This window comes from Streptomyces ovatisporus (assembly GCF_042653885.1).
Lineage (GTDB): Bacteria > Actinomycetota > Actinomycetes > Streptomycetales > Streptomycetaceae > Streptomyces > Streptomyces ovatisporus.
The window spans coordinates 1-57,671 of record NZ_JBHSFH010000007.1; the positions used below are offsets into that span (position 1 = coordinate 1).

A 57,671-nucleotide genomic window follows, 5' to 3' on the forward strand; every position below is an offset into this window, starting at 1 on the left:
TAACCCCCGGCGACTCAAAATCGAGCCGCCCCGAAACTCACCGAACCGATTCCGCAACCCATACAGGCACAACAAAACCAGCCCCGCGAAACCGGGGAAACAACAAACCCAGAGACTGCCGACGAACGGCAAGAGCGTCACCACAAACACAACGGCTTCGCGGCAACTGTTCGAGCTTACACCACGCCTTGAGCGACCCCAAAACGGAGTCCGGGGCCGCAGCCGGGCGGCTCTCAGCCCTTCCCGGACGCCAGTTCCCGGCTCCGGTCCCGTGCGGCTTCCAGGGCGTCCAGGACGGCGGCCCTCACGCGGTGGTTCTCCAATTCGCGGATGGCGTTGATGGTCGTGCCCGCGGGAGAGGTGACGTTCTCGCGCAGTGTGACGGGGTGGTCGCCGCTGTCGCGCAGCATCGTGGCGGCTCCGACCGCCGCCTGGACGATCAGGTCGTGCGCCTTGTCCCGCGGCAGCCCCAGCAGGATGCCGGCGTCCGTCATCGCCTCGACCAGGAAGTAGAAGTACGCGGGCCCGGAACCGGAGAGCGCGGTGGCGGCGTCCTGCTGGCTCTCGGGTACGCGGAGGGTCTTGCCGACACCGTTGAAGATCTCCTCGGCGAGGGCCAGATGGGCCTCCGTGGCATGCGTGCCGGCGGAGACGACCGACATGGCCTCGTCCACCAGGGCGGGGGTGTTCGTCATGACGCGGACGACGGGCGTACCGGGCTGGAAACGCTCCTCGAAGAGGGAGGTGGGGATGCCGGCCGCGCCACTGATGATCAGACGCTCGGCAGGGGTGTGCGGAGCCAGCTCGTCGAGCAGGGGGCGCATGTCCTGCGGCTTGACCGTCAGGATGAGGGTGTCCGCGCTCTTGGCGGCCTCGGTGTTGCTGACGGCCTCCACGCCGTAGCGGTCGCGCAGTTCCTGTGCGCGTTCGGGACGGCGGGCGGTGACCAGGAGGCGGGACGGTGACCAGCCGCCCCGGAGCATGCCGGAGAGCAGTGCCTCACCGATCTTTCCGGTGCCGAGGACGGCGACTTTCTGGGTCATGGAGCGGTTCACCTCGTCCAGTACGTACGCGTGCTCCTGGTCATCCTCGCACCGGAGCGGGGGCCGCTCATCCACCAGCCGGGGCGGCCGGCTGGTGGATGAGCGGCCCCCGCCGCGTCACGGGTCACGCGGTGCGACGCCGCAGAGTGGCAGCTCCGACGCAGAGGACGAGGAGGGCGGATCCCGCGACGACGACGGCGTCCCGTACGAAGTCCCCGGTGGGATCCGTGTGCTGGAGGACCTCGTTCATGCCTTCTACGGCGTAGGACATGGGCAGGACGTCGGACACGTACTCCAGGACGGGCTGCATGGTCTCCCGGGGTGCGAAGAGGCCGCACAGCAGGATCTGCGGGAAGATCACCGCCGGCATGAACTGGACCACCTGGAACTCCGACGCCGCGAAAGCGCTCACGAAGAGCCCGAGCGCGGTGCCGAGGATGGCGTCGAGCAGGGCGATGAGGAGCAGCAGCCAGGGCGAGCCCGCGAAGTTGAGGTCCAGCAGCCAGACGGCGACCCCGGTGGCGATCGAGGCCTGGACGACGGCGAGGACGCCGAAGGCGAGCGCGTAGCCGGCGATCAGGTCGCCCTTGCCGAGCGGCATGGACAGCAGGCGCTCCAGCGTGCCGGACGTGCGTTCGCGGAGGGTCGCGATGGAGGTGACCAGGAACATCGTCACCAGCGGGAAGATGCCGAGGAGGGAGGCGCCGATGCCGTCGAACGCGCGGCGGTCGGCGTCGAAGACGAAGTAGAGGAGTACGAGGAGCAGTACGGGGACCAGGAGCAGCAGCGCGACCGTGCGGGGGTCGTGGCTGAGCTGGCGGAGTACGCGGCGGGCTGTGGCGAGGGTGCGGGAGAGCTTCATGGCTGTGCTCCGGGCGGAGAGGGAGTGAGGGAAGGCGAGTCGTCGTCGCCCGTCGGTGAGGGCTGCCGGTCAGGGAGTGGCGCGTTCGGCCTCGCGGGCCGCGTCCACGAGGTGCAGGAAGGCGTCCTCGATGGAACCGGTGTGCGTACGGGCGCGGAGGGCGTCGGGGGAATCGGCGGCCAGGAGGCGTCCTGCGCGCATGAGCAGGAGGTTCTGGCAGCGGTCGGCCTCGTCCATGACGTGGGACGAGATCAGGAGGGTGGTGCCTCGCTCCGCGGCGAGGCGGTGGAAGAGGTTCCACAGGTCGCGGCGGAGGACGGGGTCGAGGCCGACGGTGGGTTCGTCGAGGACGAGCAGCTCGGGTGATCCGAGAAGCGCGACCGCGAGCGAGACGCGGGAGTGCTGGCCGCCGGAGAGGTTCCCCGTGAGGGACTCGGCGTGCGAGAGGAGGTCGACGTCGCCCAGTGCGCGGGTGACCTGGCCGGCGCGCTCTCGGCGGGGGATGCCGAGTACGGCCGCGTAGTAGTCGAGGTTCTGCCGGGCGGTCAGATCGCCGTACACCGAGGGGTTCTGGGTGACGTAGCCGACTCGGGCGCGCAGGGACTTGGAGCCCGCGGGGCGGCCGAGCACCTCGAGGGTGCCGTCGACCTTGGCCTGGGTGCCGACGATCGCGCGCATGAGCGTCGACTTGCCGCAGCCGGAGGGGCCGAGCAGGCCGGTGACGGTCGCCGGGGCGACGTCGAAGGAGAGGTCGTCGATGACTGTGCGGCTGCCGCGTACGACGCTCAGCCCCGCGGCCCGGACTGCGGGGGCCTGCGCTGCGGGGGGCGGGGAGGAGCCGGTTGCCGTGGTGCGCCCGGCCGGAGAGTTATTCATCATGCGATGAATTGTGGGACCGCGGATCGAGAACCGTCAAGCGAAAGACGGGTCGACTGCGCGCAGCGAGGCGAGCAGGCCGCGACCACGCATGGCTTGATTACGGCCCCGATGCAGCACTTTTCACTCAGGGTGCATGTGCCGACTTGCAAATCCATGCATCGGACTGGACACAATGAAGCCTCCTGTACAACGAGCTCGCCGAAGGAGCTTCGATGCGGCCGAGCAGGCACGCCGGACGGACACTCTTCGCCGCCGTCGCCCTGCTGTTCGCCACGCTCCTCACCGTCGAGAGCGCATATGCCCAGGTCGCACGGGAAGTCCCTCGAACCGTCACAGCAGTCGCACAGCCGTCGCAGTCCGCGTCACCGCACTCCGGCACCGGGGAGGACGACTGCCGGCCCCGGCACACAGCGCGTCACACGGGGCACGTTCCGGCCTCGCCCGTACCGCCGGGACAAATGTGCGGTTGCGATTTTCGTACGGAGCAGGCGCACGCGGCGATGGACTCGGTCACTATGCGTGAGACGACACGGGTAGCGAGATCCGCGGCCCTGCCACTCCTGCATCAGACGTTGCGCTGCTGATCTGCCCGCCGCGCCGACAGGCGTGAGCCCACAGGCAGAACCCCCACACATGCAGGGCGCCGGGGAGCGCCCTGCACCCTCATGCAGCGAAACGAACCCGCCCCGCACGGATGACGCGCGACGAGGCGGGCTGGAGGCGTACATGCATTCGGAACTCAGAACCCGCGACAGTCTGCGGGCCGACATCACCGCGTCCCTCGTGGTCTTCCTCGTCGCACTGCCGCTCTGCGTGGGCGTCGCCGTCGCGTCGGGGGTACCGGCGGAACTGGGCCTGATCACCGGGATCGTCGGCGGTCTCGTCACCGGCTTCCTGCCCGGCAGCAGCCTGCAGGTCAGCGGGCCTGCGGCAGGGCTGACCGTACTCGTCTACGAGGCGGTGCAGGCGTACGGCCTCGGCGTGCTCGGCGTGCTGGTGCTGCTCGCCGGGGTGCTTCAGCTGGCCATGGGTGCCCTGCGGCTCGGCCGGTGGTTCCGGGCGATCTCCGTCGCAGTGGTGCAGGGCATGCTGGCGGGGATCGGACTGGTTCTCATCGCCGGCCAGGTCTACACGCTTGCCGGCGCGGAAGCGCCGGGCTCGGGCCTCGGGAAGCTGGCGGGGCTGCCGGGTCTCGTCGGTCACGCACTCGGCTCCGGTACGGCTGTGACGGCGGCGGCCGTAGGTGTCGGGACGATCGCGGTGCTGGTGCTCTGGCCCAAGTGGAAGACGGTCGCGAAGGTGCTGCCCGCACCGCTGACCGCCGTCGCACTGGCCACTACGGTGACCGCGCTGTTCGACCTGCCCATCGCGCGTGTACGGGTGCAGGGCCTGCTGGACGCCGTACAGCCGCCGCAGGCACAGGACTTCGCCGCGCTCGCGTCTTTCGGCGTGCCCGCGACGGTGGTGGCCTTCGCACTCGTGGCTTCTGCGGAGTCGCTGTTCAGCGCCGCCGCTGTGGACAGGCTGCACGGCGGCCCGCGTACGCAGTACGACAAGGAACTCATGGCACAGGGCGCGGGCAACGCCGTCTGCGGTGCTCTGGGGGCACTGCCCATGACGGCGGTCATCGTTCGCAGTTCGGCCAATGTCGCGGCAGGAGCGCGCACCAAGCTCTCCCGTGTACTGCACGGGGTGTGGCTGCTGCTGTTCGTGGCGGCACTGCCGGCGGCGCTCGGCGTGATTCCGGTCGCGGCACTGGCCGGGGTGCTGATGCACGCGGGCTGGAAGCTGATGCCGCTGCGCGACCTCGGGCCTCTGTGGCGGAAGCACCGGGCCGAGGCTGTGGTGCTGGGGGTCACGGCGACTGCGATCTTCACGGTGAACATGTTCGAGGGAGTGCTGATCGGACTGCTGCTCGCGGTGGTGAAGTCCGCTTGGGAGATCTCCCACGTCCAGATCGAGACGGAGGACGCGGGTCAGGGGCGGCCGCTGCGCGTCCGGGTGCTGGGCAACGCCACCTTCCTGCGGCTGCCCAGGTTGCTGGACCAGTTGGAGGCGCTGCCCGCGGACCGTCGCGTCGAGCTGAGCCTGGCGGGGCTCCGGCACGTCGACCATGCCTGCGGGATGGCACTGTCCGCGTGGGAGGAGGAGCACAACTCGCGTGCTGCCGCGGCGTCTTCGTCACCGGCGGAGCGACCGCCCGAGCGGTCAGCGGGCGCAGGGCGCGCGCCGGGGTGACGGTCCGGTTGCGGGCGCGCAGCGGGACACCCCGCCCCGCGCCCGCAGAGGACGCCCGTCGCGCGGTTCACCATTCGCGGCCGGGGGACAGTGCTGCGACCGGGAAGGTTCACCGGCTCGCCACGCCCGGCAGCTTCCCGGCAAACTTCCCGGCCACAGCAGGCCACAGCGCTAGTCGGCTTCGTGCAGCGCCTTCTGATCCGTCGCGCCCTGCTGTTCGATCGCGCTGATGGCGCGCCGGGCCGCCGCAAGCTCATCGATGTTCCGGCGGTGCAACTCGACGTTGTCCTCGAGCAGTTGTGCGTACTTCTGCGTCAGTTGCTTGTACTGCTCCTCGCGCGCGGCGAGCATCCGGGCGCGCCAGGTGGCCGCGATCTGCCAGACCAGCACGATCAGCAGAACGAAGACCCCGCCGGTCCCGATGGCCGCCGCCCACACACCGGCGGGATCGGCGGCGAGGACGATCAGTTGCTGGCTCACTGCGCTGCCCTCTCTCCGGTCTCCCGCGTCCGCACCCGGGAGGTTCGCACCGATGATGCGCAGCCGGCGAGGCGGCGGGAAAGGCGGAGCAGCGGAACTGCGGGCTTGTTCAGGGTTCTCCCCGAGGACGTGCCGCCGGCGGTTCGGGGTAGCCCTCAGGGGTCGGCCGACTCAGGGGCGTCGGGCCCCGTGCCGGTCCCGGTCGCGTCTGCTCCCGGCGGGCGCATGCGGCCCTACTGCTGACCGCCCAGCTGGCTCAGGTCCCGTACGGCGCCCTTGTCCGCGCTGGTGGCCATGGCCGCGTACGCCCGGAGCGCCGTGGAGACCTTGCGCTCGCGGCCGCGCGGAGCGTATTCGCCGTTCAGCGCGGCCCGGCGTGCGGCCAGCACCTCGTCGTCGACCTTCAGCTCGATGGTGCGGCCGGGGATGTCGATGACGATCTCGTCGCCGGTCTCCACGAGCGCGATCGTGCCGCCGCCCGCCGCCTCCGGGGAGACGTGGCCGATGGAGAGACCCGAGGTGCCACCCGAGAAGCGCCCGTCGGTGATCAGCGCACACGCCTTGCCGAGGCCGCGGCCCTTGAGGAAGGACGTCGGATAGAGCATCTCCTGCATGCCGGGGCCGCCCTTGGGGCCCTCGTAGCGGATGACGACGACGTCGCCCTCCTTGACCTGCTTCTTGAGGATGGCGTCGACGGCCTGCTCCTGCGACTCGACGACCACCGCCGGGCCGGAGAAGGTCAGGATGGACTCGTCGACGCCTGCCGTCTTCACGACGCAGCCGTTCTCGGCGAGGTTGCCGTGGAGGACGGCCAGGCCGCCCTCCGTGGAGTAGGCGTGCTCGATGTCGCGGATGCAGCCGCCCGCGGCATCGGTGTCGAGGGAGTCCCAGCGTTCCGACTGCGAGAAGGCCGATGCCGACCGGACGCACCCGGGCGCCGCGTGGAACAGCTCCGTCGCCGTCGCGGAGGGCGAGCCGCCGCGGATGTCCCAGCTCTTCAGCCAGTCCGCCAGGGACGGGGAGTGGACGCTGTGCACGTCCTCGTTGAGCAGTCCCGCTCGGTAGAGCTCACCCAGGATGGCCGGGATGCCGCCCGCACGGTGCACGTCCTCCATGTAGTACGTGCCGTTGGGCGCGACCTTGGTCAGGCAGGGCAGCGAGCGGGAGAGCGCGTCGATGTCCGCCATGGTGAAGTCCAGCTCCGCCTCCTGGGCGGCTGCCAGCAGGTGAAGGATGGTGTTGGTCGAGCCGCCCATGGCGATGTCGAGCGCCATGGCGTTCTCGAAGGCGGCACGTCCGCCGATGTTGCGCGGCAGGACGGTGTCGTCGTCCTGGTCGTAGTAGCGCGTGGCCAGTTCGACGACCGTACGGCCGGCGTCCTCGTACAGCGCCTTGCGGGCAGTGTGCGTCGCCAGCACCGAGCCGTTGCCCGGCAGTGCGAGACCCATGGCTTCGGTGAGGCAGTTCATGGAGTTCGCGGTGAACATGCCGGAGCAGGACCCGCATGTGGGGCAGGCGCTGTCCTCGATGCGGCGCATGTCCTCGTCCGAGACGCTGTCGTTGGCGGACTCGGCGATGGCGCTGATCAGGTCGAGCTTGCGGACGGTGCCGTTGACGAGCGTCGCCGTGCCCGACTCCATGGGGCCGCCGGAGACGAAGACGGTGGGGATGTCGAGCCGCATTGCGGCCATCAGCATTCCCGGCGTGATCTTGTCGCAGTTGGAGATGCAGATCAGGGCGTCCGCGCAGTGCGCCTCCGTCATGTACTCGACGGAGTCGGCGATCAGGTCGCGGGACGGCAGGGAGTAGAGCATGCCGCCGTGGCCCATGGCGATGCCGTCGTCGACCGCGATGGTGTTGAACTCACGCGGGATACCGCCCGCCGCCTTGACGGCATCGCTGACGATCCGCCCCACGGGCTGCAGGTGCGTGTGGCCGGGCACGAACTCGGTGAAGCTGTTGGCCACCGCGATGACCGGCTTGCCGAAGTCCTCACGCGCTACGCCCGATGCCTGCATGAGGGCACGGGCGCCCGCCATGTTGCGGCCGTGGGTGACGGTGCGGGACCTCAGCTCGGGCATGGTGGCACTCCACTTGTACGGTGCGTGCGCCTCTTGCGGCGACACACGGGTGTCCGTCCGGTGCTCGCTGCCGGGCTCGGTCGCACAGCGGACGCTTCGTCGTACACAGTGGCGCGCGCCGTGGTGTGGAGCGGCGGGGGCAGCTCACAGATTCAGCAGGTTCCCGAGAGTACGCCCCGGCGACCGGGATCTGGACCTTCGGACCACATCTTGAGACCGGACGACCGGTCCGTGGGCACGGTGGGGAGGTGGGCTCTCGTGGCTCTCCAGCTCGTGCGCACGGCGTCCGGAGCCTCCGGGTCGCGGGCCGTCCGTGCCTCCGGGGACGAGTCAGCCGGTCAGATGCCGCTGCACCACCGGGGCCAGTCGTACCACCAGCTCTTCGGCCGGCACTGACGCGACGGGCTCCACCTTGATGACGTAGCGCAGCAGCGCCGTCCCCACGAGCTGCGCCACTGCCAGCTCCACGCGCAGCTCCGCGTCCGGCATGCCCAGACCTCCGGCCACGCGGCGCAGCAGGTTACGCCCGATGAGACCGCGGAAGATCGCTGCCGCCGTCTCGTTGTTGACGGCTGAACGCATGATCGCCAGCAGCGGGTCCCGGGTGACCGTGTTCTCCCAGATGCCCAGGACGTAGCCCACGAGCTGCTCGCCCCACTGCTCACGGCCGCCGGACAGCAGCAGATCGGGGATGCCCATGGCCGGGGCGAAGGCGCCCTCGACCGCAGCGACGAAGACCTGCTCCTTGGTGCCGAAGTAGTGGTGGACGAGGGCCGGGTCCACCCCGGCGCCCCGCGCGATGGCCCGGACCGACGCCTTGTCGTAACCGCTCTCCGCGAACTCGGCGCGCGCGGAGCTGAGAATCCGGTCGCGGGTGTCCGGTTCGCCCGCGACCTTCTCGGCCGAAGCCGGGCGGCCGCGTCTGCGGCCCGGCCCGGCGGCGCTCACCGGTGCCTCTGCGGAGGCGTGCCGGTGCCGCCCACGGCAGCCGCGGCGAGATGGAGGCGGGTGTAAGCCAGCGCCTCGGCGAGGTCGGTCTCGCGTTCGGCCGCCGACATGGCACGGCGGGTGTTGACCTCGACGACGACGTGACCGTCGAAGCCGTTCGCCCCCAGTCGCTCCAGGAGCTCGGCGCACGGCTGCGTGCCACGGCCGGGGACGAGGTGCTCGTCCTTGTTGGAGCCGTTGCCGTCCGCGATGTGCACGTGCCCGAGCCGGTCGCCCATACGGTCCACCATGGCGAGCGTGTCGGTGCGCGAGGTCGCCGTGTGCGAGAGGTCGATCGTGAAGTGGCGGTAGTCGTCCTGGGTGGGGTCCCAGTCGGGGGCGTACGCCAGCATCTCGCGGTCGCGGTACCGCCACGGGAACATGTTCTCGACGGCGAAGCGGACGTCCGTCTCACCGGCCATGCGCCAGACGCCCTCGACGAACTCCCGCGCGTAGTTGCGCTGCCAGCGGAAGGGCGGGTGGACGACGACCGTCGACGCCCCGAGCCTCTCCGCCGCGTGCCGCGCTCGCTGGAGCTTCGTCCAGGGGTCCGTCGACCAGACCCGCTGCGTGATCAGCAGACAGGGCGCGTGCACCGCGAGCACGGGCACCTCGTGGAAGTCCGAGAGCCGTCGCAGGGCTTCGATGTCCTGGCTGACCGGATCGGTCCACACCATGACCTCGACGCCGTCGTAGCCGAGGCGCGCAGCGATCTCGAAGGCCGTCGCCGTGGACTCCGGATAGACGGAGGCCGTGGACAGGGCGACCTTCGCATCGGGTACGCGCACCGCAGGTTGAGCCACAGCAGACAGCCTAAGGCTCCCGCCGAGTGATCAGCCGGGCGTTCGGCGGGCACACCTCCACGGCCCACACCCTGGTCACGCTGCTGGTCACGTGCCTGCCGGAGCCGCCTTCCGGGGTCCGGGGGCGTCCCGCGGCGCGCCCGCGCCAGTGAGCGATCTCACGCGCGCCGCAGGTGGTCGAGCCGACGGAGGATCACACCCTCGCGCAGTGCCCACGGGCAGATGTCCACCTCCTGCACGCGGAAGAGGTCCAGGGCGCCCTCCGCGACGAGGGCGCCGGCGAGGAGTTGACGGGCCCGGCCCTCGGAGACGCCGGGCAGCTCCGCACGCTCCGCGGCGGGCATCGCGGCCAGCCGCGGCACCCACTCCTCCAGCGAGCTGCGGCTCAACTGCCGCTTCACGTACGGGCCTTCGGTGGAGCGCGCCGCACCGCCGATGCGGGCCAGCTGCTTGAACGTCTTCGACGTCGCCACCACGTGGTCCGGGGGGTTGAACCGGTTGAACTCACCGGCGACGCGGGCGATTTCGGCCCGTACGTGGCGTCGCAGCGCCCGCACGTCCTCCGCGTCGGGCGGATCACCGGGAAGCCATGCGTTGGTCAGACGGCCCGCGCCCAGCGGGAGGGAGACGGCCGCGTCGGGCTCCTCGTCCTGCCCGTACGCCATCTCCAGCGAACCGCCGCCGATGTCGAGGAGCAGCAACTGGCCCATGGACCAGCCGAACCAGCGGCGGGCGGCGAGGAAGGTCAGCCGTGCCTCGTCCTCGCCGGAGAGGACGTCGAGCTTGACGCCGGTCTCCTCCGCGACGCGTGTGAGCACGTGTTCGGCGTTGGCCGCCTCACGGACCGCGGACGTGACGAACGGCAGCAGGTCCTCCACTCCTTGGTCCTCGGAGACCTGGAGGGCCTCGGAGACGGTGGCGGCGAGGCGGTCGACACCGTCGGGGCTGATCGCGCCGTCCGCGTCGAGGAGTTCGGCCAGCCGGAGCTCTGCCTTGTGCGAATAGGCGGGCAGCGGACGCGCGCCGGAGTGCGCGTCGACGACGAGGAGGTGGACCGTGTTCGAGCCCACGTCGAGGACACCGAGTCTCATGGAGTGCACGCTAGCCGTATCCGGCGAAGGCGCGGTTACGCTGGGGCACGTGGGAAAGACGAAAGCGGCGAAGCGCCAGAAGCAGGACGAGGCGGCACAGCTGGGACGTGGGGCACAGACTCCGCCACCGGCATCACCAGCCGCACAGGCAGCGGCATACTCCACCCCGGAGGTGACCCCGGCGCCGGGCGCGGGCCCCGACCCCGCCCACCCCCGCACGGAGGAGACCGCTCTCGACTTCCCGCGTGCCTGGGTCGAGTTCCCCGACCCCGCCGACGCCGACCAGGTCTTCCGCTGCGACCTGACCTGGCTCACCTCGCGCTGGAACTGCGTCTTCGGGCAGGGCTGTCAGGGCATCCGGCCCGGCCGGGCGACGGACGGCTGCTGCACGCTCGGCGCCCACTTCTCCGACGAGGACGACGAGAGGCGCGTCGCTTCGCACGTGGCCCGGCTCACCCCGGAGACCTGGCAGTACCACGACGTGGGCATGGCCACGGGGTGGGTGCAGGAGGCGGCGGACGCCGAGGACGACGAAGAGGACGACGCGGAAGGCGAAGTCACCGAGTACGAGGGGGAGCTGGAGGACGAGGACGACTACGGCAATGGCGACGGCGACGGCGACGCGGACGACGGTCCCGAGCGGCAGACGCGCCGTATCGACGGTGCCTGCATCTTCCACAACCGTCCCGGATTCGCCGGCGGTCAGGGCTGCGCCCTGCACATGCTCGCCCTGCGCGAAGGCAAGGAGCCGCTGGAGACCAAGCCCGACGTGTGCTGGCAGCTGCCCATCCGCCGCACGTTCGAGTGGGTGGAAAGGCCGGACGGTGAGCAGGTACTGGTCGTCTCCATCGGCGAGTACGACAGGCGGGGCTGGGGCTCCGGCGGTCACGACCTGCACTGGTGGTGCACCTCCGCCCCCTCGGCTCACGGAGCGGGCAAGCCGGTGTACGAGTCGTACAGGCCCGAGTTGACCGAGTTGATGGGCGAGTCCGGTTACGAGCGGCTCGCCGAGCTGTGCGCGCAGCGGCTCGCCACGGCTGCCGCGGCCGCCACCCCTTCGGGTTTCCCTGCTCTGCCCCTGCTCGCCCCGCATCCCGCCGATCCCGCTCCCCCGAACTGACCGGCCGGGGCCGCCGGTTCACCCCGGCTGCGTACTCGGCTCCGAGGGCGGTGGTTCCGAGGGGGGCGGCGTCGTCGGCTCCTCCGAAGGCGGCGGCTCGGAAGGCGGCGGAGTCGTCGGCTCCTGCGAAGGCGGGTCGCTCGGCGGCGCCGAGCCCGAGCCGCGGCCCTGGATCGTGACGACCGCACCCGACGGCGCCACCCGGATGTGCGCTGCCCAGGCCCCGGAGGGTTCACGGCTGCGTACGACCGAGACCCGTACTGTCGCGGACTCCCCGGGACGCAGCACCCCGCTCGTACTGCTGAACGCGAGCCAGGCGGCACCACCGGACATCGACCAGCGCACCGGTGAACTGCCGCTCGCCGTCAGCCTGATGAGCGTCGCTCCGCCCACGGACCGGGCGTCGACGTGGAGCCTGCCCGCTCTCTCGCCGCCCGCGCCGTCCTTGCCGCTCCTGTCCTTCTTGTCGCCCGAACGCCCCTTGTCCTTCCGGGAGTCGGCATCGGAGCCGTGGCTGCGTCTGTGTCCGTCGTGAGCGGAGCGGTCCTGAGCGGCGTTCTCATAGGGCTGGGCCCTGAGCGAGGAGTCCTCGTCGCTCTCGGAGGCGGAGATGCCCGACCCGTCCGACTCGCCGGTCAGGGGCGCACCGCGGTAGGCCGCCCACAGGGCGAGCACGGGTGCGGCGACGACAGTGGCGACGACGGTGGTCGTCACGGCCCGGCTGCGCAGCCGGTCACGGCGCGCGCCACGGTCCTTGACCTCCACGGGGAAGCCGGTCTTGTCGAAGCGAGGCGTGTGACGGGCGCGCGCCCGGCGTACCGCGAGCACGGCCGCCTCGACGGCCGGCCTCGGCGCTTCGAGCACCGCGAGCACCGCCGTGCCCGCGGGCGCCGTGCCGGGCCACGGCACACCGGCCATCGCGCGCTCGGCGGCCCGGCGGCAGTGCGTGCATTCGTCGACGTGCCGGACGAGTTCGCGCCGGAAGGCCGGGCCGAGCAGCAGCTGGTCCTCTCCGGCGAGACCCGCGACGGCGGCGCAGCCGCCCGACTTCACGACGGCCAGGGCCGCGCGCGTGCGCTCCACCTCGCAGGCCGCTTGCGAGAGCAGCGCACTCGTGGCCTCCGTCGTCTGGGAGAGCACGGCCGCGACCTCCGGAGCGGGGAGCCCGTGCCGTACGGCGAGTTCCAGCGCCTCACGCTGCTCGGGCGTCGTCCCGGCGGCCTCCGGCCATGCGAGCGCGGCCAGTTCACGACGGCGCTGGGTACGGGCGGCCTCGGAGAGGTGGGGCGCGGTGGCGGGGACGCCCGGGCCACGACCGCTCCGGCCGCCGCCGGACTCGCTGCCGCTCTGCTCCGCGAGCCGGCGGAGGCAGACCCAGCGCGCCAGTGCGTACAGCCACGGGCGGTGCAGGGCGGGCCGGGAGGGGCCGCGGTCCTTCTCGTGCTGGCGCTCGGCGAGGACGAGCGCCTCACCGAGGGCGCTCGTCGCGGCGTCGTGTTCGCACATGACCGACAGGCAGTACGTGAACAGGCCGTCCAGGTACGGCTCGTAGCGCGCCATGCCGCGCTCCTCGACCGCGGTCGCCGGGCCGGGTGCGCCGGTTGCGGCAGTCGCCGCCGGGCCGGGTGTGCCGGTTGCCGCGCCGGGGTCGCCGGTCGGGGGTGTGCCCGCCCCTGTGCGTCCGCGGGGGAACGCCGCACCGGCGCCCGCCGCGGCGCCGACTGCCGCGGCGGGCACGGGTGTCGGGACGGGGCCGCCCGGCCCGGATGTCGAACCTGCCGCCGACGGCGTGCCGTTCGCGGGGTTGACGCCTTCGGTGCCCGTCGTCGCGGCCTTCGCCGAGGCTCCGGTTCTGCTGAAGACCCTTGGCTGGCCGGAGCTCTGGTGCTGCTTCGGCCGCCGCCTCCAGTGCGCACGGTGGGCACCGGTGGCGTGCGTGGAGTGGTCGCGCCTGCTGCTCATCCGGTGACGGTAGGCGGGCGACGTGCCCCGTGAGGACCCAGTCGCCCACGTTTAATCCTTACGGGTGACTATCTCCCTCGAAAGGGGACGCGGCGCACGTCAAGTCCCGCCTATGGCACCACTCCTGGGTGTTCTCGCCGCCGGCTCCGCGCTGTCGGAGGTGCCGACTACGGTGGCGTGCATGGCTGCCCGCAAATCCTCCGGCAAGGACCGACCCGCGTACCGCTGTGCCGAGTGCGGCTGGCAGACAGCCAAGTGGCTCGGCCGCTGCCCCGAGTGTCATGCGTGGGGGACGGTCGAGGAGGTCGGCGGCGCCCCTGCCGTACGGACGACCGCGCCCGGCCGCGTGTCGGCTCCCGCGCTCCCCATCGGTCAGGTCGACGGCACGCAGGCCACTGCGCGCAGCACGGGCGTCGACGAGCTGGACCGCGTGCTCGGCGGCGGCCTCGTGCCCGGCGCGGTGGTCCTCGTCGCGGGTGAGCCCGGTGTGGGCAAGTCGACGCTGCTGCTGGACGTGGCGGCGAAGGCGTCCGACGCGGAACACCGCACCCTGTACGTCACCGGGGAGGAGTCCGCCGGGCAGGTGCGGCTGCGGGCGGACCGCATCGGCGCCATCGGCGAGCACCTCTTCCTCGCCGCGGAGACGGACCTGTCCGCCGTCCTCGGACATCTGGACGAGGTGAAGCCCAGCCTGCTGATCATGGACTCCGTCCAGACCGTCGCCTCGCCCGAACTGGACGGCGCGCCGGGCGGCGTCTCGCAGGTGCGGGAGGTGGCCGGTGCCCTCATCCGCGCCTCGAAGGAGCGGGGCATGTCCACGCTCCTCGTCGGACACGTCACCAAGGACGGTTCCATCGCCGGGCCCCGGCTGCTGGAGCACCTCGTCGACGTGGTCCTGCACTTCGAGGGGGACCGGCACGCGCGTCTGCGACTCGTACGCGGCGTGAAGAACCGGTACGGCGCGACGGACGAGGTCGGCTGCTTCGAACTGCACGACGAGGGCATCACCGGGCTCGCCGACCCCTCCGGCCTCTTCCTCACCCGCCGTGCGGAACCCGTCCCGGGCACCTGCCTCACGGTGACGCTGGAGGGCCGCCGGCCGCTGGTGGCGGAGGTGCAGGCGCTGACCGTCGACAGCCAGATCCCCTCCCCGCGGCGCACCACGTCCGGTCTGGAGACCTCCCGGGTCTCGATGATGCTGGCCGTTCTGGAGCAGCGCGGACGTATCAGCGCCCTGGGCAAGCGGGACATCTACAGCGCGACGGTGGGCGGTGTGAAGCTGTCCGAGCCGGCTGCCGACCTGGCTGTCGCCCTGGCGCTGGCCAGCGCCGCCAGCGACACCCCGCTCCCGAAGAACCTGGTGGCCGTCGGCGAGGTGGGTCTCGCCGGTGAGGTGCGCCGGGTCACCGGGGTGCAGCGCAGACTCGCCGAGGCGGCCCGCCTCGGTTTCACGCATGCCCTCGTGCCGGCCGATCCCGGGAGGATTCCGCCGGGAATGCGCGTCCGGGAGGTCGCCGACATAGGGGAGGCCCTGGCCGTACTGCCGGCCCGCCCCGCGAGACCTGGCAAGATCGAGTCCGGCGCCGCCGAACCGGCGCAGTAGGGCGCCGCGCGCGCCGCCGGTAGACTTTGCCCCGGTCTCGCCCGTACGTACGCACGACCGAAGGAGTGCCGTGGCAGCCAACGACCGGGCAGCAGCTCCCGGCAAAACCGGTGGGGGATCCGGTGCCGAGGGCCTGATGCGCGCCACACTGAGCGCGGTCGCGCCTGGTACTGCCCTGCGTGACGGCCTTGAGCGGGTCCTGCGGGGCAACACCGGCGGACTGATCCTCCTCGGCATGGACAAGAACGTCGAGCCGCTGTGCACCGGCGGATTCGTCCTCGACGTCGACTTCACGGCCACGCGCCTGCGCGAGCTGTGCAAACTGGACGGCGCGCTGATCATCGACCGCGACGTCACCAAGATCGTGCGCGCCGGCGTGCAGTTGGTGCCCGACGCCTCGATTCCCACCGAGGAGACGGGCACCAGGCACCGCACCGCGCAGCGGGTGTCGATCCAGACCGGATATCCCGTGGTCTCCGTCAGCCAGTCGATGCGGCTGATCGCGCTCTACGTCGACGGTCAGCGGCGTGTTCTGGAGGACTCGGCAGCGATCCTCTCCCGCGCGAACCAGGCTCTCGCCACGCTGGAGCGGTACAAGCTACGGCTCGACGAGGTCGCGGGCACGCTCTCCGCCCTGGAGATCGAGGACCTGGTCACGGTGCGCGACGTCTCCGCAGTCGCGCAGCGGCTGGAGATGGTGCGCCGCATCGCCACGGAGATCGCCGAGTACGTCGTGGAGCTGGGCACGGACGGACGCCTCCTCTCGCTCCAGCTCGACGAGTTGATCGCCGGCGTCGAACCGGAGCGTGATCTCGTCGCGAGGGACTACGTGCCGGAGCCGAGCGGACGCCGCTCCCGTACGGTCGGCGAAGCGCTCAACGAGCTGGACAGGCTCAGCCACAGCGAACTCCTCGAACTGCCCACCGTGGCCCGTGCGTTGGGTTACAGCGGCGCCCCCGAGACGCTGGACTCCGCGGTCTCGCCGCGCGGCTACCGGCTGCTGGCGAAGGTGCCGAGGCTGCCGGGCACGGTCATCGAGCGGCTGGTCGAGCACTTCGGCGGCCTGCAGAAGCTTCTCGCCGCCAGCGTCGACGATCTTCAGACTGTCGACGGTGTGGGCGAGGCACGTGCCCGGTCCGTGCGCGAGGGGCTCTCCCGGCTGGCGGAGTCCAGCATCCTGGAGCGGTACGTCTGACGAGCTGAGGGGGCGTCGCGCACGGTCGTGTGGTCGTGCGCACTGCGGGCGGGGCGACTTCGTCCGAGGGCCGGAACCTCGGAGCCCGGTCCGGCCGGACTGAGCCCGGGCCTCAGGCGGCCTCCCCGGCCTCCCCGGTCTCGCGGGTCTCCCGGGTTCTTCAGACTCCCGTTCGCCGGCCCGTCAGTCTTTCAGTTCGAAGGATGCGTCGACCTTCTCGACGCCCGCGAGGTCGACCTCGATCTCGTACTCCCCCGGCTTCGCCGAACCCTCGGGCGGCGTACCGCAGTCGGCCGAGCCGGCCTTGCGGTACCAGGTGAAGGTGTGGGTCGCGCTGCCGCTGCCGGGCAGCTGGAAGAGCGCCGGCTTCGCTTCCCGTGCGCAGTCGTCCGACGCCCAGATCTTCTTGTCGTCGGAGTTCTTGATCGTCACCACCGTGGCCGTGCGGCCCAGGTCGAGCTTGCAGGCCGTACCGCGCTTGTTCTTGACGGTCAGTTCGAAGCGGGGCTTCTCCCCCTCGGCGTAGTCCTTGTGCACGCTTCGCAGGGACACCGTGACGTCGGAGCCCTTGCAGCCGGGCAGTTCGGATCCCGCGGGCACCGCCGCGCCGCCGCCCGAGCCGGTGGAACCACCGCCCGCGCTGTCGCCGCCGTCCGTACCGCCGGCGCCGCTGCGGCCGGGCTCCCAGCCGGAGCCGCCGTCTCCCCCACCGCCGGAGGCGCCGTCCCCGCCGTTCTCCCCGCCGTCGTCGCCTGATCCGCCGTCGGAGGTGCCGCCCTCGTCCGACTCGTCGCGCCCGCCGGGGCGTTCGCCGACTGTGGGGCCCGGATCGGTCGGGCCCGGCGTGATGCTGCTGGCCGGTACCTTGCCGCCGTCGCCCTTGCCTTCGTCGTGGGAGCCACGGCCGCCGAGTCCCAGTGCCCAGACGACCAGTAGGACCAGCAGCGCAAGGATGGCAAGAGCAACTGCCCTTCGCCGCCAGTAGATGGAGGAAGGGAGCGGTCCGATCGGATTACGCAGAGATCCCACGCGCAAACCTTACGAGACAACCCGGGCCGTACAGACCTTGCCCAGTGCACGATGAGGCAACTTTTATGATGAACGCCCGCACGGACACAGAGCTGCTGCCGAAATCCCCGCGCACATGGGGTCGATGACCGATCCGACAGCCGGTACGACAGGCCCTGCCGCGAACTCCGGGAGTCTCCGCCGCTCGCGTCCGCCCCGCCCCGACACGTCCGGCCGAAGGCACGCTCCCACGGGGCGCTCGCCGCGCGCCCCGCACCGGATCTGCGATCTCGCCCCTGGAACGCCCGACTTGACGCCCGCGGGCCTCAACAGGCGCGTGCCGGAAGCGCACACGGAGCGAAGAGTCTCAACCGACCCGTTCCCGCCTGTGCGTCGCGTTTCTCGGGCGCGTGCCCACGTGTCAGGATCGGTTCTGCCATGACTGCGACCACCGAGACTGCACGCACCCCCGAGCCTGAGCGCGGGTCGGCCATCGCCGACGAATCCGTCGCACAGACCGCTCGCGCCCTCCACTCCCCCGTCGTCGACTGGTTCACCGCACACGCCCGCGACCTTCCCTGGCGCCGCCCCGAAGCGGGCGCATGGGGAGTGATGGTCAGCGAGTTCATGCTCCAGCAGACACCCGTGAACCGGGTCCTGCCCGTGTACGAACAGTGGCTGCGCCGCTGGCCGCGCCCCGCCGATCTCGCCGCCGAACCGCCCGGTGAGGCGGTACGCGCCTGGGGCCGGCTCGGCTATCCCCGCCGGGCCCTTCGCCTGCACGGCGCGGCAGCCGCCATAGCGGAACGGCACGGCGGCGACGTACCCCGGGAACACCCACAGCTGCTCGCGCTGCCCGGCGTCGGCGAGTACACGGCCGCCGCCGTCGCCTCGTTCGCCTACGGACAGCGGCACGCCGTGCTCGACACCAACGTGCGCCGGGTCTTCGCACGCGCGGTGAACGGGAAGCAGTACCCGCCGAACGCCACCACCGCGGCCGAGCGCAAGATGGCCCGCGCCCTGCTTCCCGAGGACGAGTCGACGGCTGCACGCTGGGCCGCGGCGACGATGGAGCTGGGTGCCCTGGTGTGCACGGCGCGCACCCCGGCATGCGGGCAGTGCCCGATCGTCCAGCAGTGTGCCTGGCAGCTCGCGGGCGCACCGGAACATGTGGGGCCCTCGCGCCGCACGCAGACCTACGCGGGCACGGACCGGCAGGTCCGCGGAAAGCTGCTGGCCGTGCTCCGCGAGGCGGTCGGTCCGGTGCCGCAGGCAGCCCTCGACCGGGTGTGGGGCGATTCCGTTCAGCGTGCCCGGGCACTGGACGGGCTCGTCGCGGACGGACTGGTCGAGCCGCTGCCCGGCGGGGTCTACCGGCTGCCGCTCAGCTGACCCCGCCGGACCCTTCGGTGCCGCCGGGCGCGGCGGCACCGTCCTCCTCGTCGTCGACGCAGCCGCTCCAGGGCTTGCTCATGTCGAGCCCTTCCACGTCCCACTGCTGGGTGAGCGAGTACCAGTTCCCGGAAGGGTCGCGGAAGAGGGCTTCGATGCCGTACGGGCGCTCCTGCGGTTCCTGGACGAATTCGACGCCCTTCGCCTTGAGCTCGGCGTACGTGCCCCGGCAGTCGTCGGTGGCGAACACGCCTGCGCCGAGCGCGCCCTTGTTGACCAGGGCCAGAACGGCCTCCCGCGACTCCGGGTCGAGGCCCGGACCGTCGGGGCGCATCAGGGTGAGCTGGACGTCGGGCTGGCCGGGAGGGCTGACGGTGACCCACCGCATGTCGCCCATGTTCATGTCCATGCACTCGGTGAAGCCGAGCGTTTCGACGAAGAACTTCTTGTCCCGCTCCTGGTCGGTGGACCAGACGGTGGCGATTGCCAGGCTCTTGATCACTGCGGACTCCGGATCTGTGGTGGTCGAGGAGGGGACGAACGGCGCGAACGCCGCACCCCCACTTGTGAATCACCATGTCAGAGCCGTTCTCGGCCCGCTTCTCCGTTGTTGCGCTCTTCTTCGCGCTCTTCCGCCCGTCCTGTCCCGCCCGGCGCCGCACCCGTCTTGAATCCGCCCGTGAAGAGCATCGCGTAGCACCCGGGGATCATCGCGGCCGCCCGGTGTCCGTGCCGCTGCCTGTACTCGCTGGGGCTCGTGCCCGTCTGCTTCTTGAAGCGCGCCGAGAACGTGCCGAGGCTGGTGAAGCCCACCGCCATGCAGATCTCGGTGACCGTGAGGTTCGCGCAGCGCAGCAGCTCCTCCGCCCGCTCGATGCGGCGGCGGCTGAGGTACTGGCCCGGCGACTCCCCGTACGTGGCCTTGAAGGCACGCACGAAGTGGTAGCGCGAGTAGCCCGCGCGGGCGGCGACCGCGTCCAGATCGAGGCCGGGATCCGCCCACTCACGGTCCATGGCGTCCTTGGCGAGGCGCATCGCGCGCAGCCGGGCCATGCCGGGGGTGTTCATGCGCGTAAGGCTGTCACACGGGTGTGACGCTCCCCGAGGGCTCGGCGGACGGCTCGCTCGCCTGCTCCGGCTCCTGGTCGCCGCCCTTGAGCGGCACCTCCTTGATCCACCAGGAGGCGGCGAAGCAGATCACGGCGGTGGCGGCGGCGATCAGGAAGACGGTGTGCGTACCGTCGGCGACGGCGTGTTCGTAGAGCTCCCTCACGGGGGCGGGCAGCCGCTCCAGCGATGCGGCGTCCAGCTGTGCGGGCACCTCGCTCCCCGCGCCGGCGGGCGACCCGGAGGCGGCCGCCTTCTCCGTCATCGTCTCGCGCACCCGGTCCGCGAAGAGGGTGCCCATCAGGGCGACGCCGAAGGAGCCGCCGATCGTACGGAACAGCGTGGTCGTGGACGAGGCGACGCCCATGTCCTTCAGGTCGACGCTGTTCTGTGCGATGAGCATGGTCAGCTGCATCAGGAAGCCCATGCCGGCGCCGAGCACCACCATGTAGAGCGCGGAGGTGGTGCGGCTGGTGCCGACGTCCATCTGGGCCAGCAGGAAGAGGCCGACGGGGATGAGCGCGGAGCCGATGATCGGGTACGCGCGGTACCTGCCCGTACGTGTGGTGGCACGGCCGGTGACGACCGAGACGACCATCATCGGCAGCAGCACGGGCAGGAGCAGCAGCCCGGAATTGGTGGCGGAGGCTCCCTGGACGCTCTGCTGGTAGAGGGGCAGGAAGGTCATGGCGCCGAACATGACGAAGCCCAGCAGGAAGCCGATGAGGGTGACGAGCGAGAAGTTGCGGCTGCGGAAGACGCCCAGCGGCAGCACGGGTTCGGACGCGCGTCGCTCCACGAGGAGGAAGCCGGCGACGGCGGCGGCGGCCAGCACGCAGAGGCCGACGATCGGGCCCGAGGACCAGTCGTACTCCGTGCCTCCCCAGCTGGTGACGAGGACGGCCGCGGTGATCCCGACGGTCAGCAGCGCCGCCCCCGCGTAGTCGATCCTCCCCTGGGAGCGGTGCCCGGGCAGGTGCAGCAGCGTGGTGACCATGGCCAGGGCCACGGCTCCGAGGGGGATGTTGATGTAGAAGGCCCAGCGCCAGCCGAGGTGGTCGGTGAGGGTCCCGCCGACGAGTGGTCCGCCGATCATGGCGAACGACATCACGCCGGCCATCATGCCCATGTACTTGCCGCGCTCGCGGGGCGGTACGAGCTCACCCATGATCGCCATCGCGCCGACCATGAGGCCGCCCGCGCCGAGCCCCTGCAGGGCGCGGAAGCCGATGAGCTGGGACATGCTCTGCGCGGCGCCGGAGGTGACGGAACCGGCGAGGAAGACCAGGATCGAGATCAGGAAGACGCCCTTGCGGCCGTACATGTCGCCGATCTTTCCCCAGAGCGGGGTGGAGGCGGCCGTGGTGAGGGTGTAGGCCGTCACGACCCAGGACAGGTGCTCCAGCCCGCCCAGCTCTCCGACGATGGTCGGCATCGCGGTGCCGACGATCATGTTGTCGAGCATGGCCAGCATGACCGCGATCATCAGCGCGAAGACGGCCGTCCCGACGCTGCGCGGACCGTCGTGCCCGTTGCCTCCGCCTTTGCTCTCCGGCTCGACGGCCCCGCCGCCGTGCGTGCCGTCGCCTCCGGCGTGCGGTTCTTCGCTCGCAGCCATGGGATCCCCCGCCTCACTTACTTGCCGTCCGGCTAGTTCAGTACCATGGGCAAGGTAGGACGGCCACTAGCCGGGCGTCAAGTAAGTTTTTCGGGACGAGGAGCCGAGGCTCATGAGCAGGGGCAACACGCGGCAGCGCATCCAGGACGTCGCCCTGGAACTCTTCGCGCAACGCGGCTACGAGAAGACCTCGCTCCGTGAGATCGCCGAGCATCTCGACGTGACGAAGGCGGCCCTCTACTACCACTTCAAGAGCAAGGAGGACATCGTCGTCGGCCTCTTCCAGGACCTCGCAGAGCCCTGTGACGAGGTCGTGGCCTGGGCGGAACAGCAGTGCCCGGTCAGCCTGGACGTGAAGCTGGAGGTGCTGCGGCGCTACAGCGAGGCCCTCTTCGCGGCGGCCCCGCTCTTCCGTTTCATGCAGGAGAACCAGGCGACGATGCGTGAGCTCAGCATCGGCGAGACCTTCAAGAACCGGGTCCGGACCCTGGTCGGCATCCTGCAGATCCCGGACGCGGCGCTGACCGATCAAGTGCGCTGCTCCGCCGCCGTGTTCACCATTCACACGGGGATGTTCAGCCTGCACGAAACCGAAGGCGACCCCGAGGACAAGCGGAAGGCAGTCCTCGAGGTCGCCCAGGAACTGGTGACCACGGCGCACCGGAATCACGGCTGAGGGCCCGCCGCCCTGCGGCGCAGGGGCACGCCGAAGGGGTCAGACCTTGACGCCGTGTGCGCGCATCGCGTCGACCGGGTCCTTGCCGGAGCCGTAGTCGGCACTGTTGCGGATCTCGAAGTGCAGGTGCGGGCCGGAGGAATTGCCCGTGGAACCCGAAAGGCCGATCTTCTGGCCGGTCTGCACCTTCTGACCAGGCTTGACGCTCACCTTCGAGAGGTGGGCGTACTGCGAGTACGTGTTGTCGTCGTGCTTGATGACGACGGCGTTGCCGTACGAGGAGCCGTCGCCCGCGCCGTTGGGGCCGGCCTTCACGACGGTGCCGCTGTTCACGGCCTTGACGGGCGTGCCGTTCGGAACGGCGAAGTCCTGGCCCGAGTGCTTCTGGGCCCAACGGCCGCCGCTGTTGCCGTAACCGGCGCTCAGTTCGTACTTGCCGGCGACCGGCTTGGTCCAGGCGTTGGCCTTCTTCGCGGCCTTCTGGCGCTCGGCGCTCCTGGACGCCTTGCCGTCCTCCGCGCGCTCCGCCGCCTTCTCCTCGGCCTGTGCGGCCTTGCTCTGCTGATCGGCCTGGGCCCGCGCGGAGTCCGCGAGCAGGGACGCGGTCTGTGACGCGAAGACGTCGCCCTGCCCGGAAGCGTGGGCGGCAACCGCCGAGCCCGCACCCAGGACCATCGACGCGCCGAGACCGGCCGCTATCACCGCGGACCGGGTACGGGCACGGCCGAAGGGCTTGCGCGCGTCCTTGGGGGTCTTCGACATACGGGTACTACCTCCGAATGGCTTGGGGGGACCCCGAGCCGTGGGACCTCGGGGGGACAAAACATTGGTAACCCGTCCCATCCGGCATACCAAAGAGGGTTATTACTAATGTGGCCGGTAAGGACAGAGCAGACAGGAAGCACCCTTAAGGATTATTCGGACAGCATCCAAGCGGCCGTCGCGCTGCGCTCGACGCTCCGTGCCGGGGCTGTCCGGGGTCCGAACCACCGCCGCGTCCGGCGGTTCCGCCCCTCCTAAGCCCGCTCGTAGGCGGCGGGCGGGCTGTGCGTCACCTCACCCGGGGAGGCCCCGTGAGGCCGCTGGACTCGGCTCGGACCCGGCCGCTGTGTGGTCCACGTCGCATCACCGTGCGCGTACCGGCGTGCAGGGAGCGTGCATGCGCCGCCCGTGCCTCCGGCGGGTCTTCAACTCTTCAACTCCCGCGCCTGCGCCCGCGGCGTCACTTACGATCCGCCCATGGAGCCCGCCACCCTGGCCACGCGTCTCGCCTCCAGCGCGGTCGTGCCGATCGTCAAGAAGCTCTTCGTGCACGAGGGCGCGGGCGCGGGTCTTGTCGACAGGCCGGTCAGAATCTCCGGCCTCGTCTCTTTCAGGGGCGAGCAGCGCACCCTCACGGAGAGGGATCTGCGCAGGCTGGCCGGGGAGTTGACCGACAGGGCCGTCAAGGCGTCCGGGCCGCACGAGGCGCCCGACCCGCCGACGCGGCGTGAGCTGGCCGACGCACTCGCCACCGCGCTGCACAGCATCGGCGACCTCGACATGGACGACGTACAGGCCGTGCGCCTCGGACCCGAAGGACTCGCGCGCCAACTCGCGGCCCCCGCCTCGCTGTCGGAAGCCGCCGAGGCGCACTTCAGGCCGCTCCTGCACACGGCCTGCCTGCACATCCTGAACTTCTTCAGCCGGCGCTCGACGTTCATCCCCCGCACGCTCACGGAGCAGACCCAGCAGCTCGACCGGCTCGTCAGCATCACCGACCTGCTCCTGGAGCGCATCCCGGCCCGGTCGGCCGAGGACGCGCGCTTCGAGCAGCGGTACGCCGAACACATCGCCCGCAAGCACGGTGAACTGACCATCTACGGACTGGACACCGACCGCACCCGCGAGTGGCGTCTCGACTCCGCCTACATATCCCTCGAAGCCACCCGGGACGCCGGCGACTCCCTGCGCACGGCGACCCCCCTCGCCGCCGACCGCGTGCTGGCCGTCAGCGACCGCGTCCTGCTGCGGGGCGCCGCGGGATGCGGCAAGACCACGCTCCTGCAGTGGCTGGCGGTGACCGCCGCACGGCAGACGTACGACGAGCACCTCGCGCATCTCCTGGGCCGCGTCCCCTTCGTGCTTCCCCTCCGCCGCGTCGTACGGGACGGCCTGCCGCCCACGCCGGACCGTTTTCTGCACGCCGTACGCAGCAGCCTCGCGGGGGCGCAGCCGGCGGGGTGGGCCGAGCGGGTGCTGAGTGCCGGCCGCGGGCTGCTTCTCGTGGACGGGATCGACGAGGTACCCCAGGCGCACCGGGAGGAGACCCGCCGCTGGCTGCGGGAGTTGATGGGCGACTTCCCGGGGAATCTCTGGCTCGTCACCTCCCGGCCTTCGGCCGTACGGGAGGAATGGCTCGCGCAGGAGGGGTTCGCGGAGCTGTCCCTCGCGCCCATGTCGCGGCACGACGTGTCGGCCTTCATCAAGCGCTGGCACAGTGCCGCCGATGCGGAACCCGGCCTGGCGGACGCCCTGGTCGCGGCAGTACGCACCAACCCCGACCTCGGCAGACTGGCCGTCAACCCGCTGATGTGCGGCCTGTTGTGCACGCTGCACCGGGACCGGCGCGGGAGCCTGCCGCACGGTCGCCGGGACCTCTTCGACGCCGCCCTCACGATGCTGCTGGAGAGGCGCGACCGGGAGCGCTCCGTGCCCGTCGCGGACGGACTCCGGCTGTCGAAGGACGTACAGATCCAGCTGCTGCAGCGGCTGGCGTACTGGATGATCCGCAACGACCGGGCGGAGATGGAGGAGCGGGACGTCGTGGCCCAACTCGACCGCTGCGTCTCGCGGATGGCGTACGTCGAGGCCACGCCCTACGAACTCTTCCGGCACCTGCTCGACCGCTCGGGGCTCCTGCGCGAACCGGCCGAGGGCCGGGTGGACTTCATCCACCGCACCTTCCAGGACGCTCTGGGCGCCAAGGCAGCAGTGGAGGAAGGGGACTTCCCGCTGCTGCTCGACAACGCGCACAAGGACCAGTGGCAGGACGTCATCCGCATGGCGGTCGCGCACGCGCGGCCCGCGGACCGCGCACGCCTGCTGCGCGGCCTGGTCGCCCGGGTACCGGCGGGCGACGGCCGTGACGGTGGCGACGGGAGCGACTCCCCGAAGCGTCAACGCTGGTCCGGGCAAGGCCAGTTGAGCGGGGGCGGCGTGCGCAGCCTGCTGCTGGCGGCGGCCTGCCTCGAACAGGCCACCGACGTGCCTCCGCAGGTGCACGCCGAAATCACGGAGAGGACGGCACAGCTCCTCCCACCCAGGTCGACGTCGGCGGCACGTCATGTGGCCGACATCGGCGGTCCGGTGCTGCTGAGCCTGCTGCCGGGGCCCGAAGGGCTGACGGACGAGGAAGCCGTCTGCACCGTCGTGGCCGCGTCGAGGACGGGGACGGACGCCGCGCTGCCGGTGCTGGCCCGCTTCCGGAACGGTTCGTCGCTCGATCTCAGACGCCAGCTCGTCTGGGCCTGGCACCGGTTCGACACCGACGAGTACGCGCGGGAAGTCATCGCCCACCTGGACGAGTCGGAGCTGTACTTCTCCGCGCACGATGTGAGCCACCTCCGGGCGCTCGCCGGCATGGGCGGACGGGCACGCGTCCAGATCGTCGGGACGTACCATCCGCGGCAGCTCGTCGAACACGTCGACTCCGAACGGCTGACGCATCTCTGGCTGCGGGACGGCTACGCGCGTCACGACGGCGAGGACTGGCTCGCCGCCTTCCCCAACCTGCACACGCTCGTACTGCCCGGGACGACGCCCCGATACGTGCGGCAGACCCTTCCCTCCCACCTCTCCGTCGTCATGGAGAGCGAACTGAGCTGAGGCGGCTGAACGTTCGGGGGCCCACGGCGACAACTGCGGCCAGTGGTACACCATTTGCCGCGGGCCGGGCGGCGTGAAGAGTCGTGGCCCCCGGCCCCGGCGCCCGCATAGGCTGGGAGGGTCCACGGGACTGACAGGCAGTCAGTGCCGAGGACCAAGACGCGGGCAGGTTCGACCTCCCCGTCCGCACGACACCCGACCTGCGCCCCGGACACCGGGCGCCGAGACCGAGCAGCCGACACCAGCCGAGAGCCAGCAGCCCTGCCGGGAGCCCCGCAGCCCATGGAACCCGTTGTACGACTTGCGTCGTCCGCCGTCGACCCGCTGATCAGCCGGCTCCTGGCGCCCGCACCACAGGGTCCCCCGACCTCGGCACCCAGGACTGCGGCAGCGGCCCGGCCCGCGTCCGTGCCCGAGGGGCCGGCGCAGCTCATGGCCCGCCTCGTGTCCTTCCGCGGTGAGGACCCCGCGATCGGCTGGCAGGAACTCTTCGACGTGGCACGCGAGTTGGTGCGGCTCGGCCTGGAGGCCACCGAACAGCGGCTGCCCGACGGGGAGGAGGAGGGTGTCGCGGCGGTGCTCGCCCGCACCCTGTGGGTCATCGGAGAGCTGGACACCACCGACGCCCAGGCCGTGCGGCTCGGCCCGCAGGACTACGCGCGCCGGCTGCGTTCCGCGGTACCGGGCGCCGACCGTGAACTGTCCTCCGCCGCCGCCTGGTTCCACGACAGCCTGCTCGTCACGGTCTGTCTGCACTTCCTGCACCTGCTGATCCTGCGCTTCCCCGGCCTCGCCGAGGGACAGCCGGAACGGAGCCACAGAATCGGCCAGCTCGTGGACCTCAACGACGTGGAAGCGCTCCGCGGCAGGCCCCGGCCCGCCGCGCAGGACGCAGAGTTCGAGGCGCGGTACCTGCGGCACGTCGCGGAGCAGCACAACCGCCTCACCATCTACGGCATCGACCTGCCCAATCCCAACGCCCCGGACAACTGGTCGCTCGACGCCACCTATCTGAGCCTGGCGGCGGAGTTCAGCCCCGGCATCGGCCAGGACGGAGCCGCGGAGGCGTCCCTCCCCGGAGACGCGACGACGCCGCACGACGCCGGTCCGGCAGCTCCCGGTGAACCCGTCATGACGGCCGACCGGGCCCTGGCCGGTCACGAACGCGTACTGCTGCGCGGCGTCGCCGGTTCCGGCAAGACCACCCTCATCCAGTGGCTCGCCGTGGCCACCGCACGCTCCGCGCTGCCCGAGGAGCTGCGGAACCTGCACGGCCGCATCCCGTTCGTACTGCCCGTACGCCGCTTCGCCCGCGAAGGCCTCCCCGCGCCGGACGACTTCCTCTCGGCCGTACGCCATCCGCTCGCCGGCGAGGCCCCGGAAGGCTGGGTCGTCCGCGTACTGGCGGCGGAACGCGCCGTCCTGCTCGTCGACGGCATCGACGAGGCGCCCGAGGCCCAACGGGACGCCGTCCGCGACCAGTTGCGCAGGCTGCTGCGGATCTACTCCGGCACCCTCTGCCTCGTCACGTCGCGCCCACCCGCCGTGGACGCCGACTGGCTCGCCGAAGAGGGCTTCACGGAACTCAACCTCGCCCCCATGAACCGCGACCAGGTCGCGGCCTTCGTCACCGCCTGGCACCACGCCGCACGCACGGACGAGGGCAAGGACCACTCGCGGCTGGACGAGTACAAGGAGATCCTGCTGCGGTCCATCCCGCTCTTCCGTGAACTGCGGGTGCTGGCCACCAATCCGCTGATGTGCGGGCTGATCTGCGCCCTCAACCGGGACCGGTCGGGAATGCTTCCGCAGGGCAGACGGGAGCTCTACGAGGCGGCGATGGAGATGCTTCTTCAGCGGCGCGACCCGGAACGCCGGGTCCTCTACGCGGACACCGTCGACCTGCAGCGCGCACCCCGCGAAAGGCTGCTGCGCAAGCTCGCCTACCGGATGCTCGTCGAGGAGAGGGCCGTGCTCGACCACGACAGCGCCCTCGGTGAGATCACCAGGAGCGTCGCCGCGATCCCCGCCGTGGCGAGCCAGGGCGATCCGCAGAAGATCTTCGACCATCTCCTCCTCCGTACCGGGCTGCTGCGTGAACAGGCCGACGGCTCCGTCGAGTTCGTGCACCGCACGGTGCAGGACTACCTCGCGGCCAAGGAAGCCGTCGAACAGGGCGACTTCGACCTGCTGCTGGAACACGCACACGAAGCGGACTGGGAAGAGGTCATCCGCATGGCCGTGGCCCACGCCCGTCCCGGCGAGTGCGCGATCCTGTTCAACGGCCTGCTGGCGCCCGGCAGGACGGGGATGAAGCGCAACCGCAGGCGACTGCTGGCTGCTGCGTGCCTGGAGCACGTCACCGAGCTCGATCCGGAGACCCACGAACGGGTACGCCGCGAGACGCGGCACATGGTGCGTCCCGGCACTGTCGCCGCAGCGCGCGGACTGGGCTGGGTCGGCCCCATCGTGCTGGAGATGCTCCCCGACCCGACCACCGTCTCGGACGACGAAGCGCACCGGCTGGCCGTCACCGTCACCCGGATCAACGACGACGCCGCCGTGGACTACCTCGCCCGGCTCCGCCACCGCAGGTCGCTGACGCTGCGCGCGGAACTCGCACGCGGCTGGCGCAACTTCGAGACGGAGCGGTACGCCACGGAGATCATCCAGCACCTCGATCCGGAGGGGCTCTACTTCCCCGTGTCGGACCGTGTGGAGCTTGCGGCACTGCGGCAACTGGGCGGCCGGGACCGGGTGCAGATCGTCGGCCACTTCACGCCGGGAGAGCTCGTGGACGGGCTGGCAGTCGAACGGCTGACGCATCTGTGGCTGGCCTACGACCTCGGTGCGGGCATGCGGATGGAGTGGCTGAGCGCGTTCCCCGCGCTGACCACCCTGCGCGTCAACCCGCGCCTGCCGCGGGTCAGCGGCGTACCGGAGGGTGTGCGCATCATCGCCTGAGCCTCGGGCGGCGACCGGGGCGGACCGCCCGCGCGGGCACCGGACCGAGCGCCGGACGGAGCGCCGGACAGCAGCGGCCTGTGCAGACGGAGAAGTCCCCCGCCACGCTGTGACGGGGGACTTCTCCGTACTGCTCTGTACTGCCTTCAGCCTTCGGCCGACGGCCTTACGCCTCCTTGGAGAGGTTCGGCCCGCCGCCTGCCGCGGACTCCACCGGAGGTGCGTCCGGCAGAGCGGACTTCTCCTCGCCGCGGAAGGTGAACTTCTTGTCCTCGTCGTTCTCGCCCTCGGTGTCCACGACCACGATGTGGCCTGGACGCAGATCACCGAAGAGGATCTTCTCGGAGAGCAGGTCCTCGATCTCCCGCTGGATCGTCCGGCGCAGCGGCCGGGCACCCATCACGGGGTCGTAACCCCGCTTCGCGAGCAGCTCCTTGGCGTCGGTGCTGAGCTCCAGGCCCATGTCCCGGTCCTTCAGCCGCTCGTCCACCTGCGCGAGCATCAGGTCGACGATGCGGATGATGTCGTCGCGGGTGAGCTGGTGGAAGACCACCGTGTCGTCGACACGGTTGAGGAACTCCGGGCGGAAGTGCTGCTTCAGCTCGTCGTTGACCTTGGCCTTCATCCGGTCGTACCCGGCGCTGACGTCACCCTGGCCTGCGAAGCCCAGGTTGAAGCCCTTGGAGATGTCCCGGGTGCCGAGGTTGGTCGTCATGATGATGACCGTGTTCTTGAAGTCCACGACCCGGCCCTGGGAGTCGGTCAGACGACCGTCCTCCAGGATCTGCAGCAGCGAGTTGAAGATGTCCGGGTGTGCCTTCTCGACCTCGTCGAAGAGGACCACCGAGAACGGCTTGCGGCGGACCTTCTCGGTCAGCTGGCCGCCCTCTTCGTAGCCCACGTAACCGGGAGGCGAACCGAACAGCCGCGAGACGGTGTGCTTCTCGCTGAACTCCGACATGTCGAGGGAGATCAGCGCCTCCTCGTCGCCGAAGAGGAACTCGGCGAGCGTCTTGGAAAGCTCCGTCTTACCGACGCCGGACGGGCCGGCGAAGATGAACGAACCACCGGGACGCTTGGGGTCCTTCAGCCCGGCGCGCGTACGCCGGATCGCCTGGGACAGCGCCTTGATGGCGTCCTCCTGCCCGATGACGCGCTTGTGCAGCTCGTCCTCCATGCGGAGCAGGCGCGAGGACTCCTCCTCGGTGAGCTTGAAGACCGGGATGCCCGTGGCCGTGGCCAGGACCTCCGCGATCAGCTCCTCGTCCACCTCGGCGACGACGTCCATGTCGCCGGCCTTCCACTCCTTCTCCCGCTTGGCCTTCTGGGCCAGCAGCTGCTTCTCCGTGTCACGGAGGGAGGCGGCCTTCTCGAAGTCCTGCGAGTCGATCGCGGACTCCTTGTCCCTGCGGACGTTCGCGATCTTCTCGTCGAACTCGCGCAGGTCCGGCGGTGCGGTCATCCGGCGGATGCGCATGCGGGAACCGGCCTCGTCGATCAGGTCGATCGCCTTGTCCGGCAGGAAGCGGTCCGAGATGTACCGGTCGGCCAGGGTGGCCGCACCGACCAGGGCGGCGTCCGTGATGGAGACGCGGTGGTGCGCCTCGTACCGGTCGCGCAGGCCCTTGAGGATCTCGATGGTGTGCGGCAGCGACGGCTCCGCGACCTGGATGGGCTGGAAGCGGCGCTCCAGCGCTGCGTCCTTCTCCAGGTGCTTGCGGTACTCGTCGAGCGTCGTGGCACCGATGGTCTGGAGCTCGCCGCGGGCCAGCATCGGCTTGAGGATGCTGGCGGCGTCGATCGCGCCCTCGGCGGCACCCGCACCGACCAGCGTGTGCAGCTCGTCGATGAACAGGATGATGTCGCCGCGGGTGCGGATCTCCTTGAGTACCTTCTTCAGGCGCTCCTCGAAGTCACCGCGGTAGCGCGAGCCCGCGACCAGGGCGCCGAGGTCCAGGGTGTAGAGGTGCTTGTCCTTGAGGGTCTCGGGCACCTCGCCCTTCACGATCGCCTGGGCAAGGCCCTCGACGACCGCGGTCTTGCCGACGCCGGGCTCGCCGATGAGCACCGGGTTGTTCTTCGTACGGCGGGAGAGCACCTGCATGACCCGCTCGATCTCCTTCTCGCGCCCGATGACCGGGTCGAGCTTGGATTCGCGGGCGGCCTGCGTCAGGTTCCGGCCGAACTGGTCCAGCACGAGGGAGGTGGAGGGCGTGCCCTCGGCGGGGCCGCCTGCGGTGGCGGCCTCCTTGCCGCCGGAGTAACCGGAGAGCAGCTGGATGACCTGCTGCCGCACCCGGTTCAGATCGGCGCCCAGCTTCACCAGGACCTGGGCGGCGACGCCCTCGCCCTCGCGGATCAGGCCGAGCAGGATGTGCTCCGTGCCGATGTAGTTGTGGCCGAGCTGAAGGGCCTCACGGAGCGACAGCTCCAGGACCTTCTTCGCACGGGGAGTGAAGGGGATGTGGCCGGACGGGGCCTGCTGCCCCTGGCCGATGATCTCCTCCACCTGCTGACGGACCGCCTCGAGCGAAATCCCGAGGCTCTCCAGTGCCTTAGCGGCGACACCCTCACCCTCGTGGATCAGGCCCAGGAGAATGTGTTCGGTGCCGATGTAGTTGTGGTTGAGCATCCGGGCTTCTTCCTGAGCCAGGACGACAACCCGCCGCGCGCGGTCGGTGAACCTCTCGAACATCGTTAATCGCTCCTCAGAGCGGTCAGGCAGTAAGGGGACGCTCCCCTCTCTGTCCTTCCGCAGCTTAGTCCCGCGAGCGGGGACCGCTCATTCCAACTGCCGACACCGGTCCGGCTGAACCTTCGGCCGACCCTGCTTCCGTGGATAGCACAGCAGGGCCTCCTTCCCCGAACAGTCGACAACAGTTCCAACCCGATGGTGCGAGACGATGTTCCCGCAGGCCAGGCGTATCCACCCTGATTCACTACGCCCATGGCGAACGGCCCTTGATCGAAGCGGCCGCCGCTGTCCCTCGACACCCTTCACACCCCCGTGCCACCAGGCATTGTCCCGTCTCCACGCTCGGGCCGGCCCCCTCGCCGGGAAGAGGCGGAACCGACCCTAGAGCCTTCCTACCCGCTCGTACTGACAGTCCATGCCGGGGTGGGAGGGGCCAGCTGATCGCATCCGCTCAGGGCGAACAGCCTTGCGGAGGGCGGTGGGCGCGGATTTCACGTCGAGTGCATGCACGGGCACGCACAGGCAGTGCGCGGTGGAACAGGGCGTCAACTCGGCCGGGAACTCGAGGGATTCGCCGGGCGGCGCGGCTGCCGGCGCCGTACGGGGTGGAATCGGCCGGCGGGGCAGAGAGCGCCAAGTCTGGTGCCGCAGCGGCGACGGCGGGAGGTGATCACCGGCCCCGTCGCGTCATACGGCTCTGTGAGCGGCTCCGGCTGCTCGTCCCGGCAGGCAGCGCGTACGGCTCGCCGGGACCGGCGGAGCGGCTGGAGCGGGGCGGCCACCGGGAAGCGGCCTGTGCGGCCGTTCCCCACCACCCTTCAGCCCCTGTGACCTTCTCGGCCCTCGGGAGGCCGCCGCGTGGCTGCGGCCCCCCGAGCCGGGGCGTGAAAGCGGATCGCATCCATCTCGTGCGGCCCGCCGGTGCTCGGGGAACGGAATGCCACCACGCACCTGTGCGACGTGCCGCACGCGACTTCCGGGCTCAGCCGTTGGCCTTCTCGTAGGCCTCACGGATATTGGCGGGAACACGGCCACGGTCGTTGACGTCGTAACCCTGGTCCTTGGCCCAGGCACGGATCTTCGCGGTGTCCTGGCTGCTGCCGCCACCCGAACCGGAAGCGCGGCCCTTTCCACGCGCAGAACGGCCACCGGTTCGACGGCCGCCCTTCACATAGGGCTCCAGGACGGAACGGAGCTTGTCCGCATTCGAGGTGGTGAGGTCGATCTCGTAGCTCTTACCGTCCAGTGCGAACGTGACTGTCTCGTCGGCCTCGCCGCCGTCGAGGTCGTCGACCAGAAGAACCTGAACCTTCTGCGCCACCGCTTACTCCCATTCGTCATCGATAACTTCGATTACTGATACTGACGACGAAAGCAAACCGCTTTTCGGGGAGAAACACAAACCCTCTGTTGAGTTTGTCCGCCTCATCTGCGGGATTGGTGGGATCTTTCGGACAAAGCGCCGCGGGCAAGCACCGCCCGAGAGGCGTCACCGAGCCGTCACTCAGAGATGCAGAAGCATGCGGCTGTTGCCCAAGGTGTTCGGCTTCACCCGTTCGAGACCCAGGAACTCGGCCACACCTTCGTCAAAGGAGCGCAGGAGTTCGCTGTAGACGTCACCGTCGACCGGTGTCTCACCGATCTCCGTGAAGCCGTGCTTGACGAAGAAGTCGACTTCGAAGGTGAGACAGAAAATTCGCCGCACACCCAGCCACCGGGCGGTGTTCAAGAGCTTCTCCAGGAGGAGATGCCCGACTCCGCTCCCCTTCAGCGCCGGGTCCACGGCCAGCGTCCTGACCTCGGCCAGGTCCTCCCACATCACGTGCAGCGCACCGCAGGCGACGACCTCGGCGTCGTGGTCCCGTTCGGCGACCCAGAACTCCTGAATGTCCTCGTAAAGGGTGACCGTTGCTTTGTCGAGCAGGATGCTGTCGCGCGAGTAGATGTCGATGAGGCGGCGCACGGCGCGGACATCCGAGGTCCGGGCCCGGCGAACGGTTACTTCTGATACGGAAGAGGGTGCTGACGCCATGAACGGACGCTATCGCCCGTACCGAACGCGAACGCCTTCGGGGGCGTGACGGCTTCCCCGGGGCTTCTGCGAGAGGTTCCGCCGCGCCTTCCCCGGCGTTCCCCTCCGTTCCCGCGACGCCCTTCCGGTGGCCCTTCGAGTGACTCTTCGAGAGGTTCTGCGAGAGGTTGTACGAGAGGTTGTACGAGACGTTCTGCGAGAGGTTCTGCGAGTTGCCTTCGCAGAAGAGACTTCCGGCGGGTGCGCGGAGCCGTCTTCAGTGTCCGTCTCCGGATGTGCTCCCGGGTGCTCTCTCCGGAGCCTCGACGCGCACCTCGTTCAGTTGTACGACGCGCAACGCGTCGCGCAGCGCATCAAGCTGTTCCGGGGTCATACGCGAGAAGAACTCGACGAGAGCGGCGGCGGCGTTGTCACTGGAAGCCCAGGCTTCGTTCATCAACGCGGCCGAGTACGCAGCCCGCGTCGAGACGGCCTCATAGCGATAAGCGCGCCCTTCCTGGCGCCGCCGGAGCCAGCCCTTCTGATGGAGGTTGTCCATTACGGTCATCACCGTGGTGTAGGCGATGGCGCGATCGCCCCGCAGATCCTCCAGGACTTCCCGCACGGTGACCGGACGGTTCCACCGCCATACGCGCGTCATGACGGTGTCTTCCAACTCTCCCAATGGCCGAGGCACGCGGTGAATAATAGTCGGAGTTGTCCCGAATACCGCGGGCCCGGCTGCCGGTCAGCCGTCTTTCTTCTGCCGAGCGCTCTCCGCGCGTGCGAAGGCGGCATCCACAGCCGCGTCTTCCTTGGCCTTGTTGGCGCCGCCCTGGCTCTTCACGATCGTCACGATGAGGGCGGTGAACGCCACCGCCATCACGAAGGGCGGGGTCAGTGCCGCGACGTACTCCATGGCTGTCGGCCTCCTCGGTGAACCGGACGTCCAGCCTACGGCAGGGGTACGGCGCCGCTGCGGGCCGCTCCCGTGCTGCGCGCGGCCCGTCCGCCGCCCTGGGCCGGGCCGGGCGGCTCGGCGGGGGCGGGCGGCTCCGCGGCGGCGGACGGGGCGACGGACGGACCGGCGGACGGACCGGCGGACGGGCGGGGCGGACTACGAGGAGCGGCTGACGTTGCGCTCGTAGACGAGCCGGAGGCCGATGAGCGTGAGCCACGGCTCGTGCTCGTCGATGGCCGCCGCCTCGCCCAGCACCATCGGGGCCAGGCCGCCGGTGGCGATGACGGTCACGTCGTCGGGGTCGTCGGTGAGCTCCCGTGCGATGCGGTCGACGACCCCGTCTACCTGGCCGGCGAAGCCGTAGAGGATGCCGGACTGCATGGCCTCGACGGTGTTCTTGCCGATGACGCTCCGCGGGCGGGCCAGTTCGATCTTGCGGAGCTGGGCGCCCTTCACGCCGAGGGCGTCGACGGAGATCTCGATACCGGGGGCGATGACGCCGCCGACGTACTCGCCGCGCGCCGAGACCGCGTCGAAGGTCGTGGCCGTACCGAAGTCGACGACGACGCACGGTCCGCCGTACAGCTCGACCGCCGCCAGGGCGTTGATGATGCGGTCGGCGCCGACCTCCTTGGGGTTGTCCATGAGGATCGGCACGCCCGTCTTCACGCCCGGCTCGACGAGCACCGCGGGGATGTCGCCGTAGTAGCGGCGCGTCACCTCGCGCAGCTCGTGCAGGACGGAGGGGACGGTGGAACAGATGGCGATGCCCTCGACGTTGTCGCCGAGCTCCTCGCCGAGCAGAGGGTGCATGCCCATCAGGCCCTGGAGGAGCACGGCCAGCTCGTCGGCCGTGCGGCGTGCGTCGGTGGAGATGCGCCAGTGCTCGACGATGTCGTCACCGTCGAAGAGGCCCAGCACTGTGTGGGTGTTTCCGACGTCGATGGTCAGCAGCATCAGACATCCACCTCTTCGCGGTCGTCGTCTGTGTCCGGGGCGTGCCCGCCCTCGCGGAGGTCGAGCCCGATGTCGAGGATCGGGGAGGAGTGGGTGAGCGATCCGACGGCGAGGAAGTCGACGCCTGTGGCGGCGTACTCCGCGGCGTTCTCCAGGGAGAGGCGTCCCGAGGACTCCAGCTGGGCTCGCCCCGCGACGAGCGTCACGGCGGCGGCCGTCTCGTCGGGGGTGAAGTTGTCGAGCAGGATGAGGTCGGCGCCCTCGGCGAGGACCGGCTCGATCTGGTCGAGACGGTCGACCTCCACCTCGATGGGTACGTCCGGGAACTCCCGGCGTACGAGTCTGAACGCCTCGGCGACCCCGCCCGCCGCGACGACGTGGTTGTCCTTGATCAGCGCGGCGTCGGAGAGGGAGAAGCGGTGGTTGGTGCCGCCGCCGCAGCGGACCGCGTACTTCTCCAGGGCACGCAGGCCCGGCGTCGTCTTGCGGGTGTCGCGGACGCGGGTCTCCGCGCGGGTCGCGTCGGCGGCCGCCGCTGTGGCGGCGCGGCTGAGCACGTCGGTCCAGCGGCGCGTGACGGTGGCGATGCCCGACAGGCGGCAGAGCAGGTTCAGCGCGCTGCGCTCCGCCGTGAGCAGGTCCCGGGTGCGGGTGCGGACGGTCAGCAGCCGCTGCCCGGCCACGACGCGATCGCCGTCCTCGACGTGGCGCTCCACCTCGAACTCGTCGGTGCAGACCACGGACAGGACGGCTTCCGCGACGTGCAGCCCGGCGACCGTGCCGTCCTCCCGGGCGGTGAAGTCCCCCGTGGAGACGGCGTCTTCGGGAATGGTGGCCACTGTCGTGACGTCCACGCCGTGATCGAGGTCCTCCTCGATGGCGAGGTGCGCGATGTCCTCGACCTGTACGGGGTCGAGGCCGGCGCCGGCGAGGAGCGCGGCCAGGTCGGGGTCGAGTCCGCAGTCGAGAGGGTCGAGGCCGTACGGGCTGTCCGCCGCGGCTGCGTCCGAGCAGCCGCAGGCGTCCCCGCAGCCGCCGCCGGAGCCCGGCGCCATGGCCGGGGCGCCCGGGCCGCCGATCTGGAGCAGGGGCACGTCGACGGGCTGGGGGCGTCGCTCCTCCGGTGAGTCCGGGAAGGGGCTGGTCACGGCTTCTCCATCAAGGGTGTGAGGGTGGCCTGGCCGTGTGGCGGCCGTGGGGCTGTGCGGGCTGGGTCGGCTGTGCGGGGTGAGGTGCGGGTCGTACGGGCTGGGCGTCCGGCGGCTGGTCCGTGGACCGTTCCCGCGGCGGGCGGCGCCGCGGAACGGTCGGGGGAAAGGCCGTCGTCCGGGTCGTCCGGACGTCGAGACTACGGCCCCCCTCCCGCAGCTCCACGACGAGGTGGCGGCCCCAGGCCGCATCGTCGCGCCCGGGGTGGTCCTCGCGCCAGTGGCAGCCGCGGGTCTCGTGCCGCCGCAGTGCCGCGGCGACGAGCACGCGTGCGACGAGAAGGAGGTTCGCCGTCTCCCAGCTCTCCACACCGGGGTCGGCGGGCTTGTCCGCGGCGCCGGCGACGACCGCCTCGAGGCTGGCCGCGGCCTCGGTCAGGCTCGCCTCGGAGCGGAGCACTCCCGCGCCGCCCGTCATGACGCGCTGGATGACGGGCCGGGCCTCGGGCGGAAGCAGGGGGGCGACGGGCAGCCCGCCGGGAACGCCGGAGTGCTCGGCGGCTCCCGCGCGGGCGGCGGGGTCCCCGGCCCCGGTCCCGGCCCCGGAGAACGGCGTGCGGGACGTGAGGTCCCCGGCGAGGTCTCCGGCGATGTGCTCGGCGATCCGCTCCGCGAAGACGAGCCCCTCCAGGAGGCTGTTGGAGGCGAGGCGGTTCGCGCCGTGCACGCCGGTGCAGGCGACCTCGCCGCAGGCGTAGAGCCCCGGCACAGTCGTACGTCCGTACAGGTCCGTACGGACACCGCCGCTGGCGTAGTGGGCCGCGGGCGCCACGGGAACGAGCTCCGTCACCGGGTCGATGCCGTGGCTGCGGCAGGCGTCGAGGATGGTGGGGAAGCGGCTCTCCCACATCCGGGCGCCGAAGTGACGGGCGTCGAGGAACATGTGCTCCGTGCCCGGCTCGGCGCCCTGCTCGGCCGCCCGGCGCATGATCGCCTTCGCCACGATGTCCCGCGGCGCCAGTTCGGCGAGTTCGTGCTGCCCCGTCATGAAGCGCACGCCGCCTGCGTCCACGAGGTGGGCGCCCTCTCCCCGTACGGCCTCGGAGATCAGGGGCTGCTGGCCCTCCGCGTCCGCCCCGAGATAGAGCACCGTCGGATGGAACTGGACGAACTCCAGGTCGCTCACCTCCGCGCCCGCGCGCAGCGCGAGTGCGACACCGTCACCGGTGGAGACCGACGGGTTGGTGGTCGCCGAGAACACCTGGCCCATGCCGCCGGTCGCGAGCACCACTGCCGGGGCGTGCACCGCTCCGACGCCGTCGTGCTGGCCCTCGCCCATGACATGGAGGGTGACGCCGGCCGTGGCACCGTCCGGGGTCCGGAGCAGATCCAGCACGAGTGCGTTCTCGACCGTGCGGACACTCGTACGGCCGTCCCGCACCGCGTCGACCAGTGCGCGCGAGATCTCGGCACCCGTCGCGTCGCCGCCCGCGTGGGCGATGCGGCGCCGGTGGTGGCCGCCCTCGCGGGTCAGTTCGATCCGGCCGGTGCTCGCGTCGGTGTCGAACTGCGCCCCGGTCGTGATGAGGCGGCGTACGGCGGCGGGGCCTTCCGTCACGAGGAGGCGGACGGCCTCCTCGTCGCACAGGCCGGCGCCCGCCACGAGGGTGTCGTCGAGATGCTGGGCCGGGCTGTCGCCCTCGCCGAGAGCCGCGGCGATGCCGCCCTGCGCCCAGCGGGTCGACCCGTCATCGAGTCGGGCCTTCGTGACGACGACCGTGTCCATGCCTGCGGCGGCGCACCGGAGGGCGGCGGTCAGTCCGGCGACGCCGGAGCCGACGACCACGACGTCCGCGTCGATGCGCCAGCCGGGCGCGGGGGCGCGGAGGGCGGCGCGCGCGGCGGGTATGCCCTGCTGCGCCTGTCCGGAGCCCTGCTCGGGCGGCTGGTCCGGCTGGTCCATGGGCTGGTCCGGCTGGTCCGTGGGCTGGTCCGTGCGGCCGGTCACCGGCGTACCCCCAGAAGGTCCATGGGAAGGGTGACGTTGTCGATGAGCCGGGTGCTTCCCACCCGCGCGGCGACGGCCAGCACGGCCTCGGGTCCGTCGGGTGCCTCGGGCCCGTCAGACCCGTCAGGCACGTCGGAGGAGCCTCGGACGCGCGCCGTGTCCGGCCCACGTGCCGTGAGCTCTGTGAAGTCGGCGGGGTCGATGAGCGCCAAGTAGTCGACGCCGAGGGGTGGTTCGGCATGGGCCGCCGCTTCGAGGACGGCGCGCGCGGCTGCCAGCGCGGCGTCGGCGCCGCCGCCGTCCCGGAGCGTGTCACGGGCGGCGAAGAGGCCACGGGAGAGGGCGAGGGCGCTCTCCCGCTCGGCGGGTGAGAGATAACGGTTGCGGCTGGAGAGCGCCAGACCGTCCGGCTCACGGACCGTCGGAACGCCGACGATCCGCACGGGGAAGTTGAGATCCCGCACCATCCGCCGGATCAGGGCGAGTTGCTGTGCGTCCTTCTGCCCGTACAGCGAGATGTCCGGGGCCGTCAGGTGGAGAAGCTTGGCGACGACGGTCAGCATTCCGTCGAAGTGGCCCGGCCTGTACGCCCCTTCGAAACGGTCGCCCATCGGTCCCGCGGCGATGCGGACCTGCGGCCCCGCCCCCGACGGATCCGCCGCCGATCCGGGGTAGACCTCCTCGACCGAGGGTGCGAAGACCACGTCCGCGCCCGCCTCTTCGGCGAGGCGAAGATCGGCGTCGAGGGTGCGGGGGTAGCGGTCGAGATCCTCGGACGGCCCGAACTGAAGGGGGTTCACGAAGACGGTGACGACCACCAGCCCCTGCGCGCCGACACGTTCGCGAGCCGTACGGATGAGGGAGGCGTGACCGGCGTGCAGAGCCCCCATCGTCATGACGGCGGCCCTGAGGCATGGCTCGGCACTGCTCAACTGTGCGGCCGTCTCGCGCAGTTCGACCGCGGTACGCACAAGCCGTATGCCGCCAGGGGCAGTCGGGGACGGCTCCGGCGTGCCACCGGCCGACTGGCCCGGTGCGCTCCCCACGGTAGTGCTCGCGTGTCCTGAGGTGCGGTTCACTGGCCTCGGCCTCCTTCGGACAGTACGTCGAGCAGGTCCTCGGCGCGTTCGGGTTCGAGGAGGCCGTGGGCGAGGGCGCGGTCCGCCGTCGCGCGCGCCATGGCCAGGTAGCCGGCGACCATGCGGGGTGCGTGGGCGCCCAGTTCGGAGATGTGCGCCGAGACCGTACCGGCGTCGCCGCGGGCGACGGGGCCGGTGAGCGCGGCGTCGCCGGAGCGCAGGGCGTTGTCGAGCGCGGCGCCGAGCAGCGGCCCGAGCATGCGGTCCGGAGCCTCGACGCCGGAGGCGCGCAGCAGCTCCATGGCCTGGTTGACGAGCGTGACGAGATGGTTGGCGCCGATGGCGAGTGCCGCGTGGTAGAGGGGGCGGGCCTCTTCGGCGATCCACTCGGGTTCGCCGCCCATCTCGATGACGAGGGCCTGCGCGGCGAGCCGCAGCTCTTCGGGCGCCGTGACGCCGAAGGAGCAGCCGGCGAGGCGCTGCACGTCGACGGGTGTGCCGGTGAAGGTCATCACGGGGTGCAGTGCGAGCGGCAACGCCCCTGCGCGCAGGGCGGGTTGCAGAACGCGGGCGCCGTACCGTCCCGAGGTGTGCGCGATGAGCTGGCCCTGACGTACGGCGCCCGTCTCCGCGAGGCCCGTGACCAGCCCCGGCAGCGCGTCGTCGGGCACGGTGAGCAGGACGAGATCGGCGCGGGCCAGCACCTCGGCCGGGTCGACGAGCGGCACCCCGGGCAGCAGCTCCGCGGCGCGGCGCCGCGAGCGCTCGGAGACGCCCGACGCTGCGACGGGGCGGTGCCCGGCGAGCCGCAGTGCGGCCGCCAGCGCCGGGCCGACGCGGCCGGTGCCGACGACGCCGACGTCGAGGCGCGCGGGACGGTCCTCTGCCCTGGTCCCCCGGGCTGCATCCGGGGGCGGGTCTGGGTGCTGTGGGTTCACGGGCGGGGAGCCTTCCGTCTGCCGTTCCGGTCCTCGCGGGTACCGGACGTCTCCCCGCCATGCTATGCCTTCGGCGGAGCGCGGGGACGCGGGCGGTTCGCCGCCGCGTAACCCCCCGTCGCAGGGGCGGCGGTTCCACGGCCGTGCGCGGCCGGGGTACGCGTTTTTCCGGCGGACCCACGTCGGCGCCTGCCGGGCCCGCGGCGCGGTACGCCCGGCACCGTACGGAAATCGCTGGTGCCCCTTCGTCCGCGGGCGCGAGGATGCCGCCATGACCGACTCGGAGCGGGACAGACGCAGACGGCAGCTCGACGCGTGGGGCGGCGCCACGCGCACCCTCGCTCCGGTCCCCGGGCGGGAGCGCATCGGTGAGCGGCTGGCGCGGCTGTCCGAGCAGGGCGCCCAGGTGTACGACTTCGGCGACTGGACCGATCAGTACGGCAGCGAGGACGGCGTCGTCGGCGAGCTGGAGCGGCGTACGGCCGCCGCGCTGGGCATGGAGGCCGCGGCCTTCTTCCCCACGGGGACCATGGCTCAGCAGGTGGCGCTGCGCTGCTGGGCGGGCCGTACGGGGAACGACACCGTGGCGCTGCATCCCCTGGCGCATCCGCTGGTCTGTGAGCGGGACGCTCTCCAGCTGCTGGCCGGACTCCGCGTCGTCCGTCCGACGGCAGAGCCGCGCATGCCCACCGCTGCCGAAGTACGGGACACTGACGAGCCGTTCGGCACCCTGATGCTCGAACTGCCGCTGCGCGAGGCCGGGTTCGTGCTGCCCACCTGGGACGAGCTGACGGCGACCGTCGAGGCGGCCCGTGAACGGGAGGCCGTCGTGCACTTCGACGGGGCCCGGCTGTGGGAGACAGTCACGCACTTCGGTCAGCCGCTGCCGGCTGTCGCCTCACTCGCGGACACCGTCTACGTCAGCTTCTACAAGTCTCTGGGCGGCCTGTCCGGGGCGGCTCTCGCCGGCCCGTCGACCCTGATCGAAGAGGCCGTCGCATGGCGGCACAGGTACGGCGGTCAGCTCTTCCAGCAGTGGCCGGCCGCGCTCGCCGCCCTGGCCGGGCTGGACCTCGAACTGCCACGGCTGCCCGAGTACGTGCGGCACGCGGCGACAGTGGCCGGGGCCCTGCACGAGGCGCTGGCCGGGTCCGGCCTGCCGTGGTGGCGGGTGTGGCCGCGGGTGCCGCACACGCACCAGTTCCAGGTCTGGCTGCCGTACGAGGCCGAGGAGTTGACCGAGGCGGGTGTGCGCCAGGCGGAGGAGACGGGAACGGTGCTTTTCAGGCGGTGGTCACGGCCGCCGGGCGCACCGCCCGGGACCGCGTCGGCCGAGGTGACGGTGGCCGGGCCCGGACTGTCGTGGAGTGCGGAGGACGTACGCGCGGCGGTCGCCGAGTTCCTGGAGATACACGCGTCCGCGGCGCCTTCCGGGTCCTGAAGCCACGGCCGCCGCGGCCTTGCCGGACGGCACGGTCGTCACGCGGCGCCGCCTCCCGCCTGGACCAGCCGCGTCTCGTACGCGAGAACCACGGCCTGCACGCGGTCGCGCAGTCCGAGCTTCGCCAGGATGCGGCCGACGTGGGTCTTCACCGTCGCCTCCGACAGCACGAGCTGGGCGGCGATCTCTCCGTTGGAGAGGCCCTGCGCGACGAGGGTGAGGACCTCCGTCTCCCGGTCGGTCAGCCGCTCCAGGCCCCGGGCGAGGGGCTCGGACGTCGCGGAGGGCAGCACGGTCGAGAACCGGTCGATGAGGCGGCGGGTGGTGCTCGGCGCGACCACGGCGTCGCCGCTGTGCACGGCGCGTATGGCGGCGAGGAGGTCGCCCGGCGGCACGTCCTTGAGCATGAAGCCGCTGGCGCCCGCCTTGAGCGCGGAGAAGGCGTACTCGTCGAGGTCGAAGGTGGTGAGGATCAGCACCTTCGGTGCGCTCGGGCCGCCCTCGCCTCCCGCACAGATACGGCGGGTCGCCTCGACGCCGTCGACGTTCGGCATCCGCACGTCCATCAGCACGACGTCGACGGCTGTGGAACGCAGTTGCGCCAGGGCCTCTGCGCCGTCACCCGCCTCGGCGACGACCTCCATGTCCTCCTGCGCGGTCAGCACCATGCGGAAACCGGTGCGCAGCAGCGCCTGATCGTCGACGAGCATCACGCGGATGGTCATGGGTTGTCCCTTCGAGGGGTGGGCGAGGGTGGTCGGAGTGGGGTCCCGGGGGCGGCCGGGTCCGGCGACCGGTGCGGGGTCAGTGCGCGGCCTTCAACGGCAGGACCGCGCATATCCGGAAACCGCCGCCCGGACGCGGGCCGGTCTCCAGGCTGCCGCCGACCATGCCGACGCGTTCGCGCATGCCGATGAGGCCGTGGCCGAGTCCGTCGGTGCCGCCCTCCTCGTACATGTCGCGGTCCGCGCCCCGTCCGTCGTCCTCGGCGAGCAGGGCCAGTTCGTCGGGACCGTAGTGGAGGCGGACGGTGGCGCCGACATCCGGTCCGCCGTGCTTGCGGGAGTTGGTCAGCGCCTCCTGCACGACGCGGTAGGCGGTGAGTTCGATGCTGCTGGGCAGCGGGCGCGGTGTCCCCTCGATGGCGAAGTTCACGGTGAGGCCGGCGCCGCGTACCTGCTCGATCAGTTCCGAGAGCTGGTCGACGCCGGGCTGCGGGACGTACTCGCCGGCGCCGTCGCGTCCGGAGGCGCCGTCCGCACCGCTTTCGCCGGTGCGCAGCACGCCCAGCAGGCGGCGCATCTCCGCAAGTGCCTGACGGCCCGTGCCCGAGATCGTGGAGAGCGCCTGCTTCGCCTGGTCGGGGGCGGAGTCGAGGACATACGCGGCACCGTCGGCCTGCACCACCATCACCGAGACGTTGTGGGCGACGACGTCGTGCAGCTCCCGCGCGATGCGGGCACGTTCGGCCGCGGCCGCGATCTTGGTCTGTGCCTCCCGCTCCTTCTCGAGCCGGGTGGCGCGCTCCTCCAGCTGCGCGTAGTAGGCCCGCCGGGTACGCAGCGAGTCCCCCAGCACCCAGGCGAGCACGAACGTGACCGTGAGGAAGATGTCACCGAGGATCGTGCCGGCGAGGGTCTGGTTGTCGTCGGGCCAGCGGAGCGTCGCAATGGTGGGCGCCGCGACGGCCCCGCCCAGAGCGAACCGGGACGCCCAGCGGATGTTGCGGGACGCCACCGTGAAGACGATCACCAGCATGGCGAAGTTGCCGGGCCCCACGTCGACGTGCGTCACCACCTGTGCGACGCCGGTCCCCGTGGTGAGGACCAGCATCTTCTCCGGGGCGCGCCGGCGGAGCGCGACCACCAGGCACAACGCGAGGACGATCGGGACGGCCGCGGTCTGCTCCTTCGGCCCCTGCGGCAGACCTTCGCTGTCGGACTCGACGCTCGAGATGAACCACACCGCCGAGATCATCAGCAGCAGGACAGCCCAGCAGCTGTCCACCCAGGTGGGGTGCCGGCGGATGAAATCGTAAATGCGGTTCACATCACCCAGCGTATGAAGGGCGAGTACGTCCCGGGGTCAGCCCGGCGACCGATACAGGGGCCGTGCATCTACTCCCCAAGGTGGAGGAGGCGGCTCCGGCGCACTGCCCGCTGCCCGTCGCCCGCTGCCTGTTGCCCGGTGCCCGTCGCCCGTCGCCCGCTGCCCTAGCGTGGTCCCGTGAACGAGCCCGAGAACCGGTCTCATCCCGGCGGCGGCCGGAGCGACGACCGGTGGACGACCTGGCGTGCGGCGGCGGAACGCGCGCTCTACGGCGCGGACGGGGAGCCGGAAGGCGGAGGACGGGCCACGGTGGGATTCTTCGTGCGCGAGCGGCCCGGCTCCCATTTCCGTACGTCCGTGCACGCCTCACCGCTCTTCGCGGAAGCGGTGGCGCGGCTGCTGCTGTACGTCGACGAGGCGCTCGCCCGTCCCGCCGAGCTGACGCTGGTGGACGTCGGGGCAGGCGCGGGAGAGTTGCTGGCCGGGGTGCTCGCCGCGCTTCCGGCGGAGGCCGCGGGCCGCGTACGCCCGTACGCCGTCGAACGTGCGCCCCGTCCGGAAGGGCTGGACGAGCGCATCGTCTGGACGCCCGAACTGCCCACCGGAGCGGGGCTGGTGGGGCTGCTCTTCGCGAACGAATGGCTCGACAACGTGCCCGTCGACGTGGTGGAGACCGCCCCCGACGGCGTGCCGCACACGGTGCTCGTACGGCCCGCCGACGGGGCGGAGCGGCTCGGCGGACCGCTGGGCGAAGGTCCCGACGCCGACTGGCTGACGGACTGGTGGCCCCTCGGCCCGGAGGACCCGCCGGCTACGGGGGCCCCCCGTCCCGGCGCGGCTGCCCGTCCCGGGGCCGGTCTGCGAGCGGAGATCGGCCGTCCCCGCGACGAGGCGTGGGCAGCGGCCGTCCGCACTCTCGACCGCGGCCTCGCCGTCGCCGTCGACTACGCGCACTCCCGCGACGACCGTCCGCCCTTCGGCACGCTCACCGGTTACCTCGACGGCCGCGAGACCCGCCCGGTGCCCGACGGCGGCCGCGACCTGACCGCCCACGTGGCGCTCGACGCCTGTGCCGCGGCCGGAGCTCTGGCAGCGGAAGAGAAGCAGCCCGGCGGACGCGGGAACGGTGACGGCGGCCGGACGGACGGCACCGGCGCGGCGTCCCCGGCGCTGCTGTCCCAGCGCGATGCCCTCCGGGCGCTCGGCGTCCGCGGGACGCGGCCCCCGCTGAAGCTCGCGTCCACCGAACCCGCCGAGTACGTACGGCGGCTGGCCGCCGCGGGTGAGGCGGCGGAGTTGACCGATCCGGCGGGGCTGGGCGCCTTCAGCTGGCTGGTACAGCCCCTGGGCGGTGTCTCCTCGCCCTTCGGCTGAGTGGGCCGCGCACGGCGGACGCTCCCCTCACGTCATCCACCGTTCCGGACGTGCCTCGCGCCGCCCCAGCCGCGAACGTTCCGCCTGCGCGGAGACGAGCGCCTCCGCCTCCGTGGCGTCCCGCAGTCTCGCTGCGGTCCAGCCGTTCGCTCCATGATCGACACAGACGTCCGCGAGGCGCATCCTCCGCTGCCACGGACCCTGCTCGTAGCGGACGCTCTGCACCTTCGCGTGCGGCACCAGCGTGGTGCACCGCCGGAGCAGCCCGCTGCGCGTGACGAAGACGGCGCCGGTCACCCCGTGCCCGTAACCACGCCAGAACAGCGGCGTGCACCAGCGCGCACGCTGCGGCACCGGGGTGACGACCTCCGTCACGGCGTCGAGTCCCAGCCCGGGGAGGATCCGGCCGAGCACGTCCGCGACCGCTGCCCGGGAGGCGACGGGTATCAGCACGCCGCCCTTGTCCTTGCCCGCACCGGCGGTCTCCAGATCGACCCGCAGCCAGTCACGGCGCCGCCACAGCAGAGGCTCGGTGATCTTCACGGACTGCACGCGCCCCGGGGGTACGGTCGCGTGCTCGCGGTCCAGCAGGCCGTGATCGAGACGCAGGCCGTCCGGCGACTCGGCCACCGTCCAGTCGTACTCCTTCAGGAAACGGCCTCCAGTGCTCGCCCAGACGCCGCCCAGCGCGGGGAGGAGGGAGGCGAGCCCGGCCACGAAGCTGTCGCTGACCGCGAAGACGACGCCGGGTACCGCGATCATCGCGAGGAGGGCGCCCCAGCCCGTCCCCATCAGCAGCAGGCCCGTCACGAGAGTGCGGGTGTCCACGCGCAGCAGTTCGCGTGAGGGAGCCTCCCCCGCCTCGGGTGCGGCCTCGGGTGCGATCCCCGCAGCGCGGGCGAGGAGCTCGGCGCGCAGCTCGGCGGCGTCCCGCTCGCTGAGGAAGGCCAGTTCGTCCTTGGCCTCCGTGCCGACCACGTCCAGCTTGAGCTTCGCCACCCCGGCGACACGGGCGAGGAGCGGGCGGCCGACGTCGACGGCCTGGATGCGGTCCAGGCGGATGTGGGCGGTACGGCGGAAGACGAGGCCCGTACGGATGCGCAGCTCGGTGTCGGTGACGAGGTAGCTCGTGAACCACCAGGAGAAGAAGCCGTACGCCGCCGCCGCCGGAAGCAGCACCGCGAAGGCGACGATCAGCCACCCCGTGGTCAGGTGCGAGAACCACTCCCGGGTCCGCTGGAAGTCGTGCAGGGAGAAGGCGATCAGACCGGCGACCGGCGCCCAGGCCCGGCGCCACGGCGTGACGGGGTGGAGCCGCCGCCCGGCCGGTCGCCGCGGCGAGCCCGACTCCCCGGGCGCTTCCTGCGCCTGCGGCTCGCCGCGTACCCGCACCGCATGTTCCGGCGCTTCCCGCGCCTCCTCCGGCACGCCGCTCACAGCCCGGCCGACCGCGCGCCGCCCAGCTCCGTGAGCCGGTCACGCAGCCGCTCCGCCTCGTGCGGGACGAGACCCGGGATGGTGGCGTCCGTCGTCGCAGCCGCCGTGTGCAGCTGGAGACGGGCCAGGCCGTAGCGGCGTTCCAGCGGCCCGGACGTGACCTCGACCAGCTGCATCCGTCCGTAGGGGACGACGGTCAGCTCACGCCACAGCACGCCGCGACTGATCAGAAGGTCGTCCTCGCGCTCCGCGTACCGCCACGAGCGCCAGTTGCGCTCCATCGCGCCCCAGCCCCACGCCGCGCCCGCCAGCGGCAGCAGCGCGAAGGCGGCCCAACTCGGGCCGGCGGTCAGACCCAGCAGCGCGGCCAGCCCGAGAGCCGTCGGCAGCATCGTGAGCAGCAGGACGAGCCGCCGCACCTTCAGCAGGGCCCGCTCGACACCGTTCCACTGCTCGCCTGCGGCATGCCCGTCGAGCGCCTTCTCCGGCGCGCTCTCCGGCACCTGCCCGGAGCCGCCCCCGGAACGCTGCTCATGCCCCTGGCCGTGCCCCGGCGCCTGGCCGGGCCGACCCGTCCCCGTCGTCATGCGCCCAGCGTATGCCGCGCCCGGAAGACCGCACAGGCCTGTGGACAACGTGGAAACCGCGACCGCCCCGAGCCGTCACGGCAAGGGGTGCAAGACTGAGACCCATGAGTCAGCGGACGACGACGGGCAGCGCTGCCGGTACGCCCCGGACTGCGGGAAGGCGGACGACGGTCGGTGTGGGCGGTGCCGCCGAGAGCACCGACATGGTGCTCAACATCGGCCCCCAGCACCCCTCGACGCACGGCGTGCTGCGGCTGCGCCTCGTCCTGGACGGCGAGCTGATCAGCGAAGTCGAGCCGGTGGTCGGCTACATGCACCGCGGCGCGGAGAAGCTCTTCGAGGCCCGCGACTACCGGCAGATCATCGTCCTCGCCAACCGCCACGACTGGCTGTCCGCCTTCTCCAACGAGCTGGGCGTCGTCCTGGCCGTCGAGCGCATGCTCGGCATGGAGGTCCCCGTCCGGGCGGTGTGGATGCGGACGCTCCTCGCCGAACTCAACCGCGTGCTCAACCACTTGATGTTCCTCGGCTCCTACCCCCTGGAACTGGGCGGCATCACGCCCGTCTTCCACGCCTTCCGCGAGCGGGAGGAACTCCAGCACGTGATGGAGGAGCTGTCCGGCGGCCGGATGCACTACATGTTCAACCGGGTCGGCGGTCTGAAGGAGGACCTGCCCGCGGGCTGGCAGGGCAGGGCCAGGCAGGCGGTGGCGGACGTACGCTCCCGGATGGACGTCTTCGACCGGCTCGTCACCGGGAACGAGATCTTCCGCGGCCGCACGCGCGGAGTGGGCGTCCTCGCCCAGGAGACGGTGCACGCCTACGGTGTCAGCGGCCCGATCGCCCGCGCCTCGGGCGTCGACTTCGATCTCCGGCGTGACGAACCGTACTTGGCGTACGAGGAGCTGCAGGACACCCTCAAGGTCGTCACACGCGACGAGGGCGACTGCCTGGCACGCTTCGAGGTCCTGCTCGAACAGGCGCACAACTCGCTCGACTTGGCCGACGCCTGTCTGGACCGGCTCGCGCAGCTGCCGCCGGGCCCCGTCAACCAGCGGCTGCCGAAGGTGCTCAAGGCACCGGAGGGGTCCACGTACGCCTGGACGGAGAACCCGCTCGGCCTCAACGGCTACTACCTGGTCTCGAAGGGCGAGAAGACGCCGTACCGCCTGAAGCTGCGCTCGGCCTCGTTCAACAACATCCAGGCGCTGACGGAACTGCTCCCGGGGACCCTCGTCGCCGACATGGTGGCGATCCTGGGCTCGTTCTTCTTCGTCGTCGGGGACATCGACAAGTAATCGGCAAGTAATCGGCAAGCAGCCGTCGAGGCAGCGGTCGGGCAACGGCGCACCCCACCCGGGCGACCGGAGCACCCCTGCCGGGCTGCTCCCGCGCGGTGCGCGGGCGTCAACTGGCGTTACGGACCCGGGTCTCCTTCGGGCCCGGCTTCGTCCTGGAGCCGCCGGCCTGCCTGTGCCGGGCCTTGGACTCGGCGCTGCCGGACCTCGTGCCGCCCCCGGCCTCCGCACCGTTCGCCTTCCCGGCCGAGCCGGTTTCCTCGGACTCCTCGGTCTCCTCGGACTCCTCCGCGCCGTCGGAGCGGCCGGACGGCTTCCCTGCACCGGCCACGGAGCCGGACTGGGACGTGCCGCCTTCCGCCGGTCCTGCCGGGGACTCGTCCCCGGCCGAGCCCGCTGAACCGTCCTTCGCGGCAGGGCCCTTGCCCGTCCTGTCCGGCTCGGCTGTCTTCCCCGGCTCGGGTGCGCCCCCGGTCCTGCCCGCCGCGCCCCCGGCCGCCGGCTCCGACTCTGGCTCTGCCGCTGGCTCTGCCGCTGACTTATCCGTGCCCTGCACGTCCCGCTTGCCCGCCGCGCCCCCGGGCCGGGGACGCGGGGCGGAGGGCTTCCCGGAGGCGTCGGGCGTCTCACGGTCCGGCGAGGAGTCCTCGCCCTTCGTCGCGGCCGACGGCCCGGCGGCCGTCGCCGCGGACTCGGCACGCAGCGACGGGCCCGCCGTCCTCTCCTCCGGGTCGGCCTTCTCCTCAGCGGGCTTCGTCCCAGCCCCGGCCCTCTCCTCGCGGGCGGGCCCGGCCGGTGCGGGAACGACTCCCGCCTCCTGCGCCGACTTGCCCTGCGGGGTGGGCGCGCTCCCGGACCCGGGCGCGGCCCGGCGTGCGGTCCCGCCCACCGCCTCCCGCGGCTCGTCCGCCTCGGCCCCCGTACGGCCCGCGGTGCCCGCGCTGCCCGTACGGCCCGCGCTCCCCGTGGTGACGGCACCGCCCGTACTGCCCGTACTGCCCGTACCGCTCTTTGCGAAGGCACTGCCCGGAACGTCTGTGCCGCCCGCCGGCCGCACAGGCTCGGCGGACTCGCGCGGTTCACGCGAGCGGGGCGGTGTCGGCGCCGTCTTCTTGGCGCGCCGCTTCGGCTTGGACGTGCCCGTGCCGAAGAAGTCGAAGGCGCCGCCCTCGAGGTCCGTCCCGCGCTCGTCGGGTGCGGGCTTCGGCTTCCGGTTCGCCCGCTCCCGCTCCAGTTCCTGCTCGCGCTCCCGCTCGCGCTGTTCCTGCTCCTGGCGCTCCTTCTCCTGCTGCTCCAGCTCCTCCTGCCGCGCCTGCTCCTCACGCTCGACCTTCCGCGCGAGGTTCCGGCTGAGGTGTTTGAGCGCCTCGTTGGCCTGCAGGTACGTCAGCGGGGTCGGCGCTCCGGACGGGCTCCTGTGGTCCGTCGCCGACGACGTGAGCGCCTTCGTCGGCTCGCCGGACTCGATCTCCAGCTGCCGCCGTACCTCCAGGGCCCTCGCCCGCTCGGTCTCGGCATGGGCGTACCGCCGGAGCAGATCCGCGTGTTCGCTGCGGAGCTCGGCCAGCTCGGACCGCTTCTCGCGCAGCCGCCCCTGCAGCTTCTCGCGGGCCTCGCGGATCTCCTCGACCTCGGATTCCAGTTCGGCGTACCGCTCTTCGGCACGCCAGTCGGCGCTGGTCTGCTGTGCCTTGAGTTCGCCTACGCGTCTGCCTGCCGCCCGGTCCCAGGCGCCCAGTGTCAGCGCACCGGTGACGGCGGCCGCCGCGGCGGCGAGCGCGCAGACCCGCAGCAGCACCGTGTCCGTATCGGAGAAGCCCGGCTCGCCGAACAGCCACGCACCTCCCGCGCAGATCAGCGCGGCGGCAGCGATGCTCGCCGGAGCGAGTGACCGGTGCAGTGGCTGCGATTGGCGATGGCGTCCACGAGGCATGGCCTGGAATGTACCGTGCAAGGCTCCCGTCAGGCACCGGCCATGGGGCATTGTTACTCCCCCGCCACCCGCGGCTGTCTGCTTCGCCCTCCGCTGTCCTCTTCGGCGCCCGGACCTGGCACTGCTCTCCGCGGCCCCCGGAAACGGCCTCCCTGTGCGCGGTTCGCCGGAGCTCGGCGGCCTCCGGTGGCGCTCGGCGGCCTCCGGTGGCGCTCGGGCGGGCGGCTCACCCGCGCCGCCCGCCGCCCGCCCGGCTCGTGCAGTCCTGCCGGTTCTGCCGGTCTTCCCGCCTGTCTTCCTGCCTGTCTTCCTGCCGGTCTTCCTGGCTGTCTTCCTGCCTGTCCTGCCCGGTCAGAGCAGGTTCTTCTCCTTGAGGTACTCCTCAGCCACGTCCTTGGGCTTCTGCCGCTCGGCATCGACCTTCCGGTTGAGGTCGGTCAAGTCCTCGGTGGTGAGCACCTCGGTCAGCTCGCCCAGGGCGTCCGCCACCTTCTTGCCGCCCGCCTTCCCGGCGTTGACGACGGGCAGCACGTTGTCGGCGTTCTGCAGCTGCTTGTCGTCTTCGAGGAGGACCAGGCCGAAGTCCTCCAGCGTGGCGTCCGTGGTCGTGGTCAGCACGAGCTGGTCGGTGCCGTTCTTGACGGCTTCCTTGGCCTGGGTGGTGCCGACGCCCTTGGGGTCGATGTCCGTGATGTCGATGCCGTAGGTCTTCTCGAGACCAGGACGGCAGAACGGCCGCTCCTCGCACTCGTCGCTGGCCGCCAGCTTGATCTTCTCGCCCGACTTCCCGAGGTCCGTCAGGGTCTTGAGCTTGTGCTCGTCGGCGAAGTCCTTCGTGACGGCGAACGCGTTCTGGTCCACCGCCTCGCCTGCCGGGAGCACCTTCAGCCCGCGGGGCTTCGCCAGCTTCTCCAGCGCGGCGACGGTCTTCTTCACGTCGCTGGAGGCGACGGGCTCGGCCTTCGGCCCGTTCTTCTTCGCGTTGAGGAATTCCGCCAGCGTCGCCGCGTACTCCGGTACGACGTCGATGTCGCCCTTCTCCAGGGCGGGTTCGTACAGCTCGCGGTTCTTCAGCTTGCTGATCGACGTCTCGTAGCCCGCCTCGGTCAGCAGCTGTGCGTACAGCTCCGCCATGACCTGCGACTCGGTGAAACCCGCCGAGCCGACGACCAGTTCACCCTTGGAACCACCGTCCGCCGAGCCGCCGCCCTCCTTCTCGAGGCTGTTCCCGCCGCAGGCCGTCAGGGCCGCCGCCAGCATGGCGACACTCCCGCAGGCCGCCACCAGGCTGCGCGTGCGGCGGGGACGGCGCGCCCCGGGGGGACCCCCGTACGCCTGCTCGGGATGTGCTGCCTTGTTCATGAGATCCACCATTCGTCAGATGCCGGGTCACAGGAGGTCGGAACGCCCGGGCAGGAGGCCGTCAGGCCGTCGGCTGCGCGGGGATCACCTTTTCATCGAACTTGTCGGGCGTCGATCGGGAAGGCGAATCCGATCGCGGACCGGTGGCCGGCGGCGGCTGCGACCTGCCGCTCCGGCGGCGCCCCCGCATCGGGTCGAGAGTGCGCTGGACAACCACCAGTACGCCCTCGACCAGCAGCGCCAGCGCTGCGACGAGCGCGGCGCCCGCCACGACCTGCGGGGTGTCGTACGTGCCGAACCCCGCGGTGATGATCCGTCCCAGACCGCCGCCGCCGGGCAGCGCGGCCAGGGTGGCGGTCGCCACGACCTGCACGGCAGCCGAACGCACGCCCGTCATGATCAGCGGGAAGGCGAGCGGCACCTCCACGCGGGCCAGCAGCTGCCGGCCGGACATGCCCATGCCGCGTGCCGCTTCCACGACGTCGCGGTCGGCCTCGCGCATCCCGACGTACGTGTTCGTCAGCAGCGGCGGCAGGGCGAAGAGAACCAGCGCGATGATGGTCGGCAGGTCGCCCTGCTTGCCCAGCGGGCTCAGGGTCAGCAGCACCAGCACCGCGAACGTGGGAACCGCGCGCCCGGCGTTGGAGACGTTCACCGCCAGCGCCCCGCCGCGTCCCACGTGGCCCAGCCACAGCCCGACCGGCAGCGCGACGACGCAGGCGGCGCCGAGACAGACGGCGGTCAGGTAGAGGTGCTCGGCCAGCCTGTGGACGACGCCCTCACCGCCGGTCCAGTTGGAGCCGGTGGCCAGCCACGTCCACGCGTCCAGGAAGAAGCCCATCGTCACGCCCCCTTGCCGACGGCGACCGGAGCGGCACCGCTGCCACCGGCGCGGGACGGCCGGCGGGCGCCGCCCCCCTCGTCCGGCCCTGCCTCGGGGTCCCGGCCGCGCCGCGACCTGCCGCCGGTGCGGACCCACGGCGTCAGCAACCGCTGAAGCCCGAGCAGCAGTACGTCCGCCAGCACCGCCAGAAGCACACAGATCACCGACGCGGTCAGCACCTGCGCCCTGAAGAAGCTGTCCATGCCCTCGTAGATGAGGTTTCCGAGCCCGCCGAAACCGACGATCGCGCCGACCGTGGTGAGCGCCACCGCGGAGACCGTCGCGATGCGCACGCCGGCCATCAACGCCGGGAGGGCGAGGGGGAGTTCCACCCCGAACAGCAGCCTCCCCGGCCCGTAGCCCATGCCGCGGGCGGCCTCCCGGGCGTCGTCGGGGACGGACTCCAGCCCGGCCAGGATGTTCCGTACGAGGACGGTGAGCGAATAGAGCACCAGCCCCGTCACGACCACCGACGCGCCCACCCCGAACAACGGCAGCAGCAGGGCGTACATGGCGAGCGAGGGGACGGTGTAGAGCACCGTGGTCAGCCCCAGCACGGGGCCGTACGCGCGCTGCCAGCGCCTGGCCGCGAGCGCGAGGGGAAAGGCGACGAGCAGCGCCAGCAGCACGGAGACGACAGTGATCCACACGTGCTGGACCGTGGCGTCCGTCAGCTCCTGGCTGCGGGACGTGACGTATTCGGCGCAGATCCACTCGTTGGCGGAAAGGCAGTCGCCGGCCTTCCCCGCCGCTCCGGCCAGGACCACGGCCCCGTCAGCGCCGGACACCCAGCTCACTCCGCTCACCCCGCTCGCCTTGCACTCGTCCCGCCCTCGCTCCGACGCCGCCGGCGTACGGACGCTCTCCGTGCGCCCGTAAGCATGCCGGGAGACCTTACAGTCCGCTACCGGCAAGCGCCCCGAACTGCCACACTCCTGCAACACAGCCTTCATACGGGCCGCGGCAGAATCCCCTGGGGCACCGGACCGGGCGAGCGCAGCCGGCCCCGCGTCCAGCCGATCCGAGCGACGAGATTGAGACCATGATCCGCTTCGAGAACGTCACAAAGCGCTACCCGGACGGCACGACAGCCGTGCACGACCTGTCACTCGAGGTCGCGGAAGGCGAACTGGTCACGCTCGTCGGGCCGTCCGGCTGCGGCAAGACGACCACCATGAAGATGGTCAACAGGCTCATCGAGCCGACGTCCGGACGGATCATGCTCGACGGCGAGGACATCTCCGCGGTCGACCCCGTCGAACTGCGCCGCCGCATCGGCTACGTCATCCAGCAGGTCGGCCTCTTCCCGCACAAGACGGTCCTGGAGAACACCGCGACCGTCCCCTACCTGCTGGGCTGGCCGAAGGCCGAACGCCGTGCACGGGCAGCCGAACTGCTGCAGCTCGTCGGACTCGATCCCGCCCGCTACGGCGACCGCTACCCGGACCAGCTCAGCGGCGGCCAGCGCCAGCGGGTCGGTGTGGCCCGGGCCCTCGCCGCCGACCCGCCTGTGCTGCTCATGGACGAACCGTTCGGCGCGGTCGACCCGGTGGTCCGGGAACATCTGCAGACCGAGTTCCTGAAACTGCAGTCGACGCTCCACAAGACCGTCCTCTTCGTCACCCACGACATCGAGGAAGCCGTGCGGCTCGGCGACCGCATCGCCGTCTACGGCGACGGCCGCATCGAGCAGTTCGACCCGCCGGCGAAGGTGCTGGGCGCCCCCGCCACCCCGTACGTCGCCGACTTCGTGGGTGCCGACCGCGGGCTCAAGCGGCTCTCGGTCACCCCGATCGAGCGCGGCGACCTGGAGCAGCCGCCCGTCGTCCACCTCGACGACCCGCTCGACAAGGCCCGTACGCGCATGCGCACCGAGGGCGCACGCTGGGCCGTGGTCCTCGACGACGCGGACGAGCTGCACGGCTGGCTCTCGGCGGAGGCGGCCGACGCCCCCGGTGCCGGGCCCGAAGACACGACGGGCGACTCCGGCCCCGTGACCGTCGCCGACCACGCACGCCGCATGGAGGCCTGGCTCCCGCTCGGCTCACCCCTGAAGCAGGCGTTCAGCAGCATGCTCCAGCACGACGCCGGCTGGATCGCGGTACTCGACCACGCGGACCGTTTCGTCGGCGTCCTGACTCCCAGCCGTCTCCACGAGGCGCTGCGACGCTCGATCGACGCGGACGAGCGGGACGTGAGCAGGGACGAGGTGGAGCTCGAGACCGTCGCGGACGTCTGAACTCCCACGCCCCGCGCCCGCCCGTGTGCCGCTCAGGGGCACGGGCACGGCTTCGCATGCCTGATCACAGAGTCGGGCGGCCGGTTGACCACCGGTGGCCCTCATGCTTCACTCCAGCGCATGAACGGCACCGAGCTGCACCCCTGGCGGAGGGTCCACCTGGACCTGCTCCGCTACGTGGGCTGCCTGTGTCGTCCGTCCTGCTGATCAATTCCCGCCACCGCACGCGCTCCCGGTGAGCGCTGTGCCACCGGTCACCTGCCAGGACGGTTCTCCTTGTCATCTGCATCTCCCGCACCCGCGTCCCCTCTGCCCGCCTCCGGTCCGCAGACCGCGCACGAAGCCGCAGACCCGGGCCGCGCCGCCCCCGCGGCACCAGGCGAAGCGGAGCTCCTCGACTTCGTACGCGCGACGGCCGCCGACGAACAGCTCGTCGCCTCCCTCCCCCTCGACCCGGACGGCCGTACCTGGCTCCGCCTCAACGGCCCCGGCGGCAGCGAGGCCTGGATCATCGGCTGGCCGCCGGGCACCGGCACCGGCTGGCACGACCACGGCGGTTCCCGGGGCGCCTTCGCGACGGCCCAGGGCGAACTGACCGAGGAGGCCCTCGCAGCCCGCATCCCGACGGAGGGCTGGAAGACGCTGGAGCTGGCCGACGGCGTGGACCGTGTGCGTCAGCTGTCCGCCGGACGGGGCCGGGCCTTCGGCCCGCACCACGTGCACCAGGTGCTCAACGAGTCGGGGGAGACGCACGCGGTCTCCGTCCACGCCTACTACCCCCCGCTCCCGCTCATGCGTCGCTACAGCCGTACGGGCGCGTTGCTGCGCCTGGAGCAGGTCGAGCGCCCGGGGGAGTGGGAATGATGCGCCTGGAGCGGGTCGCGCGCCTTGGGGCCTCCCCGGGCCCGAAGGGCCGAGGGGGCGAACGGGAATGACCGCCGCCGCCCGCCCGGACGACCCGCACGGCCTCATGCCCCCTCCCGGCGATCCCGGCGATCCTGCCCGTCCCGCCGGTCCTGCGGGTCCTGCCGGTCCCGCCGGGGAGCAGCCCCCCAGCCGCATCGACGCCCTGCTCGACGCCGTCCGCGCCGGCCTCGGCGGCCGCCTCGCCCCGCAGGCGGCGGCCGTCGCCCAGCGGGAGGGCGCCCTGCTGGTGGACATCCGTTACGCCGCTCTGCGGGACCGCGACGGCACCGTCCCCGGTGCTCTGATAGTCGAACGCAACGAGCTGGAGTGGCGGCTCGACCCGACCTGCCCGCACCGCTCCCCCGCAGCGACGGGCTTCGGCCTGCGGATCGTCGTCCTGTGCAACGAGGGCTACGCGTCCAGCCTCGCCGCCCGTTCGCTCCGCGAACTCGGCCTGCACAGGGCGACGGACCTCGTCGGCGGCTTCCAGGCTTGGCGTGCGGCCGGACTACCCCTTGTGCCTCCCGTCCGCGCCGCCGAGGCTGATCGGCCTACGCTGGAGACATGAACCCCTCGCGCGGCCACGTAGCCGGACTCCCCCAGTGGAACCGCTGTGCAGTGATGGGGGTGGTCAACGTCACCCCGGACTCGTTCTCCGACGGCGGCAAGTGGTTCGACAGCGAGATCGCCGTCAAGCACGGCCTGGACCTGGTCGCCGAGGGTGCGGATCTGGTGGACGTGGGCGGCGAGTCCACCCGTCCCGGTGCCCCGCGCGTCGACGAGGCCGAGGAACTGCGCCGGGTGCTTCCCGTCGTCCGCGGTCTGGCCTCGGAGGACGTCCTGGTGAGTGTGGACACCATGCGCGCCTCAGTCGCGGAGGCGGCCCTGGCGGCGGGTGCCGTACTGGTCAACGACGTCAGCGGCGGACTCGCCGACCCCCGGATGGTCCCGGCGGTCGCCGAGGCGCAGGTCCCTTTCGTGGTCATGCACTGGCGCGGCCAGTCCATCGACATGAACAACCGTGCCGTCTACGGCGATGTGACCTCCGAGGTCGTCGGCGAACTGCGGACGAGCCTCCGGCGGGCCGTCGACGGGGGCATCGCACCGGAGCGCATCATCGCCGACCCCGGACTCGGCTTCGCCAAGCAGGCCCCGCACGACCTGCGCCTCGTCGCCGAACTCGGCCGACTGCGTGCCGAGTTGGGGCACCCCCTGCTGATCGCGGCGTCTCGCAAGCGGTTCCTCGGGCGCGTACTGGCGGGCCCCGACGACGTGCCCGTCCCACCTGCACGCGAACGGGACGCGGCGACAGCCGCCGTGTCGGCACTCGCCGCACGCGAGGGCGCCTGGGCGGTACGGGTCCACGAGGTACGGGCGAGCGCGGACGCC

47 protein-coding genes (1 of these 47 running past the window's edge) are annotated in these 57,671 nt (G+C 71.5%); 15 read left to right on the plus strand and 32 right to left on the minus strand.

What is annotated here, in order from left to right; genetic code table 11:
- Positions 1-233: 233 nt before the first annotated feature.
- The 3 genes from proC to ACFPA8_RS13860 all read right to left on the minus strand — a co-directional run bounded on the left by proC (position 234) and on the right by ACFPA8_RS13860 (position 2,781).
- Positions 234-1,043: a pyrroline-5-carboxylate reductase gene (gene proC / locus ACFPA8_RS13850; RefSeq protein WP_386447682.1), complete on the minus strand. Its 810-nt coding sequence runs from the start codon at positions 1,041-1,043 to the stop codon at positions 234-236.
- Positions 1,044-1,167: 124 nt separating this feature from the next.
- Positions 1,168-1,905 (minus strand): ABC transporter permease, encoded by a 738-nt coding sequence (locus ACFPA8_RS13855; protein ID WP_386447685.1) that lies wholly within the window; start codon positions 1,903-1,905, stop codon positions 1,168-1,170.
- A 69-nt stretch (positions 1,906-1,974) separates the two neighbouring features.
- Entirely contained in the window at positions 1,975-2,781 is an 807-nt protein-coding gene (locus ACFPA8_RS13860; RefSeq protein ID WP_386449422.1) for an ABC transporter ATP-binding protein, read from the minus strand.
- 729 nt (positions 2,782-3,510) lie between these two features.
- Here ACFPA8_RS13860 and ACFPA8_RS13865 point away from each other — a divergent pair.
- The gene (locus ACFPA8_RS13865) at positions 3,511-5,022 is read left to right on the plus strand and encodes a SulP family inorganic anion transporter (protein WP_386447688.1); all 1,512 of its coding nucleotides are present in this window, start codon (positions 3,511-3,513) and stop codon (positions 5,020-5,022) included.
- A 171-nt stretch (positions 5,023-5,193) separates the two neighbouring features.
- On the opposite strand, the gene ACFPA8_RS13870 is transcribed toward ACFPA8_RS13865, so the two are convergent.
- From ACFPA8_RS13870 to ACFPA8_RS13890, 5 genes are all read right to left on the minus strand, one after another.
- Positions 5,194-5,502: a hypothetical protein gene (locus ACFPA8_RS13870; protein ID WP_386447691.1), complete on the minus strand. Its 309-nt coding sequence runs from the start codon at positions 5,500-5,502 to the stop codon at positions 5,194-5,196.
- A gap of 233 nt (positions 5,503-5,735) precedes the next feature.
- Positions 5,736-7,583 (minus strand): dihydroxy-acid dehydratase, encoded by a 1,848-nt coding sequence (gene ilvD, locus ACFPA8_RS13875; protein ID WP_386447693.1) that lies wholly within the window; start codon positions 7,581-7,583, stop codon positions 5,736-5,738.
- A gap of 330 nt (positions 7,584-7,913) precedes the next feature.
- Positions 7,914-8,531 (minus strand): TetR/AcrR family transcriptional regulator, encoded by a 618-nt coding sequence (locus ACFPA8_RS13880; RefSeq protein WP_386447696.1) that lies wholly within the window; start codon positions 8,529-8,531, stop codon positions 7,914-7,916.
- Entirely contained in the window at positions 8,528-9,373 is an 846-nt protein-coding gene (locus tag ACFPA8_RS13885) for a sugar phosphate isomerase/epimerase family protein (RefSeq protein ID WP_386447699.1), read from the minus strand. The genes ACFPA8_RS13880 and ACFPA8_RS13885 overlap by 4 nt, the downstream gene beginning before the upstream one ends.
- 158 nt (positions 9,374-9,531) lie before the next feature.
- Complete coding sequence (locus ACFPA8_RS13890) at positions 9,532-10,464, minus strand: Ppx/GppA family phosphatase (protein ID WP_386447702.1); 933 nt, start codon at positions 10,462-10,464, stop codon at positions 9,532-9,534.
- A 49-nt stretch (positions 10,465-10,513) separates the two neighbouring features.
- Here ACFPA8_RS13890 and ACFPA8_RS13895 point away from each other — a divergent pair, with 49 nt between their 5' ends.
- Complete coding sequence (locus tag ACFPA8_RS13895; RefSeq protein ID WP_386447705.1) at positions 10,514-11,584, plus strand: DUF3109 family protein; 1,071 nt, start codon at positions 10,514-10,516, stop codon at positions 11,582-11,584.
- 18 nt (positions 11,585-11,602) lie between these two features.
- Here ACFPA8_RS13895 and ACFPA8_RS13900 read toward each other — a convergent pair whose 3' ends face one another.
- A complete protein-coding gene (locus ACFPA8_RS13900; RefSeq protein WP_386447708.1) occupies positions 11,603-13,546 on the minus strand; it encodes a hypothetical protein in 1,944 nt (647 codons plus the stop codon).
- A 181-nt stretch (positions 13,547-13,727) separates the two neighbouring features.
- On the opposite strand from ACFPA8_RS13900, the gene radA reads away from it, so the two are divergent.
- Together radA and disA are read left to right on the plus strand one after the other, a co-directional pair.
- The gene (radA, locus tag ACFPA8_RS13905) at positions 13,728-15,149 is read left to right on the plus strand and encodes a DNA repair protein RadA (RefSeq protein ID WP_386447711.1); all 1,422 of its coding nucleotides are present in this window, start codon (positions 13,728-13,730) and stop codon (positions 15,147-15,149) included.
- A gap of 70 nt (positions 15,150-15,219) precedes the next feature.
- Complete coding sequence (gene disA, locus ACFPA8_RS13910; protein WP_386447714.1) at positions 15,220-16,344, plus strand: DNA integrity scanning diadenylate cyclase DisA; 1,125 nt, start codon at positions 15,220-15,222, stop codon at positions 16,342-16,344.
- 183 nt (positions 16,345-16,527) lie between these two features.
- On the opposite strand, the gene ACFPA8_RS13915 is transcribed toward disA, so the two are convergent.
- Positions 16,528-17,373, minus strand: a complete 846-nt coding sequence (locus ACFPA8_RS13915; RefSeq protein ID WP_386447716.1) for a hypothetical protein — start codon at positions 17,371-17,373, stop codon at positions 16,528-16,530.
- Positions 17,374-17,790: 417 nt separating this feature from the next.
- On the opposite strand from ACFPA8_RS13915, the gene ACFPA8_RS13920 reads away from it, so the two are divergent.
- Positions 17,791-18,744, plus strand: a complete 954-nt coding sequence (locus ACFPA8_RS13920) for an HhH-GPD family protein (protein ID WP_386447719.1) — start codon at positions 17,791-17,793, stop codon at positions 18,742-18,744.
- Here ACFPA8_RS13920 and ACFPA8_RS13925 read toward each other — a convergent pair.
- From ACFPA8_RS13925 to ACFPA8_RS13935, 3 genes are all read right to left on the minus strand, one after another.
- On the minus strand, positions 18,737-19,246 hold the full coding sequence (locus tag ACFPA8_RS13925; RefSeq protein ID WP_386447722.1) for a VOC family protein: 510 nt from the start codon (positions 19,244-19,246) through the stop codon (positions 18,737-18,739). The genes ACFPA8_RS13920 and ACFPA8_RS13925 overlap by 8 nt on opposite strands.
- A gap of 77 nt (positions 19,247-19,323) precedes the next feature.
- Positions 19,324-19,812: a helix-turn-helix domain-containing protein gene (locus ACFPA8_RS13930; protein WP_386447725.1), complete on the minus strand. Its 489-nt coding sequence runs from the start codon at positions 19,810-19,812 to the stop codon at positions 19,324-19,326.
- 13 nt (positions 19,813-19,825) lie between these two features.
- The gene (locus ACFPA8_RS13935; RefSeq protein WP_386447728.1) at positions 19,826-21,469 is read right to left on the minus strand and encodes an MDR family MFS transporter; all 1,644 of its coding nucleotides are present in this window, start codon (positions 21,467-21,469) and stop codon (positions 19,826-19,828) included.
- A 112-nt stretch (positions 21,470-21,581) separates the two neighbouring features.
- Between ACFPA8_RS13935 and ACFPA8_RS13940 the strand changes: the two genes are divergently transcribed.
- Positions 21,582-22,145, plus strand: coding sequence for a TetR/AcrR family transcriptional regulator (locus ACFPA8_RS13940; protein WP_386447731.1), 564 nt, complete (start codon positions 21,582-21,584; stop codon positions 22,143-22,145).
- A 39-nt stretch (positions 22,146-22,184) separates the two neighbouring features.
- On the opposite strand, the gene ACFPA8_RS13945 is transcribed toward ACFPA8_RS13940, so the two are convergent.
- Positions 22,185-22,907, minus strand: coding sequence for a M23 family metallopeptidase (locus ACFPA8_RS13945; protein ID WP_386447734.1), 723 nt, complete (start codon positions 22,905-22,907; stop codon positions 22,185-22,187).
- 477 nt (positions 22,908-23,384) lie between these two features.
- On the opposite strand from ACFPA8_RS13945, the gene ACFPA8_RS13950 reads away from it, so the two are divergent.
- Both ACFPA8_RS13950 and ACFPA8_RS13955 read left to right on the plus strand, forming a co-directional pair.
- Complete coding sequence (locus ACFPA8_RS13950) at positions 23,385-26,012, plus strand: NACHT domain-containing protein (RefSeq protein WP_386447737.1); 2,628 nt, start codon at positions 23,385-23,387, stop codon at positions 26,010-26,012.
- Positions 26,013-26,294: 282 nt separating this feature from the next.
- The gene (locus ACFPA8_RS13955; RefSeq protein ID WP_386447739.1) at positions 26,295-28,976 is read left to right on the plus strand and encodes an NACHT domain-containing protein; all 2,682 of its coding nucleotides are present in this window, start codon (positions 26,295-26,297) and stop codon (positions 28,974-28,976) included.
- 166 nt (positions 28,977-29,142) lie between these two features.
- Here the strand turns inward: ACFPA8_RS13955 and ACFPA8_RS13960 are convergent, their stop codons facing one another.
- The 10 genes from ACFPA8_RS13960 to ACFPA8_RS14005 all read right to left on the minus strand — a co-directional run bounded on the left by ACFPA8_RS13960 (position 29,143) and on the right by ACFPA8_RS14005 (position 40,773).
- Positions 29,143-31,671 carry an ATP-dependent Clp protease ATP-binding subunit gene (locus ACFPA8_RS13960; protein WP_386447742.1) on the minus strand — a complete coding sequence of 843 codons (2,529 nt, stop codon included), beginning with the start codon at positions 31,669-31,671 and terminating at the stop codon, positions 29,143-29,145.
- Positions 31,672-32,653: 982 nt separating this feature from the next.
- Positions 32,654-32,992: a histone-like nucleoid-structuring protein Lsr2 gene (locus ACFPA8_RS13965; RefSeq protein WP_386447745.1), complete on the minus strand. Its 339-nt coding sequence runs from the start codon at positions 32,990-32,992 to the stop codon at positions 32,654-32,656.
- Between the two features lie 183 nt (positions 32,993-33,175).
- A complete protein-coding gene (locus ACFPA8_RS13970) occupies positions 33,176-33,703 on the minus strand; it encodes an amino-acid N-acetyltransferase (protein WP_386447748.1) in 528 nt (175 codons plus the stop codon).
- A 256-nt stretch (positions 33,704-33,959) separates the two neighbouring features.
- Positions 33,960-34,379, minus strand: a complete 420-nt coding sequence (locus ACFPA8_RS13975; RefSeq protein ID WP_386447751.1) for a BlaI/MecI/CopY family transcriptional regulator — start codon at positions 34,377-34,379, stop codon at positions 33,960-33,962.
- 51 nt (positions 34,380-34,430) lie between these two features.
- Positions 34,431-34,601: a hypothetical protein gene (locus tag ACFPA8_RS13980; protein WP_386447754.1), complete on the minus strand. Its 171-nt coding sequence runs from the start codon at positions 34,599-34,601 to the stop codon at positions 34,431-34,433.
- A 198-nt stretch (positions 34,602-34,799) separates the two neighbouring features.
- Positions 34,800-35,600, minus strand: a complete 801-nt coding sequence (locus tag ACFPA8_RS13985) for a type III pantothenate kinase (RefSeq protein WP_386447757.1) — start codon at positions 35,598-35,600, stop codon at positions 34,800-34,802.
- A complete protein-coding gene (nadC, locus tag ACFPA8_RS13990) occupies positions 35,600-36,748 on the minus strand; it encodes a carboxylating nicotinate-nucleotide diphosphorylase (RefSeq protein WP_386447760.1) in 1,149 nt (382 codons plus the stop codon). The genes ACFPA8_RS13985 and nadC overlap by 1 nt, the downstream gene beginning before the upstream one ends.
- 10 nt (positions 36,749-36,758) lie before the next feature.
- Positions 36,759-38,711, minus strand: a complete 1,953-nt coding sequence (locus ACFPA8_RS13995; protein ID WP_386449423.1) for an L-aspartate oxidase — start codon at positions 38,709-38,711, stop codon at positions 36,759-36,761.
- A 41-nt stretch (positions 38,712-38,752) separates the two neighbouring features.
- Positions 38,753-39,835 (minus strand): pantoate--beta-alanine ligase, encoded by a 1,083-nt coding sequence (gene panC / locus ACFPA8_RS14000; protein ID WP_386447763.1) that lies wholly within the window; start codon positions 39,833-39,835, stop codon positions 38,753-38,755.
- Positions 39,832-40,773, minus strand: a complete 942-nt coding sequence (locus tag ACFPA8_RS14005) for a Rossmann-like and DUF2520 domain-containing protein (RefSeq protein WP_386447766.1) — start codon at positions 40,771-40,773, stop codon at positions 39,832-39,834. Before ACFPA8_RS14005 ends, panC begins: the two co-directional genes overlap by 4 nt.
- Before the next feature lie 271 nt (positions 40,774-41,044).
- Between ACFPA8_RS14005 and ACFPA8_RS14010 the strand changes: the two genes are divergently transcribed.
- Positions 41,045-42,214, plus strand: coding sequence for a threonine aldolase family protein (locus ACFPA8_RS14010; protein ID WP_386447769.1), 1,170 nt, complete (start codon positions 41,045-41,047; stop codon positions 42,212-42,214).
- A 38-nt stretch (positions 42,215-42,252) separates the two neighbouring features.
- Here the strand turns inward: ACFPA8_RS14010 and ACFPA8_RS14015 are convergent, their stop codons facing one another.
- Together ACFPA8_RS14015 and ACFPA8_RS14020 are read right to left on the minus strand one after the other, a co-directional pair.
- Positions 42,253-42,939 (minus strand): response regulator, encoded by a 687-nt coding sequence (locus ACFPA8_RS14015; protein ID WP_386447772.1) that lies wholly within the window; start codon positions 42,937-42,939, stop codon positions 42,253-42,255.
- A 79-nt stretch (positions 42,940-43,018) separates the two neighbouring features.
- Complete coding sequence (locus ACFPA8_RS14020) at positions 43,019-44,263, minus strand: sensor histidine kinase (protein WP_386447775.1); 1,245 nt, start codon at positions 44,261-44,263, stop codon at positions 43,019-43,021.
- Between the two features lie 177 nt (positions 44,264-44,440).
- Here ACFPA8_RS14020 and ACFPA8_RS14025 point away from each other — a divergent pair, with 177 nt between their 5' ends.
- Positions 44,441-45,637 carry an SAM-dependent methyltransferase gene (locus ACFPA8_RS14025; protein WP_386447778.1) on the plus strand — a complete coding sequence of 399 codons (1,197 nt, stop codon included), beginning with the start codon at positions 44,441-44,443 and terminating at the stop codon, positions 45,635-45,637.
- 27 nt (positions 45,638-45,664) lie between these two features.
- Here the strand turns inward: ACFPA8_RS14025 and ACFPA8_RS14030 are convergent, their stop codons facing one another.
- A complete protein-coding gene (locus ACFPA8_RS14030) occupies positions 45,665-47,065 on the minus strand; it encodes a PH domain-containing protein (RefSeq protein ID WP_386449425.1) in 1,401 nt (466 codons plus the stop codon).
- 5 nt (positions 47,066-47,070) lie between these two features.
- Positions 47,071-47,661 carry a PH domain-containing protein gene (locus tag ACFPA8_RS14035; protein ID WP_386447781.1) on the minus strand — a complete coding sequence of 197 codons (591 nt, stop codon included), beginning with the start codon at positions 47,659-47,661 and terminating at the stop codon, positions 47,071-47,073.
- A gap of 104 nt (positions 47,662-47,765) precedes the next feature.
- Here ACFPA8_RS14035 and ACFPA8_RS14040 point away from each other — a divergent pair, with 104 nt between their 5' ends.
- Positions 47,766-48,959: an NADH-quinone oxidoreductase subunit D gene (locus ACFPA8_RS14040; RefSeq protein WP_386447784.1), complete on the plus strand. Its 1,194-nt coding sequence runs from the start codon at positions 47,766-47,768 to the stop codon at positions 48,957-48,959.
- A gap of 109 nt (positions 48,960-49,068) precedes the next feature.
- Here the strand turns inward: ACFPA8_RS14040 and ACFPA8_RS14045 are convergent, their stop codons facing one another.
- The 4 genes from ACFPA8_RS14045 to ACFPA8_RS14060 form a co-directional block, all read right to left on the minus strand.
- Entirely contained in the window at positions 49,069-50,892 is a 1,824-nt protein-coding gene (locus ACFPA8_RS14045) for a hypothetical protein (protein WP_386447787.1), read from the minus strand.
- A 351-nt stretch (positions 50,893-51,243) separates the two neighbouring features.
- Entirely contained in the window at positions 51,244-52,152 is a 909-nt protein-coding gene (locus tag ACFPA8_RS14050) for an ABC transporter substrate-binding protein (RefSeq protein WP_386449426.1), read from the minus strand.
- A 163-nt stretch (positions 52,153-52,315) separates the two neighbouring features.
- On the minus strand, positions 52,316-53,095 hold the full coding sequence (locus tag ACFPA8_RS14055; protein ID WP_386449428.1) for an ABC transporter permease: 780 nt from the start codon (positions 53,093-53,095) through the stop codon (positions 52,316-52,318).
- Between the two features lie 2 nt (positions 53,096-53,097).
- The gene (locus ACFPA8_RS14060) at positions 53,098-53,898 is read right to left on the minus strand and encodes an ABC transporter permease (RefSeq protein WP_386449429.1); all 801 of its coding nucleotides are present in this window, start codon (positions 53,896-53,898) and stop codon (positions 53,098-53,100) included.
- Positions 53,899-54,179: 281 nt separating this feature from the next.
- Here ACFPA8_RS14060 and ACFPA8_RS14065 point away from each other — a divergent pair, with 281 nt between their 5' ends.
- The 4 genes from ACFPA8_RS14065 to folP form a co-directional block, all read left to right on the plus strand.
- A complete protein-coding gene (locus tag ACFPA8_RS14065; protein ID WP_386447790.1) occupies positions 54,180-55,376 on the plus strand; it encodes an ABC transporter ATP-binding protein in 1,197 nt (398 codons plus the stop codon).
- 276 nt (positions 55,377-55,652) lie between these two features.
- Positions 55,653-56,240: a cupin domain-containing protein gene (locus ACFPA8_RS14070; protein WP_386447793.1), complete on the plus strand. Its 588-nt coding sequence runs from the start codon at positions 55,653-55,655 to the stop codon at positions 56,238-56,240.
- Positions 56,241-56,346: 106 nt separating this feature from the next.
- Entirely contained in the window at positions 56,347-56,850 is a 504-nt protein-coding gene (locus ACFPA8_RS14075; protein ID WP_386449430.1) for a rhodanese-like domain-containing protein, read from the plus strand.
- On the plus strand, positions 56,847-57,671 hold the 5' portion of the coding sequence (folP, locus tag ACFPA8_RS14080; RefSeq protein WP_386447796.1) for a dihydropteroate synthase. It continues 99 nt past the right edge of the window; the window shows 825 of its 924 coding nt (coding positions 1-825); its start codon is at positions 56,847-56,849; the stop codon falls past the right edge of the window. The genes ACFPA8_RS14075 and folP overlap by 4 nt, the downstream gene beginning before the upstream one ends.

Bases quoted from the DNA above. Each gene is read 5' to 3' on its own strand.
- proC (WP_386447682.1), bottom strand. From the start codon at position 1,043: ATGACCCAGAAAGTCGCCGTCCTCGGCACCGGAAAGATCGGTGAGGCA.
- ACFPA8_RS13855 (WP_386447685.1), bottom strand. From the start codon at position 1,905: ATGAAGCTCTCCCGCACCCTCGCCACAGCCCGCCGCGTACTCCGCCAG.
- ACFPA8_RS13860 (WP_386449422.1), bottom strand. From the start codon at position 2,781: ATGAATAACTCTCCGGCCGGGCGCACCACGGCAACCGGCTCCTCCCCG.
- ACFPA8_RS13865 (WP_386447688.1), top strand. From the start codon at position 3,511: ATGCATTCGGAACTCAGAACCCGCGACAGTCTGCGGGCCGACATCACC.
- ilvD (WP_386447693.1), bottom strand. From the start codon at position 7,583: ATGCCCGAGCTGAGGTCCCGCACCGTCACCCACGGCCGCAACATGGCG.
- ACFPA8_RS13890 (WP_386447702.1), bottom strand. From the start codon at position 10,464: ATGAGACTCGGTGTCCTCGACGTGGGCTCGAACACGGTCCACCTCCTC.
- ACFPA8_RS13900 (WP_386447708.1), bottom strand. From the start codon at position 13,546: ATGAGCAGCAGGCGCGACCACTCCACGCACGCCACCGGTGCCCACCGT.
- radA (WP_386447711.1), top strand. From the start codon at position 13,728: ATGGCTGCCCGCAAATCCTCCGGCAAGGACCGACCCGCGTACCGCTGT.
- ACFPA8_RS13920 (WP_386447719.1), top strand. From the start codon at position 17,791: ATGACTGCGACCACCGAGACTGCACGCACCCCCGAGCCTGAGCGCGGG.
- ACFPA8_RS13930 (WP_386447725.1), bottom strand. From the start codon at position 19,812: ATGAACACCCCCGGCATGGCCCGGCTGCGCGCGATGCGCCTCGCCAAG.
- ACFPA8_RS13935 (WP_386447728.1), bottom strand. From the start codon at position 21,469: ATGGCTGCGAGCGAAGAACCGCACGCCGGAGGCGACGGCACGCACGGC.
- ACFPA8_RS13940 (WP_386447731.1), top strand. From the start codon at position 21,582: ATGAGCAGGGGCAACACGCGGCAGCGCATCCAGGACGTCGCCCTGGAA.
- ACFPA8_RS13945 (WP_386447734.1), bottom strand. From the start codon at position 22,907: ATGTCGAAGACCCCCAAGGACGCGCGCAAGCCCTTCGGCCGTGCCCGT.
- ACFPA8_RS13950 (WP_386447737.1), top strand. From the start codon at position 23,385: ATGGAGCCCGCCACCCTGGCCACGCGTCTCGCCTCCAGCGCGGTCGTG.
- ACFPA8_RS13955 (WP_386447739.1), top strand. From the start codon at position 26,295: ATGGAACCCGTTGTACGACTTGCGTCGTCCGCCGTCGACCCGCTGATC.
- ACFPA8_RS13960 (WP_386447742.1), bottom strand. From the start codon at position 31,671: ATGTTCGAGAGGTTCACCGACCGCGCGCGGCGGGTTGTCGTCCTGGCT.
- ACFPA8_RS13970 (WP_386447748.1), bottom strand. From the start codon at position 33,703: ATGGCGTCAGCACCCTCTTCCGTATCAGAAGTAACCGTTCGCCGGGCC.
- ACFPA8_RS13980 (WP_386447754.1), bottom strand. From the start codon at position 34,601: ATGGAGTACGTCGCGGCACTGACCCCGCCCTTCGTGATGGCGGTGGCG.
- ACFPA8_RS13985 (WP_386447757.1), bottom strand. From the start codon at position 35,600: ATGCTGCTGACCATCGACGTCGGAAACACCCACACAGTGCTGGGCCTC.
- ACFPA8_RS13995 (WP_386449423.1), bottom strand. From the start codon at position 38,711: ATGGACCAGCCGGACCAGCCGCCCGAGCAGGGCTCCGGACAGGCGCAG.
- ACFPA8_RS14010 (WP_386447769.1), top strand. From the start codon at position 41,045: ATGACCGACTCGGAGCGGGACAGACGCAGACGGCAGCTCGACGCGTGG.
- ACFPA8_RS14015 (WP_386447772.1), bottom strand. From the start codon at position 42,939: ATGACCATCCGCGTGATGCTCGTCGACGATCAGGCGCTGCTGCGCACC.
- ACFPA8_RS14035 (WP_386447781.1), bottom strand. From the start codon at position 47,661: ATGACGACGGGGACGGGTCGGCCCGGCCAGGCGCCGGGGCACGGCCAG.
- ACFPA8_RS14040 (WP_386447784.1), top strand. From the start codon at position 47,766: ATGAGTCAGCGGACGACGACGGGCAGCGCTGCCGGTACGCCCCGGACT.
- ACFPA8_RS14045 (WP_386447787.1), bottom strand. From the start codon at position 50,892: ATGCCTCGTGGACGCCATCGCCAATCGCAGCCACTGCACCGGTCACTC.
- ACFPA8_RS14050 (WP_386449426.1), bottom strand. From the start codon at position 52,152: ATGCTGGCGGCGGCCCTGACGGCCTGCGGCGGGAACAGCCTCGAGAAG.
- ACFPA8_RS14055 (WP_386449428.1), bottom strand. From the start codon at position 53,095: ATGGGCTTCTTCCTGGACGCGTGGACGTGGCTGGCCACCGGCTCCAAC.
- ACFPA8_RS14065 (WP_386447790.1), top strand. From the start codon at position 54,180: ATGATCCGCTTCGAGAACGTCACAAAGCGCTACCCGGACGGCACGACA.
- ACFPA8_RS14075 (WP_386449430.1), top strand. From the start codon at position 56,347: ATGCCCCCTCCCGGCGATCCCGGCGATCCTGCCCGTCCCGCCGGTCCT.